The organism is Dietzia sp. NCCP-2495 (assembly GCF_026011735.1).
Lineage (GTDB): Bacteria > Actinomycetota > Actinomycetes > Mycobacteriales > Mycobacteriaceae > Dietzia.
The window spans coordinates 1-55,565 of record NZ_BRVN01000010.1; the positions used below are offsets into that span (position 1 = coordinate 1).

The window sequence follows — 55,565 nt, forward strand, 5'->3', positions numbered from 1 at the left end:
GGCTGAGCTCGGGTTACCGCAGCTGACCGCGGCTGGTGAGCTCCGGCAGTCGAGATGTCCCCGCGCCGCTAGCCTCGCCCTGCTAGATGTTCGAGTCCAGTGCCGGGAAGCTGGAGGGCAGTCCTGCAGCGGCGTCGCCCGGGCCGCCGGCGTTCCCGACGGAGCCCGCGGCGGCGACCTCGGCCACCTTCGCTGGATCGAGGCCGAGCGAGTAGCAGGTCATGGACAGCGATCCGGCCGCGTAGCCTTCGACGAGCACGTCCAGCGGCGTGGTGTCCGCGAGTCCGGCGAGGTAAAGCAGCGGCAGGTAGTGGTCGGGCGTGGGGACGGCCTTGGTGAAGTCGCCGTGGCCGTCGAGGGTGAGGATCCGGCTGGGATCGTCTATGAGCAGTTCCCGGGCGGAGTCGTCGAAGCGCCGGGCCCAGTCGAAGCCGGTATCCGGCTTGGACATGTCGACCGCGCGCAGGTTGTGCACCACGTTGCCGCTGCTGATGATCAGCACGCCGTGCTTGCGCAACTCGGCCAGCTTCCGGCCCAGGTCCAGGTGCTTCTCCGGCTCCTTGAACGCGTTGAGTGAGAGCTGGAGGACCGGGATCGAGGCGTCCGGGAACGCGTGCACGAGAACGGACCAGGTGCCGTGGTCGATCCCCCAGCTGTCGACGTCGTGGCCGACCCAGGTGGGTTTGACCACGTCCACCACGAGGTCGGCGATCTCGGGGTCGCCCGGCGCCGGGTACTCCACGTCGAACAGGTCCTGCGGGAAGCCGTAGAAATCGTGGATCGTCCGGGGCCGGGTCATGGAGGTGACGGCGGTGGCATTGGTGTACCAGTGCGCAGAGACCACGAGGATCGCGCGCGGGCGCGGGACGGCCCGCCCGAAGGCGGCCCAGGCGGCGGTGTAGCGGTTGGACTCCAGGGCGTTCATCGGATTGCCGTGGCCCAGGAAGGCGGCGGGCATCATGTCGGTGGGAACGGATTCAACGGACACGGGAGCCTCCGGGGACATCGGGTGGGGCACCCGCGACTCTATGCCGCCGGACCCACTGCTGCTCTCGGATTCACTACTCCCAGATCCGCGCGAACGGGAACGCGGCCTCGTACTGGGCGGCCAGCTCGAGGAGGAGCCGGTCCTCACCGCGGCGGGAGGACAGGTGCATCCCGATCGGCATCCCGTCGGGCGCCTGCCCGGTGGGTAGCGAGATCGCGGGAGAGCCGGTGACGTTCTGCAGCGGGGTGAACGTCACCCACCGGCTGACGTGCTCGAGGTGGGTCTCGAACGGCAGATCCGCGCCGAGGTACCCGACTTCCGGGGTCTCGGCAGCGACCACCGGGTTGAGGTAGACGTCCACATCGCCGAACTTCGAGTCGAACTGGCGACGGACCCGCTCGAGCCGAAGCAGGTGTAGAGGGAGCGTGTGGAGTCTCCGCTTGGCCCGGCGGGACAGGCCTACGGTGAACGGGTCGAGCAGGTCAGGGTCGAACTCCGGGTGGAACAGCTTCTTCCCTGACCCGGCGGTGCTCATCGCGAGCAGGGACCAGTAGGCGATGAAGTCGTCCCGGAAGCTCGCCGGTACCGGCGCAGTGGTGGGGATGATCTCGTGTCCCAGTTCGGCGAGACGATCGGCGGTCTGGCGCAGTGCCGCGCTGGTGGCGGCGTCCGGCGGACCGCCCGCGGGGGACTCTTCGACCAGTCCGATGCGCAGGCGACGGCCGGGCTCGGGAGGGGCGCCGGTCAGGGGCTTGAGTCCGACGGGAGGATGCGCGGACTCGAAGGCCGAGACGAAGGCGACCGTGTCCCGGACGGATCGCGTCACGACGCCCTGCGAGATGAGGGGGATCGGCATCGAGCGCGAGAAGACCTCGTCAGGGTGACGGCCCCGGCTCGGCTTGAAGCCGACCAGGCCGGTGACGGCGGCCGGGATCCTGATCGAGCCACCGCCGTCGTTGGCGTGCGCGATCGGCAGCGCCCCGGACGCGACGAGCGCCGACGCGCCGCCGGAGGATCCGCCGCTGGTCCGGCCGGTGTTCCACGGGTTGCGGGTGATGAGGCCGCCCTGGCGTTCGGTGGCCGCGGTCCATCCGAACGGCGGCATCGCGGTGGTGCCGAGAGGGTTGAGTCCGGTGGCCCGGAGTGCGCGGACATGCGGGCTGTCGGCATCGGACGGGGTCGCGGGGACCGCGGGCGAGCCCATCGTCATGGGGGAGCCCCCGACACGCACGTTGTCCTTGAAGGCCGTCGGGAGGCCCGCCAGCGGTGCTGAGGCGAGTGCGTCGCGGTCCGTTCGGGCGCGGGCGCGGGCGCCCTCGAAGTCGGTGAACGCCAGCGCGCCGAGCGTGGGGTCGACGGCCTCGCAGCGCGCGATCGCGGCTTCGAGAACTTCGTCAGGGGAGACCTCTCGTCGGCGGATCCGCTCGACGAGCGCGGTGGCGTCGTCGTACCCCAGGGCGTCATCACGGAAGGCGTGCACGCGGCCGGGGCTGGTGGTGCCGGTGTTGTCGTCTGCGGCGTCGATCACATTCCCCACAGTAGGGACGCTGGCCGGGCGGTGGGGCTCCACCCTTGACAGGGCCGAGGACGTCCGGCATTTTAGGGATACCTAAGTAAGGCTAGGGTCGCCTAAAGCTGAAGCCGGTGCGGACGTAGTGACGCGCTGTCGAGTACGGCGAGGGGGCCACTCCGGAGGATTCATGTCAGAGCATCCCGTCACGTCGACCCCCGTCACCACGGGCGCACGCAGGCTCCTCGACGGCGCGGGCATCGCGACAATCGCCGTTCGCGGCAGCAAGAACCGCTCGGACGTGCTCGTCTCCGCGGGGCACCGGTGGATCGGCGACGGCCGGATCGTGGTGACCGGGACGCCGGCTCCGTGGTCCGGGCTGATGGTCGCGCCGGGAGAGTCCGTCGAGGTGGTGGTGATGATCGACGAGTTCGCCCCGATCGTCGAAGCCAAGGTCCACGTGGCCAGCCTCTACGGGTTCGGCGTCGCCCGCGAGGCGCGTCAGGGCGAGGGGTGGATCGTGGAGATCGAGATCCAGCTCGGAGATGTCGACATCAAGCGGCTGGGCCACACCGGCACGGTCGACGCCCGACTGCTCGACGCGGTGCCCGTGGATCCGCTGGCCGGCGACACCGCAGGGCTCGCCGACGAGATCCGGGCACGCTTCGGCGGGGAACTGTCGACGGTCGCGGGGTCCGGGGATCCGGCCACCCCGCCGTTCGTGCTGGGCGTGGATGCCGACGGCCTGCACCTCATCACGGCACTCGGGGTGGACGCCGATGTGGTTCACGTGCCGTTCGAGGACCGGGCCGGGACCGTGGGGGACGTGTTCCGGGAGATGGGCCGGTACATCGCCCGGGTGAGCTGACGGGGGCCTTCGTCGTCGTCGACGACATCAGGCCCTCGCGCGCGGCGCCGGCTACCACGCGAGACGAGGCCTCTGACCGGCATGGTCGGAGGCCTCGTCTCGTAGGGGGGTGGGGAGCCGCTCAGGCGGGGGAGTAGCTCAGGCAGTCCGCGGTGTCGGCGCCGGCACCGATCGTGACCGAGTCCGCCGTGCAGAGTAGGTCCGAGTTGTGCGAGCACTCGACGCGCTGGCAGGCGCCGACGTGCGCCGCGGCGGTGGGGAGGCCTCCGCGGACGTCGAGGGCGATGAACGTCCCGCATTCGGCGTGGTCGGGCGAGCCGGCGACGGTGATCGCCCCGGCGTTGCAGTTCTGTTCGGTGTTGAACGAGCACGCGGTGACCGTGCAGGTGCTGATTCCGGTGAGAGTGGCCATGACGATCGCTCCTCGCGTCGCGTCGGGTGGGTGCTCAAGATTTAACTCCGACCCCAGACGATTTGCAACCAAAGCAAGGCTGTGCTAATTCACGCGCGATCGGGATTCGGCCGGTCGGTGAGCCGCGTTTGAGCAGGTGGTGGCCGTGCCGGCGGTGCCGTTCTCCTCGACGCCCCACGGGCGTGGCGGGAATGTGGCCGAGAAGTCGGGGAGAATTTCGTCGATTCCCGCTCTGGACATTTGTGAGCCGTGGCACTAATGTCGATTTCAGTTAATCCGACTTAACTGAAAGGGAGCGGCGCCGATGACATCCGCGACCACCGACCGCGCGACAACCAATCGCCAGGCTCACGAGGAACTCCTCGCCGACCTGCGCGCCCGCCTCGACCGCGCCGCGCTGGGCGGCGGTGAGAAGGCCCGCGCCCGCCACCTCGAGCGGGGCAAACTCCTGGCCCGTCAGCGCGTGGACGTTCTTCTCGACCCGGGTAGTCCGTTCCTCGAACTCTCGCCGCTCGCGGCGGAGGAGATGTACGGCGGCAAGGCGCCCGCGGCGGGTGTCGTCGCCGGCATCGGCCGCGTGTCGGGCCGCGAGTGCCTGATCATCGCCAACGACGCGACGGTCTCCGGCGGCACCTACTACCCCATGACGGTCAAGAAGCACCTGCGCGGCCAGGAGGTCGCGCTGGCCAACAACCTGCCGTGCATCTACCTCGTCGACTCGGGTGGTGCCATGCTGCTGCAGCAGGACGACGTGTTCCCGGACCGCGACCACTTCGGCCGCATCTTCTACAACCAGGCCACCATGTCCGCCAAGGGCATCCCGCAGATCGCGGCGGTCATGGGCTCCTGCACCGCCGGTGGCGCGTACGTCCCGGCGATGAGCGACGAGGCGGTGATCGTCCGCAACCAGGGCACGATCTTCCTCGCCGGGCCGCCGCTGGTGAAGGCCGCCACCGGCGAAGAGGTGACCGCCGAGGAGCTGGGTGGCGGCGACCTGCACGCCAAGACGTCAGGTGTGGTGGACCACCTCGCCGACGACGACTACGACGCGCTCATGAAGGTCCGGGAGATCGTCGCGACGTGCCCGCCGGCCCCCGCTCCTGACTGGGATGTCCTCGAACCGCGCGAGCCCGCCCGCCAGCAGAGCGATCTCTATGACCTCGTCCCGACTGACTCGCGCACGCCGTACGACGTCCGCGACATCATCGGAACGATCGTCGACGGCGGAGAGTACACGGAGTTCAAGGAGAACTACGGCACCTCCATGGTGACCGCGTTCGCCCGCATCCACGGTCACCCGGTGGGGATCATCGGTAACAACGGCGTGATCTTCTCCGAGTCCGCCCTCAAGGGTGCGCACTTTATTGAACTGTGCGACCGCCGCAAGATCCCGCTGGTGTTCCTGCAGAACATCACCGGCTTCATGGTGGGCCGCCAGTACGAGGCCGGCGGCATCGCCAAGAACGGCGCCAAGATGGTCACCGCCGTGGCGTGCGCCCGCGTGCCCAAGTTCACGATCGTCGTGGGCGGCTCGTTCGGCGCCGGCAACTACTCGATGTGCGGCCGCGCCTACTCGCCGCGCTTCCTGTGGATGTGGCCCAACGCGCGCATCGCCGTGATGGGTGGTCCGCAGGCCGCCGACACGCTGGCCTCGGTACGCGCCGCACAGGTCACCAAGGCGGGCGGGGAGTGGACCGACGAGCAACAGGCCGAGTTCACCGCCCCGATTCGTGAGCAGTTCGAGGAGCAGTCCACCGCGTACTACTCCACGGCCCGACTCTGGGACGACGGGATCATCGACCCCGCCGACACCCGCACCGTCCTCGGCCTCGCGCTCGCCGCGGCCGCCAACGCACCCCTCGAGCCGGTCAACAACGGCGTCTTCCGGATGTGAGAGAACCCATGTCGCAGAAACTTCACACAGTCCTGGTCGCCAATCGCGGCGAGATCGCGTGCCGCGTCATCCGCTCGCTGCGGGCCGCCGGGATCCGCTCGGTGGCGGTGTACTCCGATGCCGACGCCGACGCGCTGCACGTGCGCATGGCCGACGCCGCGGTGCGGCTCGGTCCGGCGCAGGCCACGCAGTCCTACCTCGACATCGACAAGGTCATCGACGCCTGCCGCCAGACCGGTGCTCAGGCCGTGCACCCCGGCTACGGCTTCCTGTCGGAGAACGCGGCGTTCGCCCGCGCGCTGGAGAACGCCGGCCTGATCTTCATCGGCCCGCCCGCCTCGTCCATCGAGACGATGGGCGACAAGATCACCGCCAAGGCGGCCGTGTCCGAGCGCGACGTGCCGACCGTGCCGGGGATCTCCCGGCCGGGCCTGACCGACGACGAGCTCGTCGCCGGCGCCCAGGAGGTCGGCTACCCGGTTCTGGTCAAGCCGTCCGCCGGTGGCGGCGGCAAGGGCATGCGCCGGGTGGAGAAGCCCGCCGACCTGCGGGCCGCGCTGGAGTCCGCGCGTCGTGAGTCGGCCAATGCCTTCGGCGACGACACGCTCTTCCTCGAGCGCTTCGTCGACACCCCGCGCCACATCGAGGTGCAGGTCCTCGCCGACACCCACGGCAACGTCGTCCACCTGGGCGAGCGCGAGTGCTCCCTCCAGCGTCGTCACCAGAAGGTCATCGAGGAGGCGCCGAGCGCCCTGCTGGACGAGGCCACCCGCGCCCGCATCGGCGAGGCTGCCTGCGACGCCGCCCGCTCGGTGGGCTACGTCGGCGCCGGCACCGTCGAGTTCATCGTGTCCGCCCACGCTCCGGACGAGTTCTTCTTTATGGAGATGAACACCCGCCTGCAGGTGGAGCACCCCGTCACCGAGATGGTGACCGGCGTGGACCTGGTCGACTGGCAGGTCCGCATCGCCGCCGGCGAGGAGCTGACCCTCCGCCAGGAGGACATCACCCTCACCGGCCACGCGATCGAGGCCCGCGTCTACGCCGAGGACCCGGCCAAGGGCTTCCTGCCCACCGGTGGCACGGTGCTCGGGCTCGCCGAGCCGACGGGCAGCGGAATCCGCGTGGACTCCGGGCTGCGGGTCGGCACCGTCGTCGGCTCCGACTATGACCCCATGCTCGGCAAGGTCATCGCCCACGGTGCCGACCGCGCCGAGGCGCTGGCACGCCTGGACGCGGCGCTGGCGGGCACCCAGATCCTGGGCCTGCGCACCAACGTCGACTTCTGCCGCTTCCTGCTCGCCCGCCCCGAGGTCGTGGCCGGGGACCTGGACACCGGCCTGCTGGACCGCAGTGTCGACGACTACACCGCGACCGCGGCGCCGGAGGGCGCCCTGGTGGCCGTCGCCATTCACCGTACCGAGGAGCGGTGGGCGCGCGTGCCCGCCACCCGTCGCGGGCCGTGGGACGTGCCCAACGGCTGGCGGGTGGGCGGCCGCGCCGAGGTCTGGACCCGGCTGGACGCCGGGCCCGGGACCGAGGCCGTCACCGTGGGGCTCAGGGGTACTCCCGACGACGCCGAGGTGACCATCACCGACGCGACCATCGGCTCCACCGACGAGCCGACCGTGTCCTCGACCCGCCGGGCGCGCGTCGCCCGGGACGGTGCCTCGTTGCGGCTCACCGTGGACTCCACCCAGCAGCGGTGGACCGTCGTGCGCTCCACCGACCGCCAGTCCGCCGACACCTACTGGGTGGCCGGTGACGGTGGCGCATGGGACCTGCGGCTGCTGCCGCTGATCGACTCGCGGATCCACGACGCCGGCGCCGCCGACGGGCAGATCTTCAGCCCCATGCCCGGCTCGGTCATCGCCCTCTTCGCCGCGGACGGCGCGGAGGTCACCGCGGGAGAGAACATCCTGGCCGTCGAGGCCATGAAGATGGAGCATGCGCTCACCGCACCGATCGACGGAGTCGTCCGGATCCACGTCAGCCAAGGCGAGCAGGTCCCCGCTGACCACCTTTTGGCCACCGTCGAGCCCCATCCCTCCACCGAGGAATCCGAAGGAGAATCCGATGCCTGAGTTGGAAGAGCACTACGCAGACCTCAAGTCGACGGTCGCCGAGTTCGCCGACAAGGTCGTCGCCCCGGCCTCGGCCGAGCACGACCGCAACCACACCTTCCCGTACGAGGTCGTGTCCCAGATGGGTCAGATGGGCCTGTTCGGCCTGCCCTTCCCGGAGGAGTACGGCGGCATGGGTGGCGACTACTTCGCGCTCGCCCTCGCGCTCGAGGAGCTCGGCCGCGTCGACCAGTCCACCGCCATGACCCTCGAGGCCGGTGTCGGGCTGGGCGCGATGCCGATCTACCACTTCGGAAACGAGGAGCAGAAGCAGAAGTGGCTGCCGGACCTGGCCGCGGGACGGAAGCTCGCGGGCTTCGGCCTCACCGAACCCGGCGCCGGGTCGGATGCCGGTGCCACCAAGACCACCGCCAAGCGCGACGGCGACCAGTGGGTGATCAACGGCAACAAGCAGTTCATCACCAACTCGGGGACCGACATCACCTCGCTGGTCACCGTCACCGCCGTGACGGGGGTGCGGGAGGCCGCGGACGGCACCACCAAGAAGGCCATCTCGACGATCATCGTGCCGTCCGACACCCCCGGCTTCACGGCCGAGCCGGCATACGACAAGGTCGGCTGGAACTCCTCCGACACCCACCCGCTGACCTTCGCCGACGCCCGGGCCCCGGTCGAGAACCTGCTGGGCGAGGAGGGGCGCGGCTACGCGAACTTCCTGTCGATCCTCGACGAGGGCCGGATCGCGATCGCCGCGGTGGCCACGGGTGCCGCGCAGGGCTGCGTGGACGAGTCCGTCAAGTACGCCCGTGAACGCGAGTCGATGGGGCAGACGATCGGGTCCTTCCAGTCGATCGCGTTCAAGATCGCCCGCATGGAGGCCCGCGCCCACACCGCCCGCTGCGCCTACTACGAGGCCGCCCGCCTCATGCTGGCCGGCAAGCCGTTCAAGAAGGAGGCCGCGATCGCCAAGATGGTCTCTTCCGAGGCGGCGATGGACAACGCGCGCGACGCCACCCAGATCCACGGCGGGTACGGCTTCATGAACGAGTACCCGGTGGCGCGCCACTACCGCGACTCGAAGATCCTCGAGATCGGCGAGGGCACCACCGAGGTGCAGCTCATGCTGATCGCCCGGGGGATGGGGCTGTGAGCGCCGCGGAGAACGCCGGCGACGCGGGTCAGGCGCGCAAGGAGGTCGTCCAGCGCGGCCTGTGGTTCGAGGAGTACGAGGTCGGTACCGCGTATCTCCACCGCCCGGGTCGCACCATGACCGAGGCGGACAACGTCCTGTTCACCACGTTGACCATGAACACCCAGTCCCTGCACCTGGACGCGGCGTGGTCGGCGGAGCAGCCGGGCTTCGGCGGCGAGCGGCTCATGAACTCGATGCACACCCTGTCGACGCTCGTCGGACTCTCGGTCGCACAGCTCACCCAGGGCACGATCGTCGCCAACCTCGGTTTCTCCGAGGTCAGCTTCCCCAAGCCGGTCCTCCACGGCGACACGCTCTACGCGGAGACGATCTGCACCGAGAAGCGTGAGTCGAAGTCGCGCCCGGGCGAGGGGATCGTCACCCTCGAGCACATCGGCCGCAACCAGCACGGCGACATCGTCGCCAAGGCCGTCCGCAAGACGCTGGTCCGCATGCGCCCGGCCGACGAGGCCACGTCATGAGCGGCGCGCCCGCGTGGATCCCGCCCGGTCCGGCGCTGCTGTTCTGCCCTGCCGACCGCCCGGAGCGGTACGGCAAGGCCGCGGAGCGCGCGGACGTGGTGATCGTTGATCTCGAGGACGCGGTCGCCCCCGCCGACCGTCCGGCGGCGCGCGAGGCGCTGACGGCCTCGGACCTGGACCCGGACCGGACGATCGTGCGCGTCAACCCCGTCGATACGGAGGACCACGCGCTGGATCTCGAGGCGCTCGCCGCCACCGGGTACCGCTGCGTCATGTTGGCCAAGACGGAGTCGGCGGCGCAGGTCACGGACGTCCATTCGGCGACCGGCGCCGCGGTGTTGGCGCTGGTGGAGACGCCGCTCGGCGTGGTCCGTGCGGAGGAGATCGCCTCCGCGCCGGGCTGCGCCGGCCTGATGTGGGGCGCCGAGGACCTGCTCGCCGCGATGGGCGGGTCCACGAGCCGGTTCTCCACCGCGGAGGCCGGCGGGCCGCGGGTCGCGGGGGAGTACCGCGACGTGCCGCGGCACGCCCGAGCCCGGGTCGCGCTCGCCGCGGCCGCGTTCGGTCGGTGGGCGGTGGACTCGGTCCACCTGGACATCGCCGACGAGGCGGGTCAGCGCGCCGAGGCGCTCGACGCCGTCGCCCTGGGGTACGTGGGTACCGCGTGCATCCATCCGTCCCAGGTGGCGGTGGTGCGGGGAGCCTATGCGCCCGACGACGACGAGGTCGCGTGGGCCCGGAAGGTCCTCGCCGCCGCGGAACACAACCAGGGCGTGTTCCAGCTCGACGGTCGGATGGTCGACGGTCCGGTCTTCCGTCAGGCCGAGTCGACGATGCGCCGCGCCGCCGCGGCCGAAGGAACCACCGCTTTCCCCGTGTAGAACACCTCCCGGGTCGGCTGCCGGCCCCACCCTCAAGGAGCACCGAGATGTCCATCGATTCTCTCGATTCCACCCCGCTCGACCCCGCCGTGTCCCACACCCGCGGGGAGTCCGACGTCCCCCTTCTCACCCAGACGATCCCCGACAATCTCGCGGCCACGGTCGAGGAGTTCGGCGAGCGCGACGCGTTGGTCGATGTCCCTGCCGGGCGGCGCTGGACCTACTCCGAGTTCCTGGCGGGCGTCCGCCGGCTGGCCTCGGGCCTGCACCGCCTGGGCATCCGGGCCGGTGACCGGGTGGGCATCTGGTCGCCCAACCGGTGGGAGTGGGTGATGGTCCAGTACGCCACCGCGGAGATCGGGGCGATCCTGGTCAACATCAACCCCTCCTATCGGGTGCACGAGTTGGAGTACGTCCTCAAGCAGGCCGAGATCAAGGCCGTCCTGGCCGCGCCCCAGTTCAAGGACTCGGACTACACGGGCATGCTCTCGCAGGTGCAGCCGAACTGCCCGGACCTTGAGATCGTGGTGCTCTTCGGTGACGAGGAGTGGGAGTCCATGATGTCGGGGCCGACCCACGCCGAGGAACTGTCGGAGATCCGCGCCGGCCTCACCCCGGGCGACCCGATCAACATCCAGTACACCTCGGGGACGACGGGCTTCCCGAAGGGGGCCACGCTCTCGCACTCGAACATCCTCAACAACGGTTTCTCCGTGGGCGAGCTCATCAACTACTCGGACGTCGACCGCGTGTGCATCCCGGTGCCCTTCTACCACTGCTTCGGCATGGTGATGGGCAACCTGGCGTGTACCACGCACGGTGCGGCCATGGTCATCCCCGGCCCGGCGTTCGACCCGGTGGCCTCGCTGCGCGCCGTGGAGCAGGAGAAGTGCACGAGCCTCTACGGAGTGCCGACGATGTTCATCGCCGAGCTCGCCCTGGAGGATTTCGACTCCTACGACCTGTCCACGCTGCGCACCGGGATCATGGCGGGGTCGCCGTGCCCCGAGACCACCATGCGTCAGGTGATCGACCGGATGAACATGGAGGAGGTCTCGATCTGCTACGGCATGACCGAGACGTCGCCGGTGTCCACCCAGACCCGGACGGACGACACTCTCGACCGGCGCGTGTCCACCGTGGGTCGGGTCGGCCCGAACCTGGAGATCAAGATCGTGGACCCGTCCACGGGCGAGACCCTGCCGCGTGGTGCGGCCGGCGAGTTCTGCACCAAGGGCTACAGCGTCATGGTGGGCTACTGGAACGAGCCGGAGAAGACCGCCGAGGCGATCGACGACGCCGGGTGGATGCACACCGGTGACATCGGTGAGATGGACGACGAGGGCTACGTGCGGATCACCGGCCGGATCAAGGACATGGTGATCCGTGGCGGCGAGAACATCTACCCGCGCGAGGTGGAGGAGTTCCTCTACACCCACCCGGACATCCTCGACGCCCAGGTGATCGGTGTTCCCGACGCCAAGTACGGCGAGGAGCTCATGGCGTGGATCCGCCTCAAGCCCGGCCGGGATGACCTCACAGCCGAGCAGGTGCGCGAGTTCGCGACCGGCAAGCTGGCCCGCCACAAGATCCCGAAGTACGTCCACATGGTGGACGAGTTCCCCATGACGGTGACGGGCAAGGTCCGCAAGGTCGAGATGCGCGAGTCCGCCGTGGAGATCCTCGGCCTGGTCTGACGGACGGCCCCGCCGGCGTTGATCATCCGGACGTCGCCGTTTCTGACGTAGATCGTCCGGACGTCGATCATCCGGGCGGTGCCGGGCCGGGTCGGGCCGTCCACGCCGCGCAGCGCCTTCGGGTCCGCTCAGGACCGGAGGCGCTGCGTCATCTCGTGGGCCGCCCGCAGCAGCGCCGCCCCGAGGGACGGCTCCCGGTCGGGCCGGAAGCGCGTCTCGACCCCGGTCAGGCTCAGCGCCCACGCCGGCTGGCCGGCGCGGTCGAACACCGCGGCGCCCAGCCCCCAGCTCCCCTCGACGATCGTCCCGGGGTTGACCGCATACCCGGTGGAGAGGGTGGCCGCGATCCGCGAACGGATCGCGGCCTCGCTGTTCTGGGCGCCCCACTTCGGGTCGACGGGGGACCGGGTGAAGTACTCGTCCACCTCACGGGCGGGCAGGTGGCTGAGGATGACCAGCCCGGCGGAGGCCACCCCGAGCGGGAACCGGATCCCCTCGTGCAGGACGTGGGACCGCAGGGGAAAGCTGCCCTCCTCGCTGAGCAGGCAGACGGTCTCGTCCCCGCGACGTGCCGACAGGAATGCGCTCTCCCCGGTCGCCCGCGCGAGCTCGCGGACCAGGTCGCGAGCGCGTCCGGTCACGTCGTACCGCCCGGCCGCGGTCGCGCCCAGCAGGTACAACTCGGGCCCGAGGGACCAGTTCCCGCTCTGGTTGTCGCGATCGACCAGGCCCTCGTCCGCCAGCGCGGTGAGGAGCCGGTGCGCGGTCGGGCGCGCCAGGCCGGTCGAGCGGGCCAGCTCCGTGGTGGTGGCGCCGTCTGTGCCACTCGATCCGATCGCACGCAGAAGTGCCCCGGTCCTCGCGATCACTCCGGAGCTCTCGGTCATGAGCCTGAGGATAGCTGCGTTCACTCAGTGGACGTCGAAGCGCCACGCATTCCGGAGAGTGACCGGATCGCAGTGCATTGTCCGAACTCCTTGCGGGTGCCACCTGCACCATTGTTGACTGGAGTCAGGACGGACGGGGTCGGCACCGGATTGCCATCCAGTGGACGCCGACAGTCGGAGACCAGAGAAGGGAGAGGGCGTGTCCAGCAAGCTCATGACCGCGGCGGAGGCCGTGGCGGACATCCCGGACGGAGCGAGTATCGCCGCTGGCGGGTTCGGCCTGTGCGGGATCCCGCAGATCGTGATCCAGGCACTCGCCGCCCGCGACGTGGGGAACTTCGAGGTGTTCTCCAACAACGCGGGCGTCGACGGCAAGGGACTGGGGATCCTGCTCGAGAACGGGAAGCTGCGCCGGATCGTGGCCTCGTACGTGGGGGAGAACAAGGAGTTCGCCCGCCAGTACCTGTCCGGGGAGCTCGAGGTGGAGCTCACCCCGCAGGGCACGCTCGCCGAGCGCATGCGCGCCGGCGGCTCGGGCATCGGAGCGTTCTTCACCCGCACCGGCGTCGGCACCTACGTCGCCGACGGCGGGATGCCGTGGAAGTACGACTCGGATGGTGGCGTGGCGGTGTCCTCCCCGGCCAAGGAGACCCGCGAGATCCGCGGCGAGACCTATGTCCTCGAGCAGGCCATCGAGGCCGACTACTCGCTCGTGCGCGCGGCCGTGGTCGACCGTAGCGGCAACCTGCGGTTCAACCTGACCGGCCGCAACTTCTCGCCCCTGGCCGCCATGGCCGGGAGGACCTGCATCGTGGAGGCCGAGAAGGTCGTCGAGGTGGGCGAGCTGGCGCCCGACGACATCCACCTGCCGGGAATCTTCGTCCATCGCATCGTCGAGCTCACCCCCGGGCAGGTCGAGCAGACCAAGTGGATCGAGAAGATGACCACCAACCCGCCCTCGGAAGGACAGCGCTGATGAGCAACGCCTCGAACTCTGATTCCGCGCAGGCCCCCGCACCCGCGCGCCGGGACCGCAAGGCGATGGCCGCCCGCGCCGCACTGGAACTCTCCGACGGCCAGTACGTCAACCTCGGAATCGGCCTGCCGACCCTCGTGCCCAACTACGTGCCCGAGGATGTCAACGTCACCCTCCAGTCCGAGAACGGTCTGCTGGGGATCGGCCCCTACCCGCATCCCGACGACGTGGACCCGGATCTCATCAACGCCGGCAAGGAGACCGTCACCACGCTTCCCGGTTCGGCGATCTTCGACTCGGCGACCAGCTTCGGCATGATCCGCTCCGGCAAAATCGACGTCGCGATCCTCGGCGCGATGCAGGTGAACCCGGCCGGCGACATCGCCAACTGGATGGTTCCCGGCGCCATGGTCAAGGGCATGGGCGGAGCGATGGACCTCGTCGTGGGCGCCCGCCGGATCGTCGTGGTGATGGACCAGGTCGCCAAGGACGGCTCGTCGAAGATCGTCTCCGACATCACCCTGCCGCTGACCGGGCTCGGCTGCGTCAACCGCGTCATCACCGAGCTCGGTGTGTTCGACCGCACCGACGACGGGCTGGTGCTCATCGAACTCGTCGAGGGCGTGACGCTTGAGCAGATCACCGCCGCGACCGACGCCCCCTTCACCGTCGCCGAGGGGCTCGTCTGAGCCACACGACGCCGCCCCCGAATCCCGGCTCACCCCGACCACCCGGACCACCCGGCCTCTGGACCACCCCGGTCCGGGGCCGGGTGGCGCTTTTCGCGTTCGCCTGGGTGCTGGCGTATGCGGCCGTTGTCGTCGTCGTCATCATCGGAGCTCTCCTCGTCGCCCGGGCGCTCGGCGCCGGGCGACCACCCACCGCCCCGCTCGCGCTGGCGGTCCTCGGGGGCACGGCGCTGGCGGTCCTCGTCGCCGTGCGCGTCCACCTGCTCCGGCGACGGGGGCTGCGCTGGGCGGACGTCGGGCTGCGACGCCCCGACCGCTCGCTCCTCCATCTCGTGTGGCAGATCCCCGCGGTGATGGGCGCCGGCGCGGTGGCCTCCATGTTCGTGCTGATCCCGCTCGGACTCGGCGGTGCGGCGGGGGAGGACCCGGCGGGCGAGGTGATCGACGACCTGGTCTCCGGCGGCCCGGTGCTCGCAGTCCTCGGGGTGGCGTGTGTCGCGGTGCTCGTCCCGATCGCCGAGGAGGTCGTCTTTCGCGGAATCGTCCTGCCGGCACTGCGGGCGCGCTACCGCGCGGTCACGGGCATCACGCTCGCGGGTGTGGTGTTCGCGGCCGTGCACCTACTCCCGCCTGCGCTGCCGTACCTGCTCGTCCTGGGGATCGCCCTGTGCGCAATGGCGGAGTGGTACCGCTCGATCGTGCCCGGCATCGTGCTGCACGGCGTGAACAACGCACTGGTCACCCTCGCCGTGATCACCGCCGGGGGAGCGGTCTGACGCGTCAGGCCAGGAGCGCGGACACAAGCAGGAGCACTGGTAGCGCCCCGAGGGTCGTGAGGACGGCCGAATCTCGCGCCAGCAGCATCCCGCGGCCGTAGCGGGTCGCCACCACGAGCACGTTCTGGGCGGTCGGCAGGGCCGCGGCCACCACCACGGTGAGCAGCTCGTGGTCGCGCATGCCGAGCACCCACACGCCGATCGCATAGGCGATCAGCGGGTGGGCGACGAGCTTGAGGACGCTCGCGAGCGCGATCTCGCGGCGGGGTGAGGCGCCGGCCTCGAGGACCTTGACCCCGTAGAGCGACATGCCGAACACCAACAGGGCGCCGGGAACGGAGATCTGTCCGACGAGCTTGACCGGTTCGAGCACCGTCTCGGGAAGGGTCCACGGGCTCGCGGCGATCACCACGCCGGCGAGGGCGGCCAGGACGATCGGCTGCTTGACCGCCTGGGCCAGGGCGCCGATGGCGCCGCCGTGACCGTCGTCGCCGTCAGAGCCGAGTCCGCCGTCACCGCCGTGTCCGCCGTCGGGATCGCCGGCGCGGGCTGTCCGCGCGGCCTTCTCGAGGACGGCGATGGCGATCGGCTGCATGACCACCACCTGGAACAGCAGCAGCGGCATGACGAAGCCGAGGTCGCCGAGCACGTACAGGGCGATCGGGATCCCGAGGTTCGCCGAGTTGACGTAGCCGGCGGAGAGGGCGCCCACGACGAGATCGGCCGCCGGAGTCCGCAACCACATCCGGGCGATCGCCGCGTAGAGGACCGCGATGATGATCGCCGAGACCGTAGACACCACGAACACCCCGGTGAACACCTGGTCGAGCGTCGTGCGGGCGAGGGAGTCGAGGAGAAGTGCCGGTGTGGCGACGTAGAAGACCAGTCGGTTGATGACGATCCGGGCGTTGTCCCCGAGCACGTCGGTGCGGGCGAGGATCCAGCCCAGGGCGACGAGAGCCACGATGACGGCGAAGCCGCTCAGGACACCGGCCATGGGAATCTCCTTGGATCGGCAGGTGGGAGAGAAGTGAGGGGAAGGTCAGCGGAACGCCAATCGGGGCCGTGCGCTCCTTGTACAGGAGACACGGCCCCGATCAGGGTGCTGTTGCCTTGAGTCGGCGGCCCGGTGGGCACGCGCAGGGTCGAGCCGACGCGGCGCTAGGCGCGTCGAGCGGGACTCAGCGGCTGGTGAAGGGCAGCAGAGCCATCTCGCGTGCATTCTTGACGGCCACCGCGACCTGACGCTGCTGCTGCGGGGTCAGGCCGGTGACGCGACGCGAACGGATCTTGCCGCGATCGGAGATGAACGTACGGAGGGTGTTGACGTCCTTGTAGTCGACGGTCTCGATGCCGGCGACCTTCAAGGGGTTCTTCTTGGGCCGGCGGCCCTCCTGGGCCCGGGCCTTCTTGGACGGGGTGCTACGTGCCTTAGCCATGTTTCCTACTCACCAACTCGACTTCGTGACACCGGGCAGCTCGCCACGGTGGGCCATCTCGCGCATGCGGACGCGGGAGAGGCCGAACTTGCGGAGGTAGCCGCGGGGGCGACCATCGGCGACGTCGCGGTTACGCACCCGCACGGGCGAGGCGTCACGCGGCATCTTGTTGAGAGCGGTCTGGGCATCCATGCGTGCCTCATCGGTGCTCTCGGGGTTCTTGATGATTGCCTTGAGCTCGGCGCGGCGCTCGGCGAACCGGGCGACCTTCGCCTTGCGCTGCTCGTTGCGCGCGATCTTGGACTTCTTGGCCACGGGTCAGCGCTCCTCTCGGAATTCGACGTGCTTGCGGACGACCGGGTCGAACTTCTTGAGGACGATGCGGTCCGGGTTGTTGCGACGGTTCTTACGGGTCACGTAGGTGAACCCGGTACCGGCCGTGGACTTCAGCTTGATGATGGGACGAATGTCGTTACGGGCCATCTCAGATCTTCTCCCCACGGGCGCGGATGCGGGCCACGACGGCCTCAATTCCATCGCGATCAATGGTCTTGATGCCCTTGGTCGAGACGGTCAGCGTGACGCGACGTCCCTCCGAGGGCAGGAAGTAGCTACGACGCTGGATGTTCGGGTTCCAGCGACGGTTGGTCCTGCGGTGTGAGTGCGAGACGGACTTGCCGAAACCCGGCTTCCGTCCCGTTACCTGGCAATGCGCCGACATGGCGTGGTTCTCCTTCCGCCTCGTCCTTGGGTGGCGCGCGGCGGATGACCACTCCCGGTCGACCCTCGGGCCGAACAGAATGGATCGCCACGTCGCGAACACCCCGAGAGGCGATTGCAAACGTGCAGACAACAGCGGTGTTCTAGTTTACGACTAGGTGGCCTGAAACGGTAATCGGCACGTCAACGGCGGAATCTGCGGCCTCGGGAGCGCTCGGCACCGTCCGCGGAGTCTCGTCGATTGGGTGCTCGACCATCATAGGGGTAACATCTACCGATGCGTGTGCTGAAGCCGGGATCCCCGGTTCGGCCACTGGCCACAGCCCGCCTCGTGAGGGGACGGGCGCCAGACCCACAGACTTCTACCGAGCTAGAGGGATCCAGTTATGAAGAACGACATCCACCCCGACTACCACCCGGTGGTCTTCCAGGACTCGGGCACGGGCACCAAGTTCCTGACCCGTTCCACCTCCACCAGTGACCGCACGGTCGAGTGGGAGGACGGAAATACCTACCCGCTGATCGTCGTGGACGTGACCAGCGAGTCGCACCCGTTCTGGACCGGCGCGCAGCGTGTCATGGACACCGCCGGCCGCGTCGAGAAGTTCCAGCGCCGCTACGGCACCCGTACCCGCCGCTCCAAGTGAGACTCGGGGCCACCGCGCCCCGACTCCACCGTCACAGACCCGAGGACATACATCATGGCAGTTCCGAAGCGCCGCCTCTCGCGCGCCAACACCCATTCCCGCCGTTCGCAGTGGAAGGCCGACGACGTCGCCATCCAGGAGACCAAGATCGATGGTCGTTCCGTCGTTCTGCCGCGCCGCCTGGTGAAGGCCGCGAAGCTCGGTCTGGTCGACCTCGACCGCTGACCCTCCTCCCGCTGATCGACTGATCAGCTGAGGGCGGCGGCGCCTCGTGCGTCGCACGCACACGCCCGGTTACGAACCCGGTGGATCCCCCGTGAGCGGGGGAACCACCGGGTTCGTCGGCGTATGTGGGGTCGGGGTCGATTCCTCAGCAGGGGTTCAGGCGGGTACGCGAGACTGTGTGTCATGAAGATCCTCGTTGTAGATGACGACCAGGCGGTGCGCGAGTCGCTGCGCCGTTCACTGACTTTCAACGGTTACGAGGTCGAGCTGGCCGGAGATGGCGTGGAGGCGGTCGAGCACATCGACGAGGACCGTCCCGATGCCGTGATCCTGGACGTGATGATGCCGAGGCGTGACGGCCTCGAGGTGTGCCGGATCCTGCGCAGTCGCGGGGACGACCTTCCGGTACTCATGCTCACGGCTCGCGACGCTGTCTCCGAGCGGGTCGCGGGACTCGACGCCGGAGCCGACGACTACCTGCCGAAGCCGTTCGCTCTCGAAGAACTCCTCGCCAGGCTCCGCGCGCTGCTCCGGCGCCGTGGTTCGGAGTCGGAGGTCGCGGAGGAGATCCTGGAGTTCGAAGACCTGCGGATGGACCTCGCGACCCGTGAGGTGACCCGCGGGGAGCGGCGGATCCAGCTGACCCGCACCGAGTTCTCCCTGCTCGAGCTCCTGATGCATCACCCGCGTCGGGTGCTGACCCGCAGCCATATCCTCGAAGAGGTGTGGGGCTACGACTTTCCGACCTCCGGTAACGCACTCGAGGTATATATCGGCTATCTGCGACGCAAGACCGAAGGGGAGGGCGAGGTCCGTCTGATCCACACGGTCCGTGGTGTGGGATACGTGCTGCGCGAGACGCCCTAGTGGTGGTGCGCGAGAGGGGGCGCAGACCCGCCCCGATCTCGCTTCACCGGCGGGTGACGCTGCTGGCGGCGAGTTCCGTGGGGGTCGCGGTGGCCTTGATGGCCGTCGCGGCCTACTTCGTCGTGTCCGGATCCCTGTACAAGCAGGTCAACGATCGGCTCCAGCAGCAGGCTGACCAACTGATCAACAGCCAGCTCGCCTCGGAGTTCGCGCTGCAGTCACGTAGTACCCTCATCGCACTCCGGGCGTTCAATCCCAACCTGGACGCACAGATCGTCGTGCCGACCGGCGGACGTACCGCCACCGGCGAGCCCTTCCAGATCGGTGCCCCCGAGATCAACGTCGTGCGCGGGGCCGCAGAATCAAGTCTGCGCACCTCCGGGGGCAAGCAGATCTACGCGGTCGGCGTCCGCGACGGATCCACGCTCATCCTCGCGCAGGATCTCGGGCCGACGCGGGAGACCCTGAACAGACTCGCGATCGTGCTCACCCTGGTGGGAGCAGCCGGCATCGCGTTGGCGGCGGTGGCCGGCACCGCGGTCGGCCGGACGGGCCTGGCGCCCGTCGCCAGACTCACGCGGGCGGTCGAGCGCATCTCGAGAACCGATGAACTCCGGCCCATCCCCGTGACCGGGGACGACGAGATCGCCCGACTCACCGCCTCTTTCAACCAGATGCTCGTCGCTCTGCGGGAGAGCAGGGAGAGACAGGCGCGCCTGGTCGCGGACGCGGGACACGAACTCAAGACCCCGCTGACGAGTCTGCGGACGAATGTCGAGCTGCTCATCGCGGCCAGTAAACCGGGGGCTCCGGCGATTCCCGACGATGACCGCGGTGCGCTCGAACAGGACGTGGTGGGGCAGATCTCGGAGCTGAGTCAGCTGGTCGGGGACCTCGTGGAACTTGCGCGTGAGGATTCAGGTGAGGTCGAGCCCGAGCCCGTCGCGGTGGCGGACGCCATCGAGCGTGCGCTCGAGCGGGTCCGTCGCCGGTCTCACGACGTGGACTTCCGGGTGGAGCTGATCCCCTGGTTCTCGTTCGGAGACTCGGCAGGTATCGAGCGCGCTGTCCTGAACATCTGCGACAACGCGGCCAAGTGGAGTCCGAAGGGCGGGATCGTCACGGTGCGGATGCAGACCATCTCCGACTCGGTGATGGAGTTGATCGTCTCGGACCAGGGGCCCGGCGTGCCGGTAGAGGACCGACAGCTGGTGTTCGAGCGGTTCCACCGCTCGCGCGTGGCCCGGGCGATGCCGGGTTCGGGACTGGGACTGGCGATCGTCCGACAGGTGGTGACACGGCACGGCGGCACCGTGGAGATCGGTGATGCCGACGGCGGCGGCGCCGAGGTACGGATGACGCTTCCCGGGAGTGGCGAGCCGACCGACTGAAATCCACGGACTCGTCTGTCCCGGTCGGCAGCGGTTTCAGCCAGCACACAGGACCGTGGGGGACGATAGAGGTCATGGAGAACGAAAACGGTCGCGTTCCGGGTACGCCCGGGTCAGGCGAGCAATGGTCGACGGGTGCAGGTGCAGGTGCAGGTGCTGGAGGGAGCGGGGGCGCGCAGCGGCCCGGCGGACAGTACCCGCCCTCCGGGCAGAACCCGTACCTCCAGGGGGCCGGACACCAGCCCGGACCACAGCAGGCGGGTGAGCCCTACCCGGGATCACCTCAGCCGGGTCAGCAGTACCCCGGACCCCAGCAGGGCGGACCCCACGGGCCGGGCAGCCAACCGACCACGGCGTTCCCGCCGACGGGTCCACAGCCGACCACGACCTTCCCTCCGATGGGTGCGGTTCCTCACCAGGTCGCCCCGTCGGAGCAGCAGAACACGGGGAAGGGGAAGTCCGGTCGAGGTCTTCTCGCCGCCGGGATCGTCGCGGCGATGTTGCTCTCCGGTGGGCTCGGCGGCTGGGTCGGTGCGAGTGTGGCCGGCGGGTCCGGCGGTGTCGGCTCCGGTGGACTCGGTGCACCGATCAGTGTCGACCAACCGGAGGGCCAGGCGCCGGACGGAACGTTCCAGGCGGTGGCGGACAAGGTCCTGCCGAGCGTGGTCTCGATCGATGTCCGCGCACAGCAGGGTCGCGGTGAGGGCTCCGGCGTGATCCTCACCCAGGACGGCCTCATCATCACCAACAACCACGTGGTCGGGATGGCCGCGGCCGGTGGCCAGATCCAGGTCCGGTTCGACGACGGCACCACGGCGCCCGCCACGATCGTCGGCACCGACCCGACAACCGATATCGCCGTCATCAAGGCGGAGTCGTCCACGCCCCGTACGCCGATCGCGCTCGGGACCAGTGCGAACCTGGACGAGGGCCAGGCGGTCGCTGCGGTCGGCTCCCCCCTGGGGCTGTCCGGAACCATCACCACAGGCATCGTGTCGGCGTTGAACCGGCCGGTGCGCGCGGGTGGTGAGCAGTCCGACCAGAGCACGGTCATCGACGCGATCCAGACAGATGCGGCGGTGAACCCGGGCAACTCGGGTGGCGCGCTCGTCAACATGAACGGCGAGCTCGTCGGAATCAACTCCGCGATCGCCTCGCTGGGCTCGGGCAGTTCCGGATCCATCGGACTGGGCTTCGCTATCCCTGTCGACCAGGCGCGTCGGATTGCTGACCAGTTGATCAAGCAGGGGTACGCCACCCGAGCGGTGATCGGCGTGTCCGTCACCGACAGTCCCGACGGCAACGGGGCCCTCGTCCACTCCGTCGAGCCCGGTAGCCCGGCGGAGCGCGCCGGCATCAAGGACGGAGCGGTCATCACCAAGGTCGGTGACCGTCTGATCGAGGGCGGTGACTCGCTTGTCGCCGCGATCCGCTCGCTTGCCCCGGGGGACACGATCTCCGTGACCTATGCTGCACAGGAGAGCGAGCAGCCGAGCACCGTCGACGTAGTACTGGGAGAGGCGAGATGACCACGAGATTTGATCCGACGACGTTGCCCGGAGGCCGCACGCTGCCCAGTACGGTCGAATTCGATCCGGACAGCACCGATCTGGTCGAGCCGCATGTCGTCGGCCGCGCGATGGTCGTGGTGGTGACCGACCGTCTCGGTGAGCACGAGGACTCGATCGGGCCACTGGTCACCGAGCTGCTCGAGGAAGAGGGCTTCTTCGTGGGAGGCGTCGTGGGCGTGGCCTCCGAGGAGGCCGAGGTCCGTAAGGCCCTCGAGACCGCGGTGGTCGGCGGGTTCGACTTCGTGGTGACCGTCGGTGGAACCGGTGTCGGCCCTCGTGACATCACCCCGGAGGTGACCGAGGAGATCCTGGACCAGCGACTCCCCGGCATCGCCGAGGCCATCCGGTCCTCCGGGCTGACCGCGGGAGCCGTGGACTCGATCGTGTCCCGGGGGCTCGTGGGGGTATCCGGCAGCACGGTCGTGGCCAACCTCGCACCGAGCCGCGCCGCGATCCGCGACGGCATGGCCACGCTGTGCCCGCTCGTGTCGTACGTCGTCGGCCAACTGTCGGACCTCGACGAGCTGTGACGGGGACCGACGACCCGGGGACCGCCGACCCGGTTTCCGACGATCAGTCGGCCGCCGAGCGAGCGGCCGTGAAGGCTCGGGTGGACGCCGTGTTCGGTCAGACGCTCCCCGAGACCACGTCGGACGAGGCCAGGGGACGCGATAGCCGGATCGACGACGACTGGTGGCGGGAGCAGCGGCCTCCGCACCACGGCTGACCGCCAGGTGCAGACGTCGTCAGGTGCATTCGTGGTCAGACACAGAACAGGACCCCGTCTTCTCCAGAGGGAGGAGGCGGGGTCCTGTGCGTGGTGGGCCGGTCCGTGCGACCGGCCACCGGGTGCGAGCCCGGGCGACATCGGGCCCGCGGACCCGTCGGCTATCAGGCCTGCGGGTCGGAGGGGTGGGTGAGCGGACGACCGGCGAGCAGGTCGCGGATCTCGACCAGCAGCTCGTTGTCGGTGGCCGGGGCCTCGATGCCCTTGCGCTTGGCGGCGGCCTCCTTCATCGTGTTCATCGGCGCCACCAGGACGAAGTAGATGATCGCCGCGATCAGCAGGAAGTTGATGGCGGCCGTGATGAGCAGCCCGAAGTCCATGACGGTCTCGGGGTTGTCCGGCAGCAGCTGAACGGCGAAGCCGATCTCCTTGTTGCCGCCGAGTAGTGCGATGAGCGGGTTGATGATCGCGGTGGTGAACGCGTCGACGATGGAGGCGAACGCCGAGCCGATAACGACGGCGACGGCGAGGTCGATCACGTTGCCCTGCATGATGAAGTCCTTGAAGCCCTTGAGCATCGAGTCCCCCTTCTCTTTATGGCCCGGCCCACTTGACATGGGTCCGTGCGTTCTCTATTTGAACCGGACGGACGATACCAGCACGGGAGTCAGATAAGCACGGATATCACCATGGCCCGGTCAGCCGTGGACAACCACCGCGAGCGGGCTCGTGGCGGCGGTCGCCGCCAGGTGAGGGGCGATCGATTCTCCGACCTCCACGAGGATCGAGCGCCCACCGGACCGACCTGTCGGGACAGCTCTCACGAGCGCCGCCCGGGCCACGATGACCGGTCCCGTGGGGGCCGTCGACGCCTCGGGTGGCAGGTCGGGATCGGGCGTCGTGTCGGCGAGAGTGAGCAGGTCAACCATGTCGCCGGCCTCGAGCGCATCGGCGACGGCCGGATCAGCCAGGGGCACCGGGACCACGCGGATCTCCTCGGCCCCGACTCCTCCCGGCGCCGCGGAGTCCGGTGCGGCGCCGCCGGCAGCGGCGGCCAGGGAGCCGGGTGCCGCGGACGCGGGTGGCGTGCCTGAGCCAATGTGAGAGTCGAGTCGAGCGGCGCTGGTTATTGACTGGTCAGCGATGTGGGAATTCTCACTGCCGGAGTGCCCGGCGAACGGCGCGGCGACGATCAGCGCGGTGGCTGCCGCGATCCGTGCGATGCGCCGACGCCGCCATCGTCCCGAGGTGGTCGGGCTGGCGATCGTCCGGCGCATGTGGGCCCCTCCGTCGTGTCGGTGCACCCGGGATCCGGGTGGTGCGACACGACGCTAGCGGCCACCCGCCGCGCCGAACGGCCGACGGCAGCCGGAGGGAGGGGGCCTGTGGACGGTGCCGAGCGCCTGTGGAATGACGACGACGCCGACGCCGCCGTCGACACCGGCTACGAGGAGGAGCCGCCGGAAGACGAGGCACTCGAGGACGAGGCGCTCGACGATGAGCTGCTCGAGGAGGAACCACTCGACGACGAACCGCCCGAGCCGCCGGACGAACCGGAGGTGGACCCGCTGCTCGACGAGCTACCGCTGGAGGAGGTGCTGCTCGACGAGCCCGAGCCCCCGTTGCCGCCTGAGCCACCCGAGCTGCCGGAACTCCCCGAGCCGGAGCGGCTGTCCGTGCGGTAGAAGCCGGAGCCCTTGAACACGACGCCCACGGTGTTGAACAGCTTGCGCAGCGAGCCTTCGCACTGCGGGCAGACCGTCAGTGTGTCCTCGTCGAACGACTGCTGGATGTCGAACGCGACGTCACAGTCACGGCACCGGTACGAGTAGGTGGGCATGGGGCCTCCCGGAGAGAAGGGACAACGATTGGCACTCTACTCGGATGAGTGCCAGGTTCCGAAGTCGAGAACCCCCTCCTCGGTGATCACCCCGTCCACGGCACGGTCGTGCTCCTCGACGGGCACGCGGTCCAGGACGTTCTCCGCATCCATCAGCGCGATCAATCGTGTGCGCGGTCCCGCGTAGGCGAGCGACCGGTCGTAGTAACCGCCACCGCGTCCCAGTCGCTGTCCGGCTCGGTCCACGGCGACCGCGGGAACCAGGACGAGATCGGCGTCGGCGATGAGCTCCGGACCTCCTGGTTCCGCCGAGGGGACGGGAATGCCGAACCTGCCCGGGATCAGGTCCGCCGGCCCGGTGTACTCCGCCCATCCGAGCGGCCCCACCGAGGGGGAGACAGGCAGGAGGACACGGGCCCCGACTCGGGAGAGTGCGTCGAGAAGTCCCGGTCCGCCGGCCTCGTCGTCGTCGGGGACATAGGCGCACACCACCAACCCGGCGGTGACGATCCCCGCCAGGTGGCCGAGGATCGCGCGGTCCCGATCCGCACGCACCGACGCCGGTACGGCCGCGCGGCGGGCCAGCACCACCCGCCGGAGATCTGACTTGTCCACGGCGACAGTCTGCCGCGTCCGGACGGGCGGGGCGAGCGCGGCATGAGTGGCGAGAGCGACCGGCGGGGCGGGCGCGACCTGCAGGACGAGCGTGGCCGGCAGGGCTGGTCGAGCGGACTCGGCGGGAGCACCGCGGGCGACGAACACGGCGAGGCACGCCATGGACGACGGTGGCATGCCGTCTACAGTGGGGCGCATGACGTCCACCTCCTCGTCCGATGCGCAGTTCCGGACCGCTGTCGTGCCCGCCGCCGGCCTCGGCACCCGGTTCCTGCCCGCCACCAAGACGGTCCCCAAGGAGCTGCTCCCGGTCGTGGACACTCCGGGTATCGAGCTCATCGCCGAAGAGGCGACCGAGGCCGGAGCCGGGCGCCTGGCGATCATCACCTCCGAACGCAAGGTCGGCGTGATGGCGCACTTCGCCGACGATCCGGTGCTCGAGGGCACCCTGGAGGATCGTGGCAAGGACGTGCTGCTGCACAAGGTGCGGCGCGCGCCCGGCCTCATCGAGGTCGTGGACGTGCGCCAGGACGAGCCCCTGGGGCTCGGCCACGCCGTCGCACAGGTCGAGTCCGTGTTGGGCGAAGACGAGCAGGCCGTGGCCGTGCTCCTGCCCGACGACCTGGTGCTCCCCATGGGGATCCTCGGCCAGATGGCGCAGGTCCGGGCAGCCCGCGGCGGTAGCGTCCTCTGCGCGTTCGAGGTGGACCCGGAGAACGTCTCCTCCTACGGCGTGTTCAACGTCGAGGACACCGACGACCCGGCGGTCAAGCGCGTGCTCGGCATGGTCGAGAAGCCCGCGGCCGAGGACGCGCCGTCGAACCTCGCCGCCGCCGGACGCTATGTCCTGGACCGCGCGATCTTCGACGCCCTGCGCCGCATCACCCCCGGTGCCGGTGGGGAACTGCAGCTCACCGACGCGATCGACCTGCTCATCTCCGAGGGGCACCCCGTGCACGTCGTGGTGCACGACGGGGACCGGCACGATCTCGGCAACCCCGGCGGCTACATCAAGGCCTGCGTCGACTTCGCGCTGGGCGAATCGGCATACGCCGACGACCTGCGAGAGTGGCTCACCAACCGGCTCGGGTCCTGACACCGGGACGCGGCGGCCGAACGCCGTCGCGGGGCGAACCCGACCGCACCCGGCGCTGCCGCCGCGGCACCGGACCGCTCGGCCGCTAGTCTCTCCACTACAGACCCGAGGTCCCTCGCGCGCCTGCACTTGTGGGCGCCGATGAGGCCCGGGCGGCAACTGGTACGGGAAGGGGGCCCTGGTGCGCTCCGTCGAGGAACAACTGGCGCTGGTGACGGCAGCGGCCGTCGCGCCGCGCCCCGTTCGCGTGTCGATCTCCGAGGCGCAGGGACTCCTCTGCGCGGAGGAGGTCGTGGCCGAGCGCCCGCTCCCGTCCTTCGACCAGGCGGCCATCGACGGCTACGCCGTGCGCAGTGTCGACATCCGCGTCGGCGACGGGCGTGGCAGCGACGACCAGGAGGGGCCGACGACGCTGCCCGTGGTCGGACAGATCACCGCCGGCTCGCGACAGCCCACCCGACTCCAACCCGGCCAGGTCGTCCGGGTGGACACCGGAGCGCCGCTGCCCACTCTCGCCGACGCCGTCCTGCCCGTGGGCTGGGCCGACCAGTCGGGCCGGAACATCACCCCGACACGCGGCGTCCGGACCGGCGACTACGTCCGCCGCATCGGCGACGACGTGCAGCCCGGTGACGTGGCCGTGCGTGCGGGCGCGATCATCGGCCCCGCCCAGGTCGGGCTGCTCGCCTCGGTCGGGCGCGCGAAGGTGCTCGTGCACCCCAAGCCCCGCATGTCCGTCATCTCGGTGGGCGACGAACTGCTCGACGTGGACGCCTCGCCGGGGACCGGGCAGGTCTACGACGTGAACTCGTACGCCCTCACGGCCGCTGGCCGCGACGCCGGCGCCGACGTACACCGGGTCGGTATCACCAGCACCGAGCCCGCCCACCTGCGGGAGGTCCTCGAGGGCCAACTCGTGCGCTCCGAGATCGTGGTGGTCTCCGGCGCCGCCGGCGGCGAGGCCACGACCCGAATCCGGCAGGTCATGGCCGCACTCGGCGAGATCGAGGTCAACCGTGTCGCCATGCACCCCGGCTCCGTCCAGGGCTTCGGTCGCCTCGGACGCGACGAAGTACCGACCTTTCTGCTCCCGTCGAACCCCGTCAGTGCGCTGGTGGTGTTCGAGATCATGGTGCGTCCCCTGATCCGCATCGCGCTGGGCAAGCGGCAGCCCATGCGGCGCACCGTCCGGGCCAGGACCGTCGCACCGATCTCCTCGGTCGAGGGGCGCCGCGGGTACCTGCGTGGACAGCTCATGCGTGACACGGACACCGGCGAATACCTGGTCCGGGCACTCGGCGGCGCCCAGGGCGCCTCCACCCACCTGTTGGCGTCGCTCGCCGAGGCGAACTGCCTCGTGGTGATCGACCCCGAGATCAGCTCGGTCCGGGCCGGCGACGAGGTGGACGTGATGTTCCTCGCCCAGCGCGGCTGAGACGACCGGACACCGGACGACATGCTCGACGCGCTGTTGGGGGAGGGCGCCGACCACCCGGGCTGGCCGATCGAGGCCGGGCCACTGCGCGTACGAGCCGGGGTGGTCACGCTCCGGCCGGTGCGACGCCGGGACGCGCGGGACTGGTCGGCACTGCGGTTGACGGAGCGCGACTACCTCGAACCGTGGGAGCCGACTGTCGAGGGACGCTGGCACGAGAACAACTCGCCTCGCGCCTGGCCCGCGATCCACGGGCAGCTGCGTCGCTTTGCACGGGCCGGCGCGACGATCCCGGCCGCCATCGAGGTCGACGGCCGCTACGCCGGGCAGATCACGGTCGGCGGCATCGTCCGTGGAGCCCTGCACTCGGGCTGGATTGGCTACTGGGTCGGTCAGCCCTTCACCGGTGGCGGAGTGGCCACCGCGGCGCTGGCGCTGGGGCTGGATCACGCCCTCGGTGCGGGGGCTCTGCACCGGGTCGACGCCACCGTGCGACCCCAGAACCACGCGAGCCGGGTGGTGCTCGAACGCTGCGGCTTCCGCGAAGAGGGACTGCTCAGGCGCTACCTCCACGTGGACGGTGCCTGGCGGGATCACCTGCTCGTGGCGCGCACCCGCGAGGAGCACGGGCGGGGTGCCGTGGCGGCTCTCGTCGGTGCGGGTCTGGCCACCCGCGTCTGAGTAACTCCTGAGCATCGTGACCGGCGGCGCGCCGCCGCGAACTGCGAGGTCTGCGCCGTTACGGTTGGTTTCTCACCACGACGTCCCGAGTCGGGGTAGACGCTCGAGGAGGCCTGATCGATGTCGAGCTCGCTGCTGATCATCCTACTGGTGGTGGTCTGGCTCTTCGTCCTCGCGCCGATGCTCATCCGGTCGCGCAATCCGATCCGCCGCACCGGTGACGCGTTGGCCCAGACGCGAACGCTGTACTCCGGTGGTTCCGGCCGCCTCGTGCCCAGCCGTGGGCGCGCGGCCGCGGACCCCGTGCAGGTCGAGCCGGAGGAGTCGCTCTTCGGGCTGCCGTCAGGGGCCGGTGCCACCGACGCCGAACTGCTCGACACCGAGACGTGGGAGCACATGTTCGAGCAGACCTTGCGCCGCGAGGCCGCCAGCCGTCGGGGCGAGGCCGTCCGTCGCGCGATGGAGGAGCGTCGCGCGGCGGCCGCCGACGACGAGGCGTCCTCCGAGGAGATCACGACCGAGATCCCGACCGTGTCCGAGGCCGGCAGCGGGGCCGGTGTCGACGGGGCGTCCCGGAGGGGCCGTGCCGTGCCGGCCGCCGCATCCGCCGGAGACGCCGGCGTGCGGGCCAACCGGAGCATCGATGATGCGGAGTTCGACGAGGCCACCGAGTCGGCCGATGCCGCGGAGTACGCCGAGTCCGTCGAGGCCTCACGACCCGAGGTGGTCGACGGCGAGCTGGTCGAGCGCCCGGCCCACGCACAGTCAGCCGAGGACATCGATCACGCCGAGGACGCGGCCGGGATCGACGCCGAGGCCGTGCACCTGCACCGTGGTCGTCGTCGTCACCACCCCGAGCCCGAGGTCGAGCTCACCGACGCGGATCTGTCGTTCGCCGAGCGGCGGCGTGGGCGCGGGGCCTACGACCCGATGGCGGACCGGCTGGCCGCCGAGCAGCGTGCGCATGCCCGTCAGCGGACCGCGCTGATCCTCGTAGGACTGTCCGTGGTCGCGGTGATCGCCGCACTGCTCACCGTTCCGGCTGTCTGGTGGTTCGCCGGCGGCTCGATCCTGCTGCTGGCCGCTTACATGACTTACCTGCGTCGGCAGGTGCGGCTCGAGGAGAGTCTGCGTCGGCGCCGCGTCGAGCGCATGCGTCGCGCCCGGCTGGGCGTCGAGTCGCGTGAGGACGACGAACTGTCGATCGTACCGCCGCGCCTGCGCCGGCCCGGTGCCGTGGTGCTGGAGATCGACGACGAGGACCCCGCATTCGACGTGCTGGACACGGTCGACCAGTACGAGGGCAGCGATCCCGGCCACCACGACGACCGGGGCTTCCGCCGCGAGCCGCTGCGCAGGGCGGTCGGCTGAGACGCACCCGAGCCGGTGGATCGGGAGATTCGCGCCCGCCACTGTTGACGCGACGACACACGCCGCGACCGGAGATCCGGTCGCGGCGTGAGTCATTTCCGTGGGGGCTGGGCCGGAAGCCTCAAGACTGGAGCTGGCTGGCGCGGGCGCCTCTCAGGTGAGGCGACGGAGGAGAAGAACGCCGTCCTTGATCGTGGCCGTCTGCGTGCCGTCAGGAGACGTTATCTCGCGCGGGCGGATCTCCTGCATGACGACCTCCCACGCCGCGGGGTCGAAGGCGAGCTGCTCGAGCTCTTCGGCGGGGGTGGGCAATGCGTGCACGCCGTGGCCGTTCCCGTGTCCGTGAGAGCGGCCGTGGACGTGCGTGACGAGCAGTAGATGTCCGCCGGGGCGGAGGCGGTCGGCAGCGCGACGAAGGATGTCGATGCGCTGGAGCTCGACCTCGGAGTGGAAGAAGCTGGCCGTCACCAGGTCGAACTGCTTGTCGGTATGCCACGTGGTCAGGTCGTGCGCCACCCACTCGATGCTGCTGGAGACTCCACGCGCGGATGCGGCGTCGGCCCCGCGAGCGGTGGCGGTGGGGGAGATGTCCACTGCGGTGACCTGCCAACCGTGCTCGGCGAGCCAGACCGCGTCGCCGCCCTCACCGCAGCCGAGCTCGAGGACGTCTCCGGCTTCGAGCGTGCGGACCACCGCGGCGGTGGACTCGTTGACGTTGCCCGACCAGCGGATCTCGCCACCGGAGTGCCGGCGCTCCCAGTGGTCGGCGGGGGAGTCGACGGAGGTGGCGTGCTCGGCGGGGGAGTCGGCGGAGGTCGTGTAGTCGGCTGAGGAGTCGCCGGCAGCGGCGCGCTCGGCGGCGTCGAAGTCCTCGGTCACGAGCGCCATGTTGACCATGCCGCCGGCCCTGGCGCCGGCTGCCATGGCCACGGGTACGGTCGCGCTCGGGTCGGACACGTTCCCGGCTGCCCAGATCCGCGGGTGGCTGGTCTGTCCCACGATGTCCGTGGCGAGGAACGACCCCATTGGAGTGCTCGCCCGCTCCAGATCGAAGTGCGCGACGAGATCGTCGTGGGGCTGCGCCTGCGAGGCGACGAAGATCGCGTCGACCTCCACCATCGAGCCGTCGGCAAGCCGGACGCCGCGCAGCTCGCCGTCACGGGAGACGACCTCACGGACTGGAGTGTCGATCAGCGTGACGCCGCGAGAGGCGAGCCGTGACGCGACCGGGGGGTCGATCTCGCCGAGTGCGGCGGTGAAGAACACGAGATCCGCGCTCCACTGGCGCACGAGCTGCGCCTGGTGGAGCGACATCTCGCTCGTCCCCAGAACTGCTAGCCGGCGGCCCCGGACCTCCCACCCGTGGCAGTACGGGCAGTGCAGGACGCTGGTGCCCCAGCGGTCGCGGAGCCCGGGAATCTCGGGAAGGCCATCGGTCATTCCCGTCGCCAGGATCAGGGCCCGCGCGACGGCGGGCGCGGCGTCAGCGAACCGGACGGTTAGGCCGGCCTCGTCGTCGTCGCCCTCCTCCACGCTCGTCACCACACCACGTCGGACGGTGACGTGGTACGCCGACAGTTCGTGGCGGCCGCGGCGGAGGAGTTCGGCGGGGTCCGTGCCGTCGTCGCCCAGGACGCCGTGCATGTGGGCGGCGAACCGGTTGCGGGGCTCGCCTGCGTCCACCACGAGGACGCGGCGGCGGGCGCGGCCGAGCATCAGGGCTGCGGACAGTCCGGCGGCGCCACCGCCGATGACGATCGCATCCCAGCGGTCTGTCAGTGGGGTGGTGGGGTTTTCTCTCATGGATGTAGTGTGTCCGCGACCGTGCTTATACTGCAAGGCAGTTTGCAGTATTGGCAAGGAGTTGATGTGTGGTGGCCGATGACCTCAAGCAGGTGGGACTGAGGCTCCGGGCGTTTCGGCACAGTCGTGGCTGGACGCTCGACGAGCTGGCTGAGAGGGCGGAGATGTCGGCGAGCACGCTCTCCCGACTGGAATCGGGGAAGCGTCAAGCCAGTCTCGAGCTCCTGCTCCCACTGGTCCGGCAGCTCGGGATCCGACTCGACGATCTGGTGGCGCCCGAGGTCGCCGATCCGCGGGTGCGGCGGCCCGTCATCTATCGCGACGGGATGACGATCGCCCCGCTCGCGCCAGAGGGATCTCCCGTATCCACCTACAAGATCACCTATCCACCGGCCCCGACGACGCCGGAGCCGCGCGTGCACGACGGGTTCGAGTGGATCTACGTCCTGTCCGGCAAGCTCCGATTGGTGCTGGGGGATCAGGAGCTGATCCTCGTGCGCGGGGAGGCCGCCGAGTTCGACACGCGCGTGCCGCACAGCATGTCCGCCGCCGGGGCGAAGCCGGCTCAGGTGATCAGCATCTTCAACGACGACGGCATGCGGATGCACACGCACACGGCGGGCGAGTGACGGGCGGTGGGACGCGAGCGACGGGACATGGGCAAACGGCTCTGGCGGGCGGCATCGGGGCCCCTCCACCCTCCCGGTTTGGTTTGCGGCCCAGGGGTGCTGGTAAGGTAATCCCCGCTGCTCGAGAGGGTGGCAACCGCGACTCGTAAGAGTTGCGGGGGGCTATAGCGCAGTTGGTAGCGCGTCTCGTTCGCATCGAGAAGGTCAGGGGTTCGATTCCCCTTAGCTCCACAATAGAGACAGGTCAGAGGCCGTTCCCGCGGAAAGCGGGGACGGCCTCTGAGCATTCAGCGGGTGCTGGCGTTGCAGGCGGGCTCGAGTCTCGACCCTCAGCTCCCGGGAACCGGATCCGGCCCGGCGCCGTGCTCGGCGACGTAGGCCACGGGCCATGGTGGGGAGGTTGACGAAGATCATCGAGAACTCCTCGAGGTCGGTTCCGGCGCGGTCGCGAGTCGTGCGCGCGGAGTCGACGCGGCCAACGATTCTCCTGCTGCGGGGCGGTGTCAATGGGGTCGAGGCCTGGCGGCATCCGTAGCATCGACGCGGTGTCGACTGATCCGCGTGCCGAGCTGGCAACGTCGAGCTCCACGCCCGCAGCCCCGGGCATCTCCGCATCCGCCCCAGGGATCGCCTCGCCGGCCCGCCGCTGGCTTTTCCTCGCCTGCGCCATCGCGCTGGAGGTCTCCGGATCGCTGTCCCTGAAGGGGGCGCTCGAGACGCCGGTGCTGTACGTCGTCGTCGTCGGCGGATACCTCGGCTCGTTCGTGTTTCTCGCCCGCACCCTCCGGGCCGGTCTGCCACTGGGCGTCGCGTACGGGATCTGGGGCGCGGCTGGCGTGGCGATGACCGCGGTCTTGTCGGCGTGGATCTTCGGCGAGCCGCTGACGGGGCTGATGGCGCTGGGGATCGCCGTGATCATCGCGGGTGTGCTGTGCGTCGAGTTGGGGTCGCAGCGGGCGGCGGATTCGGTGCCGACCCGCGAGGCTCGCTCGTGATCGCGTGGGTGTACCTCGCGTCGGCCATCGCCTGCGAGGTCGCCGCGACCCTCTCGCTGCGCCGGGCCGTGGAGGTGCCGCGCTGGTACGCGCTGGTGGTGCCCGGGTATCTGGCGTCGTTCGTGTTGCTCTCGCTCACGTTGGCGGCGGGGATGGCGCTCGGCGTGGCGTACGGGGTATGGACGGCGACGGGCGTGGCCCTGACGGCGCTGCTGAGCCGCGTGCTGTTCAAGGAGGCGCTGACGCCGTTGATGGTGGCCGGGATCGGGCTGATCGCCGCGGGCGTGTTGCTCGTCGAGATGGGATCCGGCGCCTGAGGTGCGTGGTGGGTGCGGGAGAGGTGACCCTATGCCGCGCAGGTAGGCGGAGGGATTGGGTCCCGACGACGACGACAACGGCGCTTGCAGGTGCAAAACTGCTGGCAGGCACCCCGGCGATTGGTGGAACACGTTATAGTTCCGGCATGTCTCTCGCGCCTGGAACCCCCGCGCCCGACGTCTTCAGTCCCGGCAAGATCGGCAATGTGACGCTGCGTAACCGCATCGTCAAGGCCGCCACCTTCGAAGGCAGATGCCCGAACGGACGCGTGACCGACGAGCTGATCGAGTTCCACGCCGAATACGCGCGCGGTGGGGTGGGTATGACCACCGTCGCCTACCTCGCCACCTCTCCCGAAGGCCGCCGACGCCCTGGTCATGACGGTCGGTAGTTCGCTGCTCAACCCGATCTACCTGTTCAAGGGTGACGCGCCGCTCGCGGAGTTCGCCGCCACGCAGCCTGCGGTCATCAAGATGGGCATGAAGGTCATCGGCCCGAAGATGTTCAAGGAATACCCGTACACCGACGCGTACATGTTCGACGACGCGCGGCAGATCCGCGAGGCGATCGACCTGCCGATGATGCTGCTCGGTGGCATCGTCGACCGCCCGTCGATGGACAAGGCCACGGGCGCCGGATTCGACTTCGTGGCCATGGGCCGCGGCTTGCTCCGCGAGCCCGACCTGCCGCTCAAGTTGCAGGAGGACGAGCGTCGCCGGTCGCTGTGCGTGCACTGCAACCGCTGCATGGCCACCATCTACTCCGGCAGCCGGTGTGTCCTGCGGGAGTACGTGCGGCCGATCCCGGCGCGATCCTCCGCGTCGTAGAGACGCGGCACGATCCTTCGCCTCGTAGTCGCGCGGCGTGATCCCGGACTGACTCCTGGCCTGCCCCCGGAGTCGCTCTCCGCGTGGCGCTGGTGATGTCGACGGCGCTGTGCGGACGAGGCATAGTGGTCGGCGTGTTCAGTGGACTGAGTGCATTCCCCCTGACCCCGTTCACCAGCGGGGGACCCGACAACGGTGGCGAGCCCGACCTCGACGCCTACTCCCGCCTGATCGCCGGGCTGGTCGCCGCCGGAGTCGATTCCGTGGGGGCGCTGGGCTCGACCGGCGGCTACCCGTACCTTCCGCGGCATCATCGACGCGACCTCGCCCGGGTCGCCGTGCGCGCGGCCGGATCCCGCCCGGTGATCGTGGGGGTGGGGGCGCTCACGACGCGGGAGATCCTCGAGCACGTGGCGGACGCCGAGGACGCGGGAGCGGCCGGGATCCTCGTGCCGCCGCTGGGCTACCAGCGACTCCGCCCGGCTGAGGTGGTGTCCCTGTACCGGACGGTCACCGGCGAGACCTACCTGCCTGTGGTGGTGTACGACAACCCGGTCACCACCGGCTACACCTTCACCCGCGAAGTGCTCACCGAGGTGGCCGCGCTGCCCCGAGTGGTCTCGGTCAAGATCCCACCCGTGACGGCCGACCCCGACCGGTCGCACGAACAACTCGCCGACCTCCGCGAGGCGGTGTCGCGCTACGTGTCGTTGGGGATCAGCGGGGACCGGGTGGGCGCGCAGGGGCTGCTCGGTGGGTGCGACACCTGGTACAGCGTGCTCGCGGGCGTGTTCCCGAAGACGTGCAAGGCGATCACCGTCGCCGCCCAAGAGGGGGACCGGGAGCGGGCGTTGGAACTGTCCGCGGAGTTGAACCCGGTGTGGGACCTGTTCGACTCCTACGGCAGCTACCGCGCGGTGTCGGCGATCGCTGCCGAGATCGGACTGGTCCGTCCGGAGGGACTCCATCACCCGGTTCTGCCGCTCAGTGGGGTCGAGCGCGACGAGGTCCGGACCGCCCTCGAGGCCGTCGGGACTCACGACTGAGCTCTGCACCGCGCCTGACCCACGCCGCGAGACGTCCGGTCACGAGGGCCCGCCGACCGCTACGGTGGGACACCAGCGGTCCGATCCGACTTCGCGGGCCGGGACAGGGGAGCAGATGCCGAAGCGACGGATCAAGGACTACCGGGACACACTGTGCGTCGTCACCGGGGCGGCCAGCGGGATCGGACGGTCGACGGCGATCAGGCTCGCCGGCGAGGGCGCCCGGCTCGTGCTGACCGACGTGAAGGACGAGGGCCTGCAGGCGACCGCGCGGGACTGCGAGGTGCAGGGCGCGGCCGTGCTGGTGTCCGAGGCGCTCGACCTCACCGACCACGAGGCGGTCACCGCCTTCGGCGAGAAGGTCATCGCCGAGCACGGTGCCCCCGACGCGATCCTCCACGTGGCCGGGAACTCCGCCTGGGGGCGGCCGGACGTGCTCGAACACCGCGTGTGGCGGTCCATGGTCGAGGTCAACCTCATGGGCACGATCCACGTGATCGAGGCGTTCATCCCCGCCATGATGGTCGCCCGCAAGCCTGCCGCTCTGGTGATGGTGTCCTCCGCCGCCGGGCTCCTCGGGCTGCCCTGGCACGCCGCCTACAGTGCCGCCAAGTTCGGCATCCGCGGGATCGCCGAGGTCCTGCGCTTCGACCTGGCCCCCTATGACATCGGCGTACACCTGGTCTGCCCGGGCGCCGTCGACACCCCGCTCGTGGGCACCATCGAAATCGCCGGAGTGGACCGGTCCGATCCCGAGGTGGCCAAGACCGCCGCGCAGTTCCAGCGGCACGCCGTCACCCCCGATCAGGCCGCCGAGTCAATGCTCGAGGGCGTCCGTAAGGGCCGCTACCTCATCTACACCTCGCCCGACATCCGACTGGCGTTTGCGGCCCAGAAGTTCGCGCCGCCCGCGTACCGCCTGGCGATGAAGCTCATCTCCCGCAAGATCAACAAGGCCGCCGCGGGCCGACTCCCGTGAGGGGGATGGAGACCCTCACCGACGCCGCGATCCTCCTGGCGAGGGTCGGGCTCGGTGTGGTGTTCGTGGCACATGGATGGCAGAAGTTCTTCACGCTCGGCGTGACGCGGGTGGGGGAGCAGTTCGCCACCTACGGCGTCCCCCAGCCGTTCGTCACCGCCGCGATCGTCGCCGGTGTCGAACTGGTGGCCGGGATTGCGCTGGTCGCCGGGATCCTCACCCCTCTCGCCGGCATCCTGCTCGGCGTGGACATGGCCGGGGCGTTCTACTTCGTCCACGCCACCAACGGCCCGTTCGTCACCCAGAACGGCTGGGAACTCGTCGTGGCGCTGGGAGTGGGCGCGTTGCTCGTCGCAGCAGTCGGGGCCGGCCGGTTCAGCGTCGACCGGGCGCTGGGCGGCTGACCGGGCAGGCTCCGACCGGGCGGCGACCGCCTGAGTTGTCCTCCGACCGGGCGGCCACCGACCGGCTAGGCCCCCGCAGCTGTCCGACTATTCGGCCGGGGACAGGGCCTTCATCGGCGACACCGGAAGACCCTGCTGGTAGGGGGCGTCGATCCCGGCCTCGGCGAACGCGTTGCGGATGCGCCGCCGCAGCTCACGCTCCGTCGCCCACTGCATGTTGGCGTGGGTGACCGCGGTCATCCGCAGCGACCACGAATCCGCCCCCAGCTCGTTGACACCGGCCAGCTCCGGCCCGGAGATGAGGTTGGACCTGATCGGCTCCCTGGCCGCCGCGCGCTTGGCGGTGTCGATCGCGATGGTGCAGGCACGGTCGATGTCCGCGCCGTAGGACACCGGGATCTCGAGGAACGCCACGCCGAAGTCCTGGCTGTAGTTGCCCACGCGCTGGATGTCGCCGTTGCGGCAGTACCAGAGCGTGCCGTGCAGGTCGCGGACGGACGTGATGCGCAGGCCGACGTTCTCCACGGTGCCCTCGGCGTCGCCCAGGTCCACCCAGTCGCCCACGCCGTACTGGTCCTCGAAGAGCATGAACAGCCCGGACAGGAAGTCCCGCACCAGTGCCTGCGCGCCGAAGCCCAGCGCCACGCCGACGATGCCGGCCGAGGCGATGAACGGCGCCACGTTGACGCCGAGGATCGCCAGCGTCTGCAGGATCACCCAGACCAGGACGACGAAGGACACCAGCGACTTGAGCACCGAGCCGATGGTGAGCATCCGTTGCGCCCGCCGCTCGGCCCGCTTCCGGTCGGCGATTGCCTGCTCCGCCGGCTTCCGGTGATTGCTCTTGTTGAGACTCTCGGCGGTCAGCCCACCGCTCTCGTCGGCGCTTACCCCGGTGTCGTCGTCACTCTCGTCACCGGCCCCGTCGACATCGGTGAGGGCCCCGCCCTCGGACCGTGCGCGGCGTCGGGGCCACAGGCGGCGCGTGCTGCCGTCCGGGGCGGGTGTGGTGACGCGGTCGATGCCGCGGTGGAGCAACCACCGCACGACCAACGCCAACAGGATGTACACGACGATCATGACCGGCTTGTTGACCAGCCACTCCTGCATCACGTCGGACATCGCGAGATCGGGAAGGGGAAGAGTCAGCTCGTTCACGTCCGCGACGGTACGGATCACCTGCCCGGAGTGCGAAGGGCGATGCGGTGACCTCGCCCACGATTCAGGCCATGCTCAGCCCCAGATCAGGGCCGGTTCAGCGCCGAGGCCCCAGTGCTGCAGGGGAGCGCCGGGGCCCGAGCGCTGGAGGGGAGCGCCGCGGTCAGCGCCACGACGGCAACCACAGCTGCAGGGACCACTCGGCGGGGGTGATGGGCAGGCCCGCGAGGATCGGCGTGATGTAGATGAAATTCACCACGACCAGGGACAGGTACAGGGCCACGATCGAGCGGCCCACGATCTGCCTCCGGGGGGAGTCGGTGGACTTGCCCGCGATCTCGCCGAGCACCAACGCGAGCAGCATGACGAAGAACGGGATCATCACCGCGGCGTAGAAGAAATACATCTGCCGGTCGTGCTGGAAGAACCACGGCACGTAGCCCGCGCAGTAGCCGACGAGCCCGAACGCGTACCGCCCGTCGCGGCAGACCACGGCACGCCAGAACGCCCACGCCAGCACGGGGATCGCCAACCACCAGATCGCGGGCGTGCCCAGCAGCATGATCGCGCGCACGCAGGAGTCCTGGCCGCAGCCGGCGACGTCTTCGCCCTGCTCGATGTAATAGAGCATCGGCCGCAGGCTCATCGGCCACACCCACGGCTTGGATTCCCACGGATGCCGGTTGCCGGCGGACGTGGTGAGCGCGGCGTGGAAGTCCAGGACCGAGGACTGGTAGTACAGCCACGACTGGATCGAGTCGGGCAGCCAGTTGTCCTGGACCTTCGTCCCCACGACGTGGCGGTACACCGCGTTCTCGTCGGCGAACCACGGCAGCCACGAGAAGAGGTGGAGGACGAGCGGCCAGATCACCAGGCTGGCGAACGCCGGGACCGCATCACGCACCAGCGCCCCGGCCAGCGGGCGGGCGACGCCGTAGCGGCGCCGCAGCGCCCAGTCCCAGGCGACGGTCATGAGGCCGAAGAACGCGATGAAGTACAGGCCAGACCATTTGACGCCCAGCGCCAGGCCGAGCATCACGCCCGCGGTGAAGCGCCACCAGCGGAACCCGAGGCGGGGCCCGAGATCGGTCAGGTGCACGCGCCCGGCGAGCGCGGCGCGGTGCATCCGCCCGCGCATCTGGTCGCGGTCCACCAGGAGGGCACCGGCGGCGGCGACGACGAAGAGGACCTGGTAGATGTCCAGCATGCCGATTCGGGAGGTGACGAACGTGACCCCGTCCAGGCAGAGGAGCAATCCGGCGATGAGCCCGAGTTGCGTGGACCGCGTCAGCCGGCGGGTGATGCGCATGACCAGCAGCACCACCAGGACGCCGCAGATCGCGGCGGTGACGCGCCAGCCGAGCGGGGTGTAGCCGAACAGGAACCCGCCGATCGACTCGATCTGCTTGGCCACCGGCGGGTGGACCACCAGTCCGTAGCCGGGGTTCTCCTCGATGCCCAATTGGGAGATGTTGAAGGACTGGGGTGCGTAGTGCTTCTCGTCGAAGATCGGGGTGCCGCCGTCGGTGGCCGAGTTCAGTCCCCAGAACCTGGAGACGAACGCTAATACCAGGACCACGCTGGTGGCGATGAGATCGCGGACGGTCTCGACCGGCCCGGTGTCGGGGGCGGGGAGCGTGCGGCCCGGGGAGCGCTCGCTGACCGGGGAGCGCTCGCCGACCGGGGGCACGCCGGCTGAGGGCGGGCCTCCGGGGTGGCGCGCACCGAGGGTCGAGGTCACACGGCGAGCATAGTGGGGCCCTGCCCGGACCGGGACGGCCGTGGTCCCGAATCGGGCGGGGCGTCAGGTCCCGACCGGCGCGTGGACCTCACGACGCAAGATCTTGCCGGTCGGGCCCTTGGGCAGTTCCGGGACGATCCAGACCTCGCGGGGGTACTTGTAGGGCGCGATGCGTTCCTTGACGAACTCGCGCACGTCGTCCGGGCTGGCCTCATGACCGGCCTTGAGGGCGACGGCGGCGGCGACCTCCTCACCCAGCGTCTCGTGTGGGATGCCGATCACGGCCGCCTCGGCGACCCCCGGGTGCTCGTACAGCACCTCCTCGACCTCGCGCGGGTAGACGTTGTAGCCGCCGCGGATGATCATGTCCTTCTTCCGGTCCACGATCGTGAAGCAGCCCTCGGTATCGCGGACGGCCAGGTCCCCGGTGCGCAGCCACCCCTCGACGACCGTCTCGGCCGTGACCTCGGGACGGCGCCAGTACCCCTTCATGACGTTGGGGCCGCTGATGACGATCTCGCCCACCTCGCCGTCGGCCACCTCGTTGCCCTCGGTGTCGACGACCCGCAACGCCACGTCCGCCACCGAGACCCCCACCGTGCCCGGCTTGCGCTCCAGGTGCGGGTGGTTGAAGCACGCCACCGGGGCGCTCTCGGACAACCCGTACCCCTCGAGGATCACGCACCCGAGCGTGGCCTCGAACCGGTTGAGCAACTCGACCGGGAGCGGGGCGCCGCCGCAGATACACGTGCGGATCGTCGCCACATCCCCACCGAGGGTGCCGTCGGCGTCCCGTGCGGCCAACATCGCCGCGTACATCGTCGGCACGCCCTCGAAGACGGTCACGCCGTCGCGCTCGATGACCTCGAGGGCCTTGGCGCCGTCGAACCGCGGGATCAGACTCAGGCAGGACCCGGCCTGGACCGAGGCGAGCAGCCCGCAGGTCAGGCCGAAGACGTGGAACAGCGGCAGGCAGCCCATGACCACGTCGTCCGGCCCGGTCTCGATCAGCGTCTCGCGCGTCACGGCAGCGTTGCTGCGCAGGTTCTCGTGTGTCAGCTCGGCCCCTTTGGGGCGGCCGGTCGTGCCAGAGGTGTAGAGGATGACGGCGGTATCGTCGTCGTCACGATCGGCGATCGGGGACCGTCCCGGGGCGCTCGGTGCGGGACCACCGTCACCCGCGACGACGGCGACCCTCGACCCGGCCGGTGTCGCGCCCGCCTGCACCTCGTCGGCCGCCTCGGGCACCGTGAACACCACCGTGGCACCCGCGTCGGTGAGGTGATACCCGACCTCGCGGGCCTTGAGCAGAGGATTCAGCGGAACGACGACGCCCCCGGCCAGCAGCACCCCGAAGAGGTGCACCGGGTAGGCCGGTACGTTCGGCGCCCTACTACCGGCTCGAGCGCATCGCCGAGCGCACCGGGTGCGACCTACGCGGTTTCGCTGATCTGCAGGATCTGCTGGTCGCGATCAGACTCATGACCACTACCGGCGGTCGGCAGAGGCACCCGGGTGCCACAGGGTCCGCAGGTCCCGCAGGGCGGCAGGGATAGTGTGGACCGCATGACGTCCGGACGGGTCGTGTTGGCGGCCACCCCCATCGGGAACCCGGCAGACGCCTCGGGCCGCCTGCGTCAGCTGCTCGAGACCGCCGACGTGGTGGCGGCGGAGGACACCCGGCGCCTGCGCTCACTGGCCGCGGCGCTGGAGGTCAGCATCGGCGGCCGGGTGATGAGCTTCTACGAGCACAACGAGGCCGGGCGGGTGCCGCAGCTGCTCGATCGCGTTCGGTCGGGTGACGTGGTGGCGGTCGTGACCGACGCCGGTATGCCCGCGGTCTCGGACCCGGGGTATTCGCTGGTGACGGCCTGTATCGAGGAGGGGCTGCCGGTGACGTGCCTGCCGGGGCCGTCGGCCGTGACCACCGCGCTCGTCCTCAGCGGACTGCCCGTGGACCGCTTCTGCTTCGACGGATTCCCGCCGCGCCGTGCCGGGCGTCGTCGCACGTGGCTGGCCCGGCTGGTCGCCGAGGAGCGCACCTGCGTGTTCTTCGAGTCGCCGCACCGCGTGGCCGACACCCTGGCCGAGGCCGCCGAGGTGCTCGGGCCGGATCGCCGCGCCGCGGTGTGCCGGGAGCTCACCAAGACCTACGAGGAGGTCCTGCGCGGGACCCTCGCGGAGCTGGCCGAGCTCACTGCCGGCGGGGTGCTGGGTGAGATCGTCGTGGTGCTCGAGGGCGCCTCCGCGGCGGATACCGAGGCCTCGCTCGAGGACCTGGTCGAGATCGTCGAAGAGCGCGTCGCTGCCGGTGAGCGACTCAAGGACGCGTGCGGGGTGGTGGCGGAGGGTGCGTCGCTGACCAAGCGCGAGCTGTACCAGGCGGTGCTCGACGCCCGCGCCGAGAACGATTAGACGCCACCTTCGCAGCTACATCTGCTGGTTTGGCAGTACTCAGCGAGGTTTTCTCGGCGTGTCGTCTCGCTGGTGACTGCCAATCGGGAGGTGGTGGCTGGTGGCGTCGCAGCCGCAGCCGCAGCCGCAGCCGCAGCCTCGGCCGCCGACTTCTCTGATGTGGGAGTAATCAGCGAGACTTTGTCGGCGTGTCCTCTCGCTGATGATGTCCAAACCGTGGGGGTGGGGCGGAGCGTGGTCAGTCAGCGTGGTCAGGTGCCGGGGTCAGATATCGGGGCAGCCCTGTCGCCGCAATTTCTCCGCGATCCGCCGCAACAGCGTGTCACTATCTCGCAGCATGCCCGCTGTGATTCTCAGGTCCAGCCACCCCTCGTCGAACAGTCGCGCAGTCATGGCGGAATCCCAGTCTCGTTGTTCACGGTCGAGGTGGTGCTCGCCGTCATAGAGCAGGGCCACCCGGTACTTGCGGTACGCCAGGTCGGCCTTGACGATGTGGCGTCCGGCGGAGTCTGCGATATTCACCTGCAGGTCAGGTTGAGGCAGCGACGAATCGGCGATGATCAGCCTGACCCGGGTCTCGCGTGGTGAATCAGCACGGTGATCGCTGCGTCCGAGCACGTACAGCGCGCGCCTGCGACCGTGGAGCCCGGATGTGGAGTGCGCGATGCGCTCGACATCGGTCGCAGGAGTCCCGGTGACGTTGCAGAGGGCATCCACGGCGATGGTGGCCGCGAGCGGATCCCGCGTCCACCGCGCCAGGTCCAGTGCGGTCCGTTCGGGCGAGGTGCACCGCATCGCGTGCCTCTCGCTGATATCTGCCGAGGTCAAGGGCTGCCGGAGGCGTCGAATCCGGATTCCATTCGGAGCACGAACGGAGTGCGGGAGGCACAGGTCGACACTGCGGAAAGCGTGTACCGGCGCGACCTGATACTCCCCGTGGAGGAGCGCCGCTGCTGGTCCCGCGAGTATCGCACCACGTGGTGCCCAGAGCCATGCCGACCGGACACGCGTGTAGACGTCACAGTCGAAGCCTTCGAATTGGTAGATGCCGGGCAGGACTCGCCTGAACAGCGTGCGCAGCTCGTGCTCGGTGACGATACCGGCTGCCTGCGCGGCCGCGCCGACGAACGGACGGCCCCGGAACACGGCGTCGGCGAACGCGTCGGAATCTGCGGCGGCACGAATTCTGGTCGGAGACACGCCTCCACTGTCGGGCGTCGCGGAGCCGGAATTCCTCTCAGAGAGGCCACCTGTGGATCAGTGCGACGACCATTCACAGCCACGCGGTCTCCTGCGCTTGTGCCGTCTCTCGAGTGCCCGCCGACCTGCATCGATGCCGCCAGGTCCTGTCTCAGATGAAATCTCGCGGCCTCAGGGGCCGGTCGCAGCGTTACGACGGCCCAACCAGGCTCAAACCTCAATTTGGAAGTAGTCAGCGAGACTTTGACGGCGTGTCATCTCGCTGGTGATGTCCAAATTTGAGGGTGGTGGGTGTTGAGGTTGGTGGGCGACGTACCGGGGGAATGCAGGCCACGCGGGCGGTAGATGTGGTGCCGGGAGAGTCGACGTGCCGGCCAACACCGCCACGCGGGCTCCGCCCAGCCCCGCTACCAGGGACTCGCCCAGCCCCGCTGCCACGGCGCCGCGGTGGCCGAGTGGGCGAGCGTGACCAAGCGGGACCTCTACCAGGCGGTACTCGACTCGCGCGCCGCCGACGACTGACCGGCGGGCGGTCAGCTCACCACGGCGCCGGGCCGCCACCCCAGGTGAACGCGGCCTTGTGCAGGCACTCCTCCCACTCGGCCTGCGGGTCGGAGTCAATGGTGATGCCGCCGCCGACGCCGAACTCACAACGGCCGTCCGGGCTGATCTCGATCGTGCGGATGGCCACCGACAGGTCCAGCTCGTCCGGGCCCGAGATCCCGATGGCGCCGCAGTGCAGCCCGCGAGCCCTGGGCTCCCAGCCGGCGATGAGTTCCCGGGCTCGCAGCTTGGGAGTGCCGGTGACGGATGCCGGAGGGAACGTGGTCTCCACGAGCTCCCGATGCGTGACGTCGGTCTGCGACGCGACGGTCGAGACGAGGTGCCACACCCCGGGGGCCTCGTGGACCGCGAGCAAGTCGGGAACGGTCACCGAACCCGTGTCGGCGGTCTGTCCGAGATCGTGCCGGACGAGGTCGACGATCATGATGTTCTCCGCCACGTCCTTGTCCGACGCACGCAGGAGCGCGGGGTCGGCGCTGCGGGGGAGCGTTCCCTTGATGGGGGCTGACAACACGTCCCGGCCCGTGCGGGTCAGGTACGTCTCCGGCGAGAGCGAGACGACCGCCCCCCACGAACCCTGGAGGAACGCCGCGCGCTGCGCACCGGTCCGGCGCCACAGCGCGAGGAACAGGTCCACCGGCTCGCCCAGCACCCGCCCGTCCAGCCGCGTCGACAGACAGGCCTGATAGATCTCGCCGGCCCGGATCGCCTCGAGGCAGTCCTCCACCGCCGCCTGATGCGCCTCCCGGTCCGGTGCGGACCAGAGGAGGGAGGCGGCGTTGTCGTCGTCGAGGCCCGGGGTCTGAGAGGTCAGGGCGAGCGCGGCGGGGGAGGGCACCGCGCCACGGGTGGACCACCGGCCGTCGTGGCTCAGGACGAGCAGGCCCTCGGCGCGCCCGGACACTGCCTCGGGCAGCAGCGAGGTGGCGCCGCGCGGGACGTCCGGGAAGGAACGGAAACCGAGGACGTAGCGGGAGGACCCGTCGCCGGACGGGCGGTCGAAGGCGGATCCGGGATCGACGGTCTGAAGGGCCACGGACGGGGCGATCACGGCGGCCGACCCCAACCAGTTCCCGAGCAGCGCGGCCGGCGGCGCCAGACCCTCGTGCGTGGCGCGGCGGGCGAGGGCGTCCAGGACGCGGAGCGGATCCGGCGGCAGGTCCGCCCATGTGTGCACGGAGACAACGGTGGCAGAACCGGGGGCATGTGGTCCAGTCGGGGGCCGGCGCCCCTGCACGGGGGCGCAGGGGAACGCCGTCGGCCCGGGACAGTCGAACGATCGGCGCGGGTCAGGCGAATGCGGGTAAGCCTGCGTTTCCCGAGGTAGTGCACGTGACCGACGGGGCCGATGGGGCCAATGGTGAAAGGGAGTTTCACCCCACGGGCGGGGTGTGACGTGCTAATGCTGGACTCATGACCATCGACGCAGAACGGTCCTCACCACCTTCTCAGCCGGGCCCGCCCGGGAAGGGGGCGCCTCCGACCCGCATCAGTAACGGGGTGTTCTACCCGGCGCTGGCCCTCGTGGTGGGCGTCCTGATCTGGGGACTGGTCTTCACTAGTTCTTTCAATTCCGCAGCAGAGGCTGCCTTCTCCTGGACCGCCAACAGTGTCGGCTGGCTGTTCGTGCTCGCCGGCACCGCGTTCGTGGCGTTTGTCCTGTGGCTCGCGTTCAGTAAGTACGGCACCGTGCGACTGGGCGGCGACGACGAGAAGCCGCAGTACCGCACGTCGAGCTGGATCTCGATGATGTTCGCCGCCGGCATGGGCATCGGGCTCATGTTCTACGGCGTGAGCGAGCCGCTGTCCCACTTCCTCACCACACCGCCCGGCTCCCGTCCCGGTGTGACCACCGCCATGGCCACCACCACGTTCCACTGGACCGCGCACGCGTGGTCCGTCTACGCGGTGGTCGGCCTGGCACTGGCGCTGACCGCCTACCGATACGGTGGACGCCACCTCATCTCAAGCGCGTTCACTCCGCTGATCGGCGAGGAGCGGGCAGCGGGCTGGATGGGCAAGGTCCTCGACGTGCTGGCGATCTTCGCCACCGTCTTCGGCACCGCCGCCTCGCTCGGCCTCGGCGCCCTGCAGATCCAGACCGGCCTGCAGGAAACCGGCGCGGTGAGCGGGCAGAGCATCGCCGTGGTGATCGGCATCATCGTGGTGCTGGGCCTGTGCTTCGTCGCCTCCGCCGTCAGTGGCATCGAGCGCGGCATCCAGTGGCTGTCCAACATCAACATGGTGCTGGCCGTGCTCCTGGCGATATTCGTCCTGGTGGCCTCCGGTGCCGCCGTGTTCATCCTCGACCTCATCCCCACCTCGATCGGCGGGTACTTCCAGAACTTCTTCCAGATGGCCTCGCGCACCGGCGCCAGCGCCAACGGTGAGGCCGGCGACTGGTTGTCGGGCTGGACCGTCTTCTACTGGGCCTGGTGGATCTCCTGGTCGCCCTTCGTCGGCATGTTCCTCGCCCGCATCTCCCGCGGCCGCACCATCCGCGAGTTCGTGGTGGGCGTGATCATCGTCCCCAGTGCGCTGAGCATCGTCTGGTTCGCGATCTTCGGCGGCGCCGCGCTCAAGCTCGAGCTCGACGGCCACAGCATCTACGGCGACGGCGACTCGACCGCGCAGCTGTTCAACCTGTTCCGTGAGCTGCCGATGACCGGCGTGCTCGCCGTGGTGGCGATGATCCTCGTCGGCATCTTCTTCATCACCGGCGCCGATTCGGCGTCGATCATCATGGCCGGAATGTCCCAGTTCGGTGCCGAGGAGCCGCGCAAGCCATTCGTGATCCTCTGGGGCGTGCTCACCGCGTCGGTGGCGGTGCTCATGCTGCTCCCGGGCCTGAGCGAGGGTGATCCTTCAAGTGCCCTGACGAGTCTGCAGAACCTGACGATCATCGCGGCGTCGCCGTTCGTGCTCGTCCTGACGGCACTGTGCGTGTCGATCTTCAAGGCCTTGTCCGCGGACCCGTTCATCACCGAGCGGACCTACATGCTGCCCAAGTCGCAGCAGGGTCGCCGGAAGGCCGCGTCCGGCGGCGCCGAGGCCTAGCCAGGGGACAGTGGGGGCACCACCTGATCGGGAGGTGCCCCCGCGACCCCCTAGTCTGTATCCCATGGCGAAGACAGTCCTCACCGCGGTCGCGTGGCCGTATGCGAACGGCCCCCGGCACATCGGACACGTGGCGGGCTTCGGTGTCCCCTCCGATGTGTTCGCCCGCTACCACCGCATGGTCGGCAGCGACGTCCTCATGGTCTCGGGCACCGACGAGCACGGCACCCCGCTGCTCGTCCAGGCCGAGAAGGAGGGCGTGTCCGTCCAGGAGCTGGCCGACCGCTACAACCGGCAGATCGTCCAGGACCTCGCCGGACTCGGGCTGACCTACGACCTGTTCACCCGCACCACCACGCGGAACCACTACGCGGTGACGCAGGAGCTGTTCCTGGGGCTGTACCGGAACGGCTACATGATCCGCGAGACCACAATGGGCGCGATCAGTCCGTCGACGGGCCGCACGCTCCCGGACCGCTACATCGAGGGCACCTGTCCGATCTGTGGTGCGGGTGGCGCGCGCGGCGACCAGTGCGACAACTGCGGCAACCAGCTCGACCCCGCCGACCTGGTGGACCCGGTCTCCAAGATCAACGGCGAGACCCCGGAGTTCATCGAGACCGAGCACTTCCTGCTGGACCTGCCCGCGCTGGCCGAGGCGCTGGGGGACTGGCTGCGCGAGCGGAAGGACTGGCGACCCAACGTCCTGCGCTTCTCGCTGAACCTGCTCGAGGACCTGCGCCCGCGCGCGATGAGCCGCGATATCGACTGGGGCGTGCCGATCCCGCTCGAGGGCTGGTCGGAGAACAACGCCAAGAAGCTGTACGTGTGGTTCGACGCAGTGGTGGGTTACCTTTCGGCGTCGATCGAGTGGGCGCACCGCTCCGGCGACCCGGAGGCGTGGCGCCGCTGGTGGACGGGCGACGACGCGCTCTCGTACTACTTCATGGGCAAGGACAACATCACCTTCCACTCCCAGATCTGGCCCGCCGAGCTGCTCGGCTACGACGGCCGGGGCGCCTCGGGGGGAGAGCCCGGTGAGTTCGGTGCGCTGAACCTGCCCACCGAGGTGGTCTCCTCGGAGTACCTCACCATGTCCGGCTCCAAGTTCTCCTCGTCCAAGGGCGTGGTGATCTACGTCGAGGACTTCCTCGCCGAGTTCGGGCCCGACCCGCTGCGCTACTTCATCGCCGTGGCCGGGCCGGAGAACAACGACACCGACTTCACGTGGGACGAGTTCGTCCGCCGGATCAACAACGAGCTCGTGGGGTCCTGGGGCAACCTCGTCAACCGCACGGTCTCGATGGCGCACAAGAACTTCGGCGAGGTGCCCACGCCCGGCGAGCTCGCCGCCGAGGACCGCGAGCTGCTCGACGAGGCGTTCGCGGCGTACGACGTGGTGGGCGCGGCGCTGGAGCAGTCGCGGTTCCGGGCCGGCATCACCGAGGCCATGCGGATCGTGAACCGCGCCAACCAGTACATCGCCGCCACCGAGCCGTGGAAGCTCGCCAAGGACCCCGAGCAGGCCGAGCGTCTTGCGACCGTCCTGTGGACTGCCCTGCAGGTGGTCTCCGACGCCAACACGCTGCTCACCCCGTACCTGCCGGCCTCCGCGCAGAAGATCCACGAGACTCTCGGCCGCACGGGCGAGTGGGCGGCAATGCCGCGGATCGAGGAGGTCGCCGACGACATGCCGGTCGACCCCGTCGGTGCGGGCGTGCCCGAGGCCGGGCGCAGCTACCCCGTTATCACCGGCGACTACGCCGCGCAGCAGGCCCACTGGGGTCGAACCGACATGGCCCCCGGTACCGCGCTGAGCAAGCCCACCCCGGTCTTCACCAAGCTCGACACGGAACTGGCCGAGACCGGCCCGGAGTGGGCGCCCATCCAGCCGCAGGGCGAGCAGGAGGCCTGAGCGTCGTGGGCAAGCGCAAGTCCCGCCCGACCCCGGTCCTGCCCGAGCCGCTACCCGGGCTCGTCGACGCGCACACGCACCTGTACTCGTGTGGCCACCGCACCGCCGACGAGGTGCGCGCCGCCGCGGACCGGGCAGCGCTGGCCGGGGTCGCCGCAATCGTGACCGTCGGCGACGACCTGGCCGAGTCCGAGGCCGTGGTGGTCGCCGCCGAGGCCGACGAGCGGGTCTACGCGGCCGTGGCCGTGCACCCCACCCGGGCCCGCGAGGTCACCGACCCCGAGACCGGCCCCGCCGTGCGGGACCGGCTCGCCGAGCTCGCCGCCCATCCGCGCGTGGTGGCGGTGGGGGAGACGGGCCTGGACCACTACTGGGTGGGGACGATGGAGGGCTGCGCGGATCCGGCCGAGCAGGAGGAGTCCCTGCGCTGGCACGCGGGCCTCGCCGCGCGGCTCGGCAAGTGTCTGATGATCCACAACCGTGAGGCCGACGACGACCTCATGCGCGTGCTGGACGAGGTGGCGGGTCCGGGCTCGGGCGTCCCGAGCGTGATGCTCCACTGCTTCTCCTCGCCGTTGGACGTGGCGAAGGAGGCCCTGGATCGCGGCTACGTGCTCTCGTTCACCGGGAACGTGACCTTCAAGGCCAACGATCACCTGCGTGAGGCGGCCAGACTGGCCCCCGCCGGGCAGATCCTCGTCGAGACGGACGCCCCGTACATGGCGCCCGAGCCGTTCCGCGGTGCCCGCAACGAGGTGGGGCTGGTGGGCTACACCGCCCGGGCGATCGCCGAGGTGCGCGGGCAGGAGCCCGATGAGTTCGTCGCCGGGGTCGCCGACACCGCGCGGGAGATCTTCGGTCTGACGGTCTGACGAGCGGGTCCGGTAGCCACTTTTGGTACCCGGCGAGCTGTGTGACTGATGTGACTCACGGGATTTAGGTAACAAATTGTGATCACGCCACTTCGTCGTCGTCGCATGTCAGGGCACTCACGTTGCCCCCTGCGCGCCGTCTCGTTACGCTATCGTGATGAAACGCTGACGCCCAATCCGGGCGTGCGCGACGCGAGGAGAGAACCGACCAGTGGCTGACGACGCACGGACCGACACCCCGGCGGAGGGGAATCCCACCGCCGCGACCAAGGGACTGCTCGCCCCCGTCAAGCGGATCCACGAGTCCCGCTCCGCACTCCTGCGGTGGTCGGTGGCCGGCATGCTCAGCACCCTCGTGGTGGGCGGCGTCGCCGCGCTGGACCAGCGTACCCAGTTCACCCTCGAGGTGGACGGCTCGAGCGTCGAGCTGGTGACCTTCCGGTCCGACGTCCGTGACGCGCTCGCGGAGGCCGGGTACTCGGTCGACGAGCGCGACGTGGTGACCGCACCCGACCAGCTCGGCGACGGCGACACCGTCACCCTGCACCGCGCGCGGCCCGTCACGCTGGAGGTCGACGGCCGAACCGAGCAGGTCTGGACCACGGCCACCACCGTCGCCGAATTCGTGGCCGAGCGTGGCGACGTCCCCCCGCGCAGCTACGTCAGCCCCCGCATCGACTCCGAGGTGCCGCTCGACGGCGCGACCGTGACCGTCGAGACCCCGCGAGAGGTCCTGCTGTCCGACCACGGCGGCCCGCACACACCGTTCTCCTCGCCCGGTAGCACCGTCGGCGACTTCCTCGAGCGACTCGGCGTGGAGCTGGGCGCACAGGACACCGTGGAGCCCGCCCCCGAGACGCCGGTCGGCCCCGACACGCGGATCACCGTTACCCGTATCGCCACGGCCGACGAGACCGCCGTGGAGCCGTTCGACGCTCCCGAGACCGTCACCGAGGACCCGGAGATGCTCGAGGGCGACCGCACCGTGACCGAGCCCGGCGTCCCCGGCGAGCGCGAGGTCACCTACTCCGTCACCCGCGTCAACGGCATCGAGACCGAGCGCGTCCGAGGCGCCGAGAAGGTCCTCACCGAGCCGAAGCCCGCCGTCGTGACCGTCGGGACCAAGCCCAAGCCCGCCGTCCCGCAGTCCTCGCAGGAGAGCACCTGGGACGCGATCGCGCAGTGCGAGTCCGGCGGCAACTGGTCCATCAACACCGGCAACGGCTTCTCCGGCGGCCTCCAGTTCCACCCGCAGACCTGGACCGCGCTCGGTGGTGGCCAGTACGCGCCCAGCGCCCACCTGGCTACGCGCGAGCAGCAGATCGCTGTGGCCGAGAAGGTCCTCGCCGCGCAGGGCTGGGGCGCCTGGCCCGCCTGCACCTCGAAGCTGGGCCTCCGCTGAGCATCGTCGACCCGGGATCCCAGCCCGAGGGTTCCGGGATCGCGGAGCAGTTCCGCGGCGAGTCCGAGCCCCTGGGGCCGCCGGAGATCCGCGCCCTCGCCGAAGAACGGGGCATCAAGCCCACCAAGACTCTCGGGCAGAACTTCGTCCACGACGCCAACACCGTCCGGCGCATCGTCGTGGCCTCCGGCGTGGGACGCGACGACCGCGTGGTCGAGGTGGGCCCCGGACTCGGCTCGCTGACCCTGCCGCTGCTCGACGCCGCCGGCAGCGTGGTGGCTGTGGAGATCGACCCCGTCCTGGCCGAGCTGTTGCCGCGCACCGTCGCCGAGCGCGCGCCGAAGCGGGCAGGGTCGCTTCAGATCGTGGGTGCCGACGCGCTCACCGTGACCGCCGCGGACCTGGGCACGCCGCCGCCGACCGCGCTCGTGGCCAACCTGCCCTACAACGTCTCCGTGCCCGTCCTGCTCCACCTCCTCGCCGAGGTGCCCACCCTGCGGACCGCGTTGGTGATGGTGCAGCTCGAGGTGGCCGACCGGCTCGCCGCCGCACCCGGCTCACGCGTGTACGGCGTGCCGAGCGTCAAGGCGGGCTTCTACGGCACCGTCCGTCGCACCGGAGTGGTGGGCCGCAACGTCTTCTGGCCCGTGCCCAATGTCGAGTCCGGACTCGTGCGCATCGACCGCTACGACGACCCGCCGTGGGACATGAGCGAGGAGCACCGGCGTCGGGTGTTCGCGATCGCCGACGCCGCGTTCGCCCAGCGACGCAAGACCCTGCGCGCTGCCCTGTCCGGCTGGGCCGGGTCGGGTGCCCGGGCCGAAGAGGTGCTGGTCGCCGCCGACGTCTCGCCCAAGGCACGCGGCGAGCAGCTCACCACCGCCGACTTCGTGGCGGTAGCCGCCGCGGCGCGCAAGCGCGGGATTGGCGCAGTCTGACCTGGCTCGGGGCGCCGGCCTGACGCCTGTGGGATCGCGGGGTCGGTCGCGGGGTCGGCGCCGGGTCGCGCGGCGGCGTCGCGGCGGTCAGTCCGCTTTGGGATCCGCGACGCGGAGGTCCCGCCGCGCGATCGTCACCAGGTCACCGGCCGGGCCGGAGAGCTGACGAGGTGGCCGCCAGACCGCCCGCAGCTGGCGGGACAGGTCCAGTCCCTCCACGGGAACGACCCGGAGCGTGCCCGCGCGGACGTCGCCGGACACCGCGAGCGTCGACATGACCGCCGGCCCCATCCCGGAGAGCACGCTCGTGCGGACCGTCGCCGAACTCCCCAGCTCCAGTAGCGGCGCCGCCCGCTCGTACTCCTGGAGCGCCACGTCGAGGGTGATGCGGGTCCCCGACCCGGGCTCGCGGACGATGAGAGGCGTGGCCGCCAGCTCGGCCACGGTGAGCGGCCTGCGTCGCCGAGTCCACGGATGACCCTCCGGTACCACCACGACGAGTCGGTCTGCGGCCACCGTCGTCGAGTGCAGACCGGCCGGGACGGTCGGTGACTCCACGAACCCCACGGCGCACGCCCCCTCGGACACGTCCTCGAACACCCGCACCGAGTTCCGCACGTTCAGGTGCAGCCCCACCTCGGGCTGCTCGGACCGCAGACGCCCGAGCCACCGGGGGAGCAGGTGCTCGGCGACGGTCATGCTGGCGCTCACCGTCAGTTCCGCGGCGCGCTCGCTCCGTAGGCCCTCGGCCACCTCGATCAGCCGAGTAGCGTCCTCGAGGACGCGCCTCGCCCAGTGCACGAGCACCCGCCCGTGCGGGGTGAGCGTGGCCCCGGTCGGGCGTCGCTCGAGCAACGGGGTGCCCAGTCGGTGCTCGAGCTGCTTGATCATCCGGCTGGCATTGGGCTGCGCCACACCAGCCGCGCGGGCGGCGGCACTCAGCCCTCCGTGGTCGTCCACACCGGTGAGCAGCTCGAGTATGAGCAGGTCGGGCCACTTCTGTGCCATGCGCAAAGCATATGCCCCAGTCTCTGGCCATGTCGAGACGATATGGGTAGATGCTGAACTTGGGGCTACCGGGACGCGCCGGCGGGGCCGAGGCTGGGCACCATGACATACCGTGCCGACGCGCGACTCTCCGCGCCCCAGGCCAAGCGGCGCTCCACACCGCTGCCGGGTCTCGCCCTGTCCGCGGCGGGAGCGGCCGCCGCGATCGGGCTCGGCCAGCTCCTGCCCGCGGTGAGTCCGCTCCTCATCGCAATCGCTCTGGGGGCGGTGCTCTCCAACCTGGCCCGGGTCCCCGCTGCGACCGGCCCGGGAGTCGCTGTAGCCTCGCGCTCGCTGCTGCGGGTCGGCATTGCCCTGCTCGGACTGAACCTCGTGCTGGGCGACATCCTCGGGTTGGGGTGGCGGGTCATCGTCGTCGTCGTGGTCGTTGTCGCGCTCGGGGTGGCGGGAACCCTCTACGCCGGGCACGCGCTGGGCATCGGCTGGCGGCAGCGGGTCCTGATCGCGTGCGGGTTCTCGATCTGCGGCGCGGCGGCGGTGGCGGCCGTTGACGGCGTCGTCGAGGCCGACGAGGACGAGGTCTCGACCGCCGTCGCACTCGTCGTGATCTTCGGAACACTCATGATCCCGGCCGCACCCCTGGTGGCCCACGCCCTGGGACTGTCGGAGGAGGCGGCCGGGATCTGGGCCGGAGCGTCTGTCCACGAGGTTGCGCAGGTGGTCGCGGCCGGCGGAGCGCTCGGCGGGACGGCGCTGGGGGTCGCGGTGGTGGTCAAGCTCGCACGGGTGCTCACGCTCGCCCCGGTGGTGGCCGCGGTGAGCCTGCGGCAGCGCCGGATCGCCGCCGAGACCGGCACGCGTCGGCCACCGCTCGTGCCCCTGTTCATCGTCGGGTTCCTCACCTGCGTGGCGGCTCGCTCGACCGGACTCGTGGGGCCCGGCGCGCTGGAGGTCGCCGGGGGAGCGCAGACGGGGCTGCTCGCCGCGGCAATGTTCGCGCTCGGCACCGGTGTACGCGTGGCCTCGCTCCGGCGCGTCGGCGCGAAGCCGTTCCTGCTCGCCGCCGTCGCGACCGTGTGGGTGGCCGGGATCGCGCTGGTGGGCGTGCTCTGGGCCGGGGCGGAGGGGTGACCGGGCGACCAGCGCGTCCGGTCGCGCGCGGCCGCACGGGAGGGGCCGGTGGCCGTCACGACTAGGCTGGGGGGCGTGTCCTCTGTTCTCGCCGGTGCCCGCGCCGTGACGGCCGTCGCGCCCGCCAAGATCAACCTGCACCTGGGTGTCGGCGACCTGCGCGCCGACGGCTACCACGACCTGCTCACCGTGTACCGCGCCGTGGACCTGTGGGAAGAGGTCACCGTCGAGGTGGTGGAAACCGGCGGGGGCGACGACGACGTGACCGTCACCGTGTCCGGGCCCGGGGCGGGTCAGGTGCCAGCGGACCGGACCAATCTCGCAGCTCGGGCGGTCGACCTGCTCCGTGACGAAGCCGGTTCGGACGCCCGGATCGCCATCGGAATCCGCAAGGGTGTGCCCGTGGCCGGCGGGATGGCCGGTGGCAGCGCAGACGCGGCAGCCGCTCTGGTGGCCACCGACCGGCTGCTCGGCCTGGGACTCGGCAGGGCGGCGCTGGAGGAGCGGGCCGCGCGTCTCGGCAGTGACGTCCCGTTCTGCGTCCGCGGCGGTACCGCGCTCGGCACCGGCCGCGGCGAGAAGCTCGCCACGCTGCTGCACGCACGCGTCGAGCAACACATCGTCGTCGCGCTCGCCGACGGCGGACTGTCCACCCCGGTCGTGTTCGCCGAGCTCGACCGACTGCGCGCCGAGCGGGCAGAGCTGACCCGAGCGGGCCGCACCGAGGCGCTGGTCCAGGCGCTGGCCGAGCCGGACCCGTCCGCGGTGGCGAGACTCCTGGCCAACGACATGGAACCGGCCGCACTCTCGCTCATGCCAGCGCTACGCCGGACCCTGCGCGCGGGAGAGGAGGCCGGGGCCCTGCGCGGCATGGTCTCTGGTTCCGGCCCGACGTGCCTGTTCTTCTGCTCCGACCGCGAGCACGCGATCTCCGTCGCCGCCGAACTGAGCGAGTCCGGCGTGGCCCGCGAGGTCCGCATGACCAGTGGTCCCGTCGGCGGCGCCCACATCATCGACGGCCCGGGCTCCGGTCCCGCTGCCGTACACCGCGCCCAAGGAAAGTAGGAAATGGCCCCCACGAACCTCATCAACCTCGAGCACGGCTCGGTCTCCTTCGGGATCCGGCAGGTTCTCGACGACGTCTCCCTGGGCGTCAACGCCGGGGACCGGATCGGCGTGGTGGGCCTCAACGGTGGTGGCAA

General features: G+C 70.1%; 57 protein-coding genes, 1 tRNA gene and 3 pseudogenes (1 of these 61 running past the window's edge). 40 read left to right on the plus strand and 21 right to left on the minus strand.

The window, feature by feature from the left end; genetic code table 11:
- Nucleotides 1-82: 82 nt before the first annotated feature.
- A complete protein-coding gene (gene ygiD / locus OPF83_RS10165) occupies nt 83-958 on the minus strand; it encodes a 4,5-DOPA dioxygenase extradiol (protein ID WP_264887476.1) in 876 nt (291 codons plus the stop codon).
- A 103-nt stretch (nt 959-1,061) separates the two neighbouring features.
- Nucleotides 1,062-2,516 (minus strand): amidase, encoded by a 1,455-nt coding sequence (locus OPF83_RS10170; RefSeq protein WP_264887340.1) that lies wholly within the window; start codon nt 2,514-2,516, stop codon nt 1,062-1,064.
- 172 nt (nt 2,517-2,688) lie between these two features.
- Between OPF83_RS10170 and OPF83_RS10175 the strand changes: the two genes are divergently transcribed.
- The gene (locus tag OPF83_RS10175) at nt 2,689-3,366 is read left to right on the plus strand and encodes a hypothetical protein (protein ID WP_264887341.1); all 678 of its coding nucleotides are present in this window, start codon (nt 2,689-2,691) and stop codon (nt 3,364-3,366) included.
- Nucleotides 3,367-3,487: 121 nt separating this feature from the next.
- Here the strand turns inward: OPF83_RS10175 and OPF83_RS10180 are convergent, their stop codons facing one another.
- On the minus strand, nt 3,488-3,778 hold the full coding sequence (locus OPF83_RS10180; RefSeq protein WP_264887342.1) for a DUF1540 domain-containing protein: 291 nt from the start codon (nt 3,776-3,778) through the stop codon (nt 3,488-3,490).
- A gap of 304 nt (nt 3,779-4,082) precedes the next feature.
- Between OPF83_RS10180 and OPF83_RS10185 the strand changes: the two genes are divergently transcribed.
- From OPF83_RS10185 to OPF83_RS10210, 6 genes are read left to right on the plus strand one after another with little or no spacing between them, the layout of a single operon-like run.
- Nucleotides 4,083-5,672, plus strand: coding sequence for a carboxyl transferase domain-containing protein (locus tag OPF83_RS10185; RefSeq protein ID WP_264887343.1), 1,590 nt, complete (start codon nt 4,083-4,085; stop codon nt 5,670-5,672).
- An 8-nt stretch (nt 5,673-5,680) separates the two neighbouring features.
- Nucleotides 5,681-7,756 (plus strand): acetyl/propionyl/methylcrotonyl-CoA carboxylase subunit alpha, encoded by a 2,076-nt coding sequence (locus OPF83_RS10190; RefSeq protein ID WP_264887344.1) that lies wholly within the window; start codon nt 5,681-5,683, stop codon nt 7,754-7,756.
- Nucleotides 7,749-8,906 carry an acyl-CoA dehydrogenase family protein gene (locus OPF83_RS10195; RefSeq protein ID WP_264887345.1) on the plus strand — a complete coding sequence of 386 codons (1,158 nt, stop codon included), beginning with the start codon at nt 7,749-7,751 and terminating at the stop codon, nt 8,904-8,906. The genes OPF83_RS10190 and OPF83_RS10195 overlap by 8 nt, the downstream gene beginning before the upstream one ends.
- Entirely contained in the window at nt 8,903-9,430 is a 528-nt protein-coding gene (locus OPF83_RS10200; protein ID WP_264887346.1) for a MaoC family dehydratase, read from the plus strand. The genes OPF83_RS10195 and OPF83_RS10200 overlap by 4 nt, the downstream gene beginning before the upstream one ends.
- Complete coding sequence (locus OPF83_RS10205) at nt 9,427-10,311, plus strand: CoA ester lyase (RefSeq protein ID WP_264887347.1); 885 nt, start codon at nt 9,427-9,429, stop codon at nt 10,309-10,311. Before OPF83_RS10200 ends, OPF83_RS10205 begins: the two co-directional genes overlap by 4 nt.
- 47 nt (nt 10,312-10,358) lie before the next feature.
- Nucleotides 10,359-12,008 carry an AMP-binding protein gene (locus OPF83_RS10210; RefSeq protein ID WP_264887348.1) on the plus strand — a complete coding sequence of 550 codons (1,650 nt, stop codon included), beginning with the start codon at nt 10,359-10,361 and terminating at the stop codon, nt 12,006-12,008.
- Between the two features lie 128 nt (nt 12,009-12,136).
- On the opposite strand, the gene OPF83_RS10215 is transcribed toward OPF83_RS10210, so the two are convergent.
- Nucleotides 12,137-12,895: an IclR family transcriptional regulator gene (locus OPF83_RS10215; RefSeq protein WP_264887349.1), complete on the minus strand. Its 759-nt coding sequence runs from the start codon at nt 12,893-12,895 to the stop codon at nt 12,137-12,139.
- A 214-nt stretch (nt 12,896-13,109) separates the two neighbouring features.
- Here OPF83_RS10215 and OPF83_RS10220 point away from each other — a divergent pair, with 214 nt between their 5' ends.
- The 3 genes from OPF83_RS10220 to OPF83_RS10230 all read left to right on the plus strand — a co-directional run bounded on the left by OPF83_RS10220 (nt 13,110) and on the right by OPF83_RS10230 (nt 15,336).
- Complete coding sequence (locus OPF83_RS10220; protein ID WP_264887477.1) at nt 13,110-13,871, plus strand: CoA transferase subunit A; 762 nt, start codon at nt 13,110-13,112, stop codon at nt 13,869-13,871.
- The gene (locus tag OPF83_RS10225) at nt 13,871-14,560 is read left to right on the plus strand and encodes a 3-oxoacid CoA-transferase subunit B (protein WP_264887350.1); all 690 of its coding nucleotides are present in this window, start codon (nt 13,871-13,873) and stop codon (nt 14,558-14,560) included. Before OPF83_RS10220 ends, OPF83_RS10225 begins: the two co-directional genes overlap by 1 nt.
- An 83-nt stretch (nt 14,561-14,643) precedes the next feature.
- Nucleotides 14,644-15,336 (plus strand): CPBP family intramembrane glutamic endopeptidase, encoded by a 693-nt coding sequence (locus tag OPF83_RS10230; protein WP_264887351.1) that lies wholly within the window; start codon nt 14,644-14,646, stop codon nt 15,334-15,336.
- Nucleotides 15,337-15,340: 4 nt separating this feature from the next.
- Here the strand turns inward: OPF83_RS10230 and OPF83_RS10235 are convergent, their stop codons facing one another.
- The 5 genes from OPF83_RS10235 to rpmB form a co-directional block, all read right to left on the minus strand.
- Nucleotides 15,341-16,333 (minus strand): AEC family transporter, encoded by a 993-nt coding sequence (locus OPF83_RS10235; RefSeq protein ID WP_264887352.1) that lies wholly within the window; start codon nt 16,331-16,333, stop codon nt 15,341-15,343.
- Between the two features lie 184 nt (nt 16,334-16,517).
- Nucleotides 16,518-16,775 carry a 30S ribosomal protein S18 gene (rpsR, locus tag OPF83_RS10240; protein ID WP_230930083.1) on the minus strand — a complete coding sequence of 86 codons (258 nt, stop codon included), beginning with the start codon at nt 16,773-16,775 and terminating at the stop codon, nt 16,518-16,520.
- Between the two features lie 9 nt (nt 16,776-16,784).
- Entirely contained in the window at nt 16,785-17,090 is a 306-nt protein-coding gene (gene rpsN / locus OPF83_RS10245) for a 30S ribosomal protein S14 (protein ID WP_017836289.1), read from the minus strand.
- 3 nt (nt 17,091-17,093) lie between these two features.
- A complete protein-coding gene (gene rpmG, locus OPF83_RS10250; protein WP_010542298.1) occupies nt 17,094-17,258 on the minus strand; it encodes a 50S ribosomal protein L33 in 165 nt (54 codons plus the stop codon).
- A 1-nt stretch (nt 17,259) separates the two neighbouring features.
- Nucleotides 17,260-17,496 carry a 50S ribosomal protein L28 gene (gene rpmB / locus OPF83_RS10255; RefSeq protein ID WP_007632788.1) on the minus strand — a complete coding sequence of 79 codons (237 nt, stop codon included), beginning with the start codon at nt 17,494-17,496 and terminating at the stop codon, nt 17,260-17,262.
- A 385-nt stretch (nt 17,497-17,881) separates the two neighbouring features.
- Here rpmB and OPF83_RS10260 point away from each other — a divergent pair, with 385 nt between their 5' ends.
- The 7 genes from OPF83_RS10260 (at nt 17,882) to OPF83_RS10290 (ending at nt 22,923) form a co-directional block, all read left to right on the plus strand.
- On the plus strand, nt 17,882-18,142 hold the full coding sequence (locus OPF83_RS10260; RefSeq protein WP_264887356.1) for a type B 50S ribosomal protein L31: 261 nt from the start codon (nt 17,882-17,884) through the stop codon (nt 18,140-18,142).
- Between the two features lie 54 nt (nt 18,143-18,196).
- Nucleotides 18,197-18,367, plus strand: a complete 171-nt coding sequence (gene rpmF, locus OPF83_RS10265) for a 50S ribosomal protein L32 (protein WP_264887357.1) — start codon at nt 18,197-18,199, stop codon at nt 18,365-18,367.
- Between the two features lie 183 nt (nt 18,368-18,550).
- The gene (locus OPF83_RS10270; protein WP_264887359.1) at nt 18,551-19,234 is read left to right on the plus strand and encodes a response regulator transcription factor; all 684 of its coding nucleotides are present in this window, start codon (nt 18,551-18,553) and stop codon (nt 19,232-19,234) included.
- Nucleotides 19,235-19,332: 98 nt separating this feature from the next.
- On the plus strand, nt 19,333-20,625 hold the full coding sequence (locus OPF83_RS10275; protein ID WP_264887360.1) for a HAMP domain-containing sensor histidine kinase: 1,293 nt from the start codon (nt 19,333-19,335) through the stop codon (nt 20,623-20,625).
- A gap of 398 nt (nt 20,626-21,023) precedes the next feature.
- Complete coding sequence (locus OPF83_RS10280) at nt 21,024-22,154, plus strand: S1C family serine protease (protein ID WP_264887361.1); 1,131 nt, start codon at nt 21,024-21,026, stop codon at nt 22,152-22,154.
- A complete protein-coding gene (locus OPF83_RS10285) occupies nt 22,151-22,726 on the plus strand; it encodes a molybdenum cofactor biosynthesis protein B (RefSeq protein ID WP_264887362.1) in 576 nt (191 codons plus the stop codon). Before OPF83_RS10280 ends, OPF83_RS10285 begins: the two co-directional genes overlap by 4 nt.
- Nucleotides 22,723-22,923, plus strand: a complete 201-nt coding sequence (locus OPF83_RS10290) for a hypothetical protein (protein WP_264887363.1) — start codon at nt 22,723-22,725, stop codon at nt 22,921-22,923. The genes OPF83_RS10285 and OPF83_RS10290 overlap by 4 nt, the downstream gene beginning before the upstream one ends.
- Before the next feature lie 164 nt (nt 22,924-23,087).
- Here OPF83_RS10290 and mscL read toward each other — a convergent pair whose 3' ends face one another.
- Nucleotides 23,088-23,501: a large conductance mechanosensitive channel protein MscL gene (gene mscL, locus OPF83_RS10295; protein WP_264887478.1), complete on the minus strand. Its 414-nt coding sequence runs from the start codon at nt 23,499-23,501 to the stop codon at nt 23,088-23,090.
- Nucleotides 23,502-23,621: 120 nt separating this feature from the next.
- Complete coding sequence (locus OPF83_RS10300; protein WP_264887364.1) at nt 23,622-24,200, minus strand: hypothetical protein; 579 nt, start codon at nt 24,198-24,200, stop codon at nt 23,622-23,624.
- Between the two features lie 108 nt (nt 24,201-24,308).
- Between OPF83_RS10300 and OPF83_RS17500 the strand changes: the two genes are divergently transcribed.
- Nucleotides 24,309-24,608 carry a hypothetical protein gene (locus tag OPF83_RS17500; RefSeq protein ID WP_375546252.1) on the plus strand — a complete coding sequence of 100 codons (300 nt, stop codon included), beginning with the start codon at nt 24,309-24,311 and terminating at the stop codon, nt 24,606-24,608.
- A 14-nt stretch (nt 24,609-24,622) separates the two neighbouring features.
- Here OPF83_RS17500 and OPF83_RS17505 read toward each other — a convergent pair.
- Together OPF83_RS17505 and OPF83_RS10310 are read right to left on the minus strand one after the other, a co-directional pair.
- Nucleotides 24,623-24,763, minus strand: a pseudogene (locus OPF83_RS17505) (FmdB family zinc ribbon protein); the annotation flags it as partial.
- Between the two features lie 36 nt (nt 24,764-24,799).
- Nucleotides 24,800-25,576: a 5-formyltetrahydrofolate cyclo-ligase gene (locus OPF83_RS10310; RefSeq protein WP_264887366.1), complete on the minus strand. Its 777-nt coding sequence runs from the start codon at nt 25,574-25,576 to the stop codon at nt 24,800-24,802.
- Between OPF83_RS10310 and OPF83_RS10315 the strand changes: the two genes are divergently transcribed.
- The 4 genes from OPF83_RS10315 (at nt 25,575) to glpR (ending at nt 29,961) form a co-directional block, all read left to right on the plus strand.
- Nucleotides 25,575-26,474 (plus strand): UTP--glucose-1-phosphate uridylyltransferase, encoded by a 900-nt coding sequence (locus tag OPF83_RS10315; protein ID WP_264887368.1) that lies wholly within the window; start codon nt 25,575-25,577, stop codon nt 26,472-26,474. The two genes, OPF83_RS10310 and OPF83_RS10315, sit on opposite strands and share 2 nt — an antisense overlap.
- A gap of 181 nt (nt 26,475-26,655) precedes the next feature.
- Complete coding sequence (gene glp / locus OPF83_RS10320) at nt 26,656-27,909, plus strand: gephyrin-like molybdotransferase Glp (RefSeq protein WP_264887370.1); 1,254 nt, start codon at nt 26,656-26,658, stop codon at nt 27,907-27,909.
- 21 nt (nt 27,910-27,930) lie between these two features.
- Nucleotides 27,931-28,590 carry a GNAT family N-acetyltransferase gene (locus OPF83_RS10325; protein ID WP_264887372.1) on the plus strand — a complete coding sequence of 220 codons (660 nt, stop codon included), beginning with the start codon at nt 27,931-27,933 and terminating at the stop codon, nt 28,588-28,590.
- A 120-nt stretch (nt 28,591-28,710) separates the two neighbouring features.
- Nucleotides 28,711-29,961, plus strand: coding sequence for a gephyrin-like molybdotransferase receptor GlpR (glpR, locus tag OPF83_RS10330; RefSeq protein ID WP_264887373.1), 1,251 nt, complete (start codon nt 28,711-28,713; stop codon nt 29,959-29,961).
- A gap of 153 nt (nt 29,962-30,114) precedes the next feature.
- Here glpR and OPF83_RS10335 read toward each other — a convergent pair whose 3' ends face one another.
- On the minus strand, nt 30,115-31,764 hold the full coding sequence (locus OPF83_RS10335; protein ID WP_264887374.1) for a bifunctional NAD(P)/FAD-dependent oxidoreductase/class I SAM-dependent methyltransferase: 1,650 nt from the start codon (nt 31,762-31,764) through the stop codon (nt 30,115-30,117).
- A 71-nt stretch (nt 31,765-31,835) separates the two neighbouring features.
- On the opposite strand from OPF83_RS10335, the gene OPF83_RS10340 reads away from it, so the two are divergent.
- The 8 genes and pseudogenes from OPF83_RS10340 (at nt 31,836) to OPF83_RS10375 (ending at nt 36,962) form a co-directional block, all read left to right on the plus strand.
- Nucleotides 31,836-32,393, plus strand: a complete 558-nt coding sequence (locus OPF83_RS10340; RefSeq protein WP_264887479.1) for a helix-turn-helix domain-containing protein — start codon at nt 31,836-31,838, stop codon at nt 32,391-32,393.
- A 158-nt stretch (nt 32,394-32,551) separates the two neighbouring features.
- Nucleotides 32,552-32,624 (plus strand) — tRNA-Ala (locus OPF83_RS10345).
- Between the two features lie 395 nt (nt 32,625-33,019).
- Nucleotides 33,020-33,388: a multidrug efflux SMR transporter gene (locus OPF83_RS10350; RefSeq protein ID WP_264887480.1), complete on the plus strand. Its 369-nt coding sequence runs from the start codon at nt 33,020-33,022 to the stop codon at nt 33,386-33,388.
- Nucleotides 33,388-33,705: a multidrug efflux SMR transporter gene (locus tag OPF83_RS10355; RefSeq protein ID WP_264887481.1), complete on the plus strand. Its 318-nt coding sequence runs from the start codon at nt 33,388-33,390 to the stop codon at nt 33,703-33,705. The genes OPF83_RS10350 and OPF83_RS10355 overlap by 1 nt, the downstream gene beginning before the upstream one ends.
- Before the next feature lie 146 nt (nt 33,706-33,851).
- A pseudogene (locus tag OPF83_RS10360) lies at nt 33,852-34,533 on the plus strand (hypothetical protein).
- Between the two features lie 134 nt (nt 34,534-34,667).
- A complete protein-coding gene (locus OPF83_RS10365) occupies nt 34,668-35,579 on the plus strand; it encodes a dihydrodipicolinate synthase family protein (RefSeq protein WP_264887376.1) in 912 nt (303 codons plus the stop codon).
- 115 nt (nt 35,580-35,694) lie between these two features.
- Nucleotides 35,695-36,558, plus strand: coding sequence for an SDR family oxidoreductase (locus OPF83_RS10370; protein WP_264887377.1), 864 nt, complete (start codon nt 35,695-35,697; stop codon nt 36,556-36,558).
- 5 nt (nt 36,559-36,563) lie between these two features.
- Complete coding sequence (locus tag OPF83_RS10375; protein WP_264887379.1) at nt 36,564-36,962, plus strand: DoxX family protein; 399 nt, start codon at nt 36,564-36,566, stop codon at nt 36,960-36,962.
- Nucleotides 36,963-37,049: 87 nt separating this feature from the next.
- Here the strand turns inward: OPF83_RS10375 and OPF83_RS10380 are convergent, their stop codons facing one another.
- From OPF83_RS10380 to OPF83_RS17515, 4 genes and pseudogenes are all read right to left on the minus strand, one after another.
- Nucleotides 37,050-38,138 (minus strand): mechanosensitive ion channel family protein, encoded by a 1,089-nt coding sequence (locus OPF83_RS10380; protein WP_375546250.1) that lies wholly within the window; start codon nt 38,136-38,138, stop codon nt 37,050-37,052.
- 145 nt (nt 38,139-38,283) lie between these two features.
- Nucleotides 38,284-39,810 carry a dolichyl-phosphate-mannose--protein mannosyltransferase gene (locus OPF83_RS10385; protein ID WP_264887483.1) on the minus strand — a complete coding sequence of 509 codons (1,527 nt, stop codon included), beginning with the start codon at nt 39,808-39,810 and terminating at the stop codon, nt 38,284-38,286.
- 114 nt (nt 39,811-39,924) lie between these two features.
- Nucleotides 39,925-40,353, minus strand: a complete 429-nt coding sequence (locus OPF83_RS17510) for a hypothetical protein (RefSeq protein WP_375546251.1) — start codon at nt 40,351-40,353, stop codon at nt 39,925-39,927.
- Nucleotides 40,351-41,244: pseudogene (locus tag OPF83_RS17515) on the minus strand (AMP-binding protein); the annotation flags it as partial. The pseudogene OPF83_RS17515 and the gene OPF83_RS17510, both read right to left, overlap by 3 nt.
- 183 nt (nt 41,245-41,427) lie before the next feature.
- Between OPF83_RS17515 and rsmI the strand changes: the two are divergent.
- A complete protein-coding gene (gene rsmI / locus OPF83_RS10395; protein ID WP_264887381.1) occupies nt 41,428-42,276 on the plus strand; it encodes a 16S rRNA (cytidine(1402)-2'-O)-methyltransferase in 849 nt (282 codons plus the stop codon).
- 264 nt (nt 42,277-42,540) lie between these two features.
- On the opposite strand, the gene OPF83_RS10400 is transcribed toward rsmI, so the two are convergent.
- A complete protein-coding gene (locus OPF83_RS10400; protein WP_264887382.1) occupies nt 42,541-43,476 on the minus strand; it encodes a hypothetical protein in 936 nt (311 codons plus the stop codon).
- Nucleotides 43,477-43,821: 345 nt separating this feature from the next.
- Here OPF83_RS10400 and OPF83_RS10405 point away from each other — a divergent pair, with 345 nt between their 5' ends.
- Entirely contained in the window at nt 43,822-43,998 is a 177-nt protein-coding gene (locus OPF83_RS10405; protein ID WP_264887383.1) for a hypothetical protein, read from the plus strand.
- Between the two features lie 16 nt (nt 43,999-44,014).
- On the opposite strand, the gene OPF83_RS10410 is transcribed toward OPF83_RS10405, so the two are convergent.
- Nucleotides 44,015-45,217: an aminodeoxychorismate synthase component I gene (locus OPF83_RS10410; protein WP_264887385.1), complete on the minus strand. Its 1,203-nt coding sequence runs from the start codon at nt 45,215-45,217 to the stop codon at nt 44,015-44,017.
- A gap of 236 nt (nt 45,218-45,453) precedes the next feature.
- On the opposite strand from OPF83_RS10410, the gene OPF83_RS10415 reads away from it, so the two are divergent.
- The 5 genes from OPF83_RS10415 (at nt 45,454) to rsmA (ending at nt 52,224) form a co-directional block, all read left to right on the plus strand.
- Nucleotides 45,454-47,097: a BCCT family transporter gene (locus OPF83_RS10415; protein ID WP_264887386.1), complete on the plus strand. Its 1,644-nt coding sequence runs from the start codon at nt 45,454-45,456 to the stop codon at nt 47,095-47,097.
- A 64-nt stretch (nt 47,098-47,161) separates the two neighbouring features.
- Entirely contained in the window at nt 47,162-49,012 is a 1,851-nt protein-coding gene (metG, locus tag OPF83_RS10420; RefSeq protein ID WP_264887388.1) for a methionine--tRNA ligase, read from the plus strand.
- Between the two features lie 5 nt (nt 49,013-49,017).
- Nucleotides 49,018-49,884 carry a TatD family hydrolase gene (locus OPF83_RS10425; protein ID WP_264887389.1) on the plus strand — a complete coding sequence of 289 codons (867 nt, stop codon included), beginning with the start codon at nt 49,018-49,020 and terminating at the stop codon, nt 49,882-49,884.
- Between the two features lie 211 nt (nt 49,885-50,095).
- Nucleotides 50,096-51,286 carry a resuscitation-promoting factor gene (locus tag OPF83_RS10430; RefSeq protein ID WP_264887391.1) on the plus strand — a complete coding sequence of 397 codons (1,191 nt, stop codon included), beginning with the start codon at nt 50,096-50,098 and terminating at the stop codon, nt 51,284-51,286.
- A 38-nt stretch (nt 51,287-51,324) separates the two neighbouring features.
- A complete protein-coding gene (rsmA, locus tag OPF83_RS10435) occupies nt 51,325-52,224 on the plus strand; it encodes a 16S rRNA (adenine(1518)-N(6)/adenine(1519)-N(6))-dimethyltransferase RsmA (protein WP_264887484.1) in 900 nt (299 codons plus the stop codon).
- Between the two features lie 87 nt (nt 52,225-52,311).
- On the opposite strand, the gene OPF83_RS10440 is transcribed toward rsmA, so the two are convergent.
- Nucleotides 52,312-53,232, minus strand: coding sequence for a LysR family transcriptional regulator (locus OPF83_RS10440; protein ID WP_264887393.1), 921 nt, complete (start codon nt 53,230-53,232; stop codon nt 52,312-52,314).
- 102 nt (nt 53,233-53,334) lie between these two features.
- Here OPF83_RS10440 and OPF83_RS10445 point away from each other — a divergent pair, with 102 nt between their 5' ends.
- The 3 genes from OPF83_RS10445 to OPF83_RS10455 all read left to right on the plus strand — a co-directional run.
- Nucleotides 53,335-54,363, plus strand: a complete 1,029-nt coding sequence (locus tag OPF83_RS10445; protein ID WP_264887394.1) for a YeiH family protein — start codon at nt 53,335-53,337, stop codon at nt 54,361-54,363.
- Nucleotides 54,364-54,438: 75 nt separating this feature from the next.
- A complete protein-coding gene (locus tag OPF83_RS10450; protein ID WP_264887395.1) occupies nt 54,439-55,428 on the plus strand; it encodes a 4-(cytidine 5'-diphospho)-2-C-methyl-D-erythritol kinase in 990 nt (329 codons plus the stop codon).
- 3 nt (nt 55,429-55,431) lie between these two features.
- On the plus strand, nt 55,432-55,565 hold the 5' end (the start) of the coding sequence (locus tag OPF83_RS10455; protein WP_264887397.1) for an ABC-F family ATP-binding cassette domain-containing protein. 1,810 nt of this gene lie beyond the right edge of the window; 134 of the gene's 1,944 nt are visible here — the first part of the coding sequence; the start codon lies at nt 55,432-55,434; the stop codon falls past the right edge of the window.

Excerpts from the sequence above, each read along its gene's own strand:
- OPF83_RS10220 (WP_264887477.1), top strand. The coding sequence starts at position 13,110 with ATGACCGCGGCGGAGGCCGTGGCGGACATCCCGGACGGAGCGAGTATC.
- OPF83_RS10415 (WP_264887386.1), top strand. The coding sequence starts at position 45,454 with ATGACCATCGACGCAGAACGGTCCTCACCACCTTCTCAGCCGGGCCCG.
- OPF83_RS10405 (WP_264887383.1), top strand. The coding sequence starts at position 43,822 with ATGTGGTGCCGGGAGAGTCGACGTGCCGGCCAACACCGCCACGCGGGC.
- OPF83_RS10235 (WP_264887352.1), bottom strand. The coding sequence starts at position 16,333 with ATGGCCGGTGTCCTGAGCGGCTTCGCCGTCATCGTGGCTCTCGTCGCC.
- OPF83_RS10190 (WP_264887344.1), top strand. The coding sequence starts at position 5,681 with ATGTCGCAGAAACTTCACACAGTCCTGGTCGCCAATCGCGGCGAGATC.
- OPF83_RS10210 (WP_264887348.1), top strand. The coding sequence starts at position 10,359 with ATGTCCATCGATTCTCTCGATTCCACCCCGCTCGACCCCGCCGTGTCC.
- OPF83_RS10215 (WP_264887349.1), bottom strand. The coding sequence starts at position 12,895 with ATGACCGAGAGCTCCGGAGTGATCGCGAGGACCGGGGCACTTCTGCGT.
- OPF83_RS10310 (WP_264887366.1), bottom strand. The coding sequence starts at position 25,576 with ATGCGCCCCACTGTAGACGGCATGCCACCGTCGTCCATGGCGTGCCTC.
- mscL (WP_264887478.1), bottom strand. The coding sequence starts at position 23,501 with ATGCTCAAGGGCTTCAAGGACTTCATCATGCAGGGCAACGTGATCGAC.
- OPF83_RS17510 (WP_375546251.1), bottom strand. The coding sequence starts at position 40,353 with ATGAAGGGGTACTGGCGCCGTCCCGAGGTCACGGCCGAGACGGTCGTC.
- OPF83_RS10195 (WP_264887345.1), top strand. The coding sequence starts at position 7,749 with ATGCCTGAGTTGGAAGAGCACTACGCAGACCTCAAGTCGACGGTCGCC.
- rpsR (WP_230930083.1), bottom strand. The coding sequence starts at position 16,775 with ATGGCTAAGGCACGTAGCACCCCGTCCAAGAAGGCCCGGGCCCAGGAG.
- OPF83_RS10370 (WP_264887377.1), top strand. The coding sequence starts at position 35,695 with ATGCCGAAGCGACGGATCAAGGACTACCGGGACACACTGTGCGTCGTC.
- ygiD (WP_264887476.1), bottom strand. The coding sequence starts at position 958 with ATGCCCGCCGCCTTCCTGGGCCACGGCAATCCGATGAACGCCCTGGAG.
- OPF83_RS10175 (WP_264887341.1), top strand. The coding sequence starts at position 2,689 with ATGTCAGAGCATCCCGTCACGTCGACCCCCGTCACCACGGGCGCACGC.
- OPF83_RS10275 (WP_264887360.1), top strand. The coding sequence starts at position 19,333 with ATGGCCGTCGCGGCCTACTTCGTCGTGTCCGGATCCCTGTACAAGCAG.
- OPF83_RS10440 (WP_264887393.1), bottom strand. The coding sequence starts at position 53,232 with ATGGCACAGAAGTGGCCCGACCTGCTCATACTCGAGCTGCTCACCGGT.
- OPF83_RS10445 (WP_264887394.1), top strand. The coding sequence starts at position 53,335 with ATGACATACCGTGCCGACGCGCGACTCTCCGCGCCCCAGGCCAAGCGG.
- rsmI (WP_264887381.1), top strand. The coding sequence starts at position 41,428 with ATGACGTCCGGACGGGTCGTGTTGGCGGCCACCCCCATCGGGAACCCG.
- OPF83_RS10335 (WP_264887374.1), bottom strand. The coding sequence starts at position 31,764 with ATGAGAGAAAACCCCACCACCCCACTGACAGACCGCTGGGATGCGATC.
- OPF83_RS10270 (WP_264887359.1), top strand. The coding sequence starts at position 18,551 with ATGAAGATCCTCGTTGTAGATGACGACCAGGCGGTGCGCGAGTCGCTG.
- rpmB (WP_007632788.1), bottom strand. The coding sequence starts at position 17,496 with ATGTCGGCGCATTGCCAGGTAACGGGACGGAAGCCGGGTTTCGGCAAG.
- OPF83_RS10205 (WP_264887347.1), top strand. The coding sequence starts at position 9,427 with ATGAGCGGCGCGCCCGCGTGGATCCCGCCCGGTCCGGCGCTGCTGTTC.
- OPF83_RS10260 (WP_264887356.1), top strand. The coding sequence starts at position 17,882 with ATGAAGAACGACATCCACCCCGACTACCACCCGGTGGTCTTCCAGGAC.
- OPF83_RS10180 (WP_264887342.1), bottom strand. The coding sequence starts at position 3,778 with ATGGCCACTCTCACCGGAATCAGCACCTGCACGGTCACCGCGTGCTCG.
- glpR (WP_264887373.1), top strand. The coding sequence starts at position 28,711 with ATGTCGAGCTCGCTGCTGATCATCCTACTGGTGGTGGTCTGGCTCTTC.
- OPF83_RS10285 (WP_264887362.1), top strand. The coding sequence starts at position 22,151 with ATGACCACGAGATTTGATCCGACGACGTTGCCCGGAGGCCGCACGCTG.
- rpmG (WP_010542298.1), bottom strand. The coding sequence starts at position 17,258 with ATGGCCCGTAACGACATTCGTCCCATCATCAAGCTGAAGTCCACGGCC.
- OPF83_RS10225 (WP_264887350.1), top strand. The coding sequence starts at position 13,871 with ATGAGCAACGCCTCGAACTCTGATTCCGCGCAGGCCCCCGCACCCGCG.
- OPF83_RS10280 (WP_264887361.1), top strand. The coding sequence starts at position 21,024 with ATGGGTGCGGTTCCTCACCAGGTCGCCCCGTCGGAGCAGCAGAACACG.
- OPF83_RS10185 (WP_264887343.1), top strand. The coding sequence starts at position 4,083 with ATGACATCCGCGACCACCGACCGCGCGACAACCAATCGCCAGGCTCAC.
- metG (WP_264887388.1), top strand. The coding sequence starts at position 47,162 with ATGGCGAAGACAGTCCTCACCGCGGTCGCGTGGCCGTATGCGAACGGC.
- OPF83_RS10300 (WP_264887364.1), bottom strand. The coding sequence starts at position 24,200 with ATGCGCCGGACGATCGCCAGCCCGACCACCTCGGGACGATGGCGGCGT.
- rpmF (WP_264887357.1), top strand. The coding sequence starts at position 18,197 with ATGGCAGTTCCGAAGCGCCGCCTCTCGCGCGCCAACACCCATTCCCGC.
- OPF83_RS10325 (WP_264887372.1), top strand. The coding sequence starts at position 27,931 with ATGCTCGACGCGCTGTTGGGGGAGGGCGCCGACCACCCGGGCTGGCCG.
- OPF83_RS10315 (WP_264887368.1), top strand. The coding sequence starts at position 25,575 with ATGACGTCCACCTCCTCGTCCGATGCGCAGTTCCGGACCGCTGTCGTG.
- OPF83_RS10375 (WP_264887379.1), top strand. The coding sequence starts at position 36,564 with ATGGAGACCCTCACCGACGCCGCGATCCTCCTGGCGAGGGTCGGGCTC.